The organism is Arthrobacter sp. FW306-1B-G06A, assembly GCF_058781765.1.
The window spans coordinates 1-54,477 of sequence record NZ_JBYSXB010000028.1; the positions used below are offsets into that span (position 1 = coordinate 1).

Here is a 54,477-nt window from a genome sequence, read left to right on the forward strand (position 1 = left end):
CTGCTGGTGCTGCGGGGGTGGCAGTTGGTGACCCCGGCGCAGGTGCGGCCTGTGAAAGGCCGGATCCCGACGGCGGTGCGGACGCCGTCGTCGTACTTTCAGCGCTTGCGGTGGTGTTTGAGATGGAAGGGGCGGCAGTTCCGGAGGGCAGGGCCGGGACGGTTCGCGGTCCGGAGGCAGGGGCCATCACCGTGAGAAGGCAGGCCACCACTACGGCAACGGGCACCGCAATTCGTCTCAATGTTTCCCCAGATTCGCATCGTGCCACCGTTCCCAAATACAACAGCGGTAACGGCAGTCTATGTGGTGCACTATAGTCCCATGCGCCACTCCGGCACCACGGGGTACGGGGTGGATACGGTACTTTTGATCCTGTGCTGATCTCTGACCGCGACATACGTGCCGAAATCGACTCCCGACGTATCGTCCTGGAGCCCTACGACCCCGCGATGGTTCAGCCGTCCTCGGTGGATGTGAGGATTGACCGCTTCTTCCGGCTGTTCGACAACCACAAATACGCGCACATCGACCCCTCCGAGGAGCAGCCTGAGCTGACCCGCCTGGTTGAGGTGGAGGGCGACGAACCCTTCATCCTGCACCCGGGCGAGTTCGTGCTCGGTTCAACGTACGAGACCGTGAGCCTGCCGGACGACGTCGCCGCACGCCTTGAAGGAAAGTCTTCGCTGGGGCGCCTCGGCCTCCTGACGCACTCCACGGCCGGCTTCATCGACCCCGGGTTCTCAGGCCATGTGACCTTGGAGCTGTCCAACGTTGCCACGTTGCCCATCAAGCTGTGGCCCGGCATGAAGATCGGCCAGTTGTGCTTCTTCCGGCTCTCCTCGGCGGCTGAGCATCCCTATGGTTCCGGCGGATACGGCAACCGTTACCAAGGCCAGCGCGGCCCCACCGCGAGCCGCAGCCACTTGAACTTCCACCGGACGACGGTCTAGCCCCTGCCTGCTTGGGTTTTCCAAGACGCTCGCTCAGATATGTGGGCAATACCGCGGACGCTCGCTCAGATCATGTGAGCGAGCGTCCAAAGGAAACGCCCCAAAAGTGAGCGGGCGTCGGGGAACGGCCGATGCTCACGCTTCGAAGGACGCAATAGGCTCGGATGCCTTCGGTTTGCGTGAGGACTTGCGGAAGGCCTTGACCGTGGGCTCCACGAAGCGGGCTGCGAGCGGTCCGATGATGGCCATGAGCAGCACATACGCGGTAGCGAGGGCGGCAAGCTCGCGCGGCACGACTCCCGAGGCCACGGCCAGGCCTGCGATGACAATGGAGAATTCACCGCGGGCAATCAGGGCGGCTCCTGCGCGGAAACGGCCGGGAACGGCGATCCCTGCCCGCTTTGCCGCCCAGAATCCGGTCAGTACCTTGGTCACGGCTGTCGCGAGTGCCAGGAGCAGCGCCCAGCCCAGGACCGGCGGGATGCTGGACGGGTCCGTGTTGAGGCCGAAGGCTACGAAGAAGATGGCCGCGAAGAGATCCCGGAGCGGTTCAAGGATCCGCGTCGCGTTGTGGGCCGTTGCCCCCGAAATGGCAATGCCCAGCATGAACGCCCCCACGGCCGCGGAGACCTGGAGGGCGGACGCGATGCCGGCCACCAAGAGCGCGGCTCCGAGGAGATTGAGCAGGAAGACTTCGGAGTTTTCGCTGTGCACGGCCTGGGATACCCGGTGGCCGTGTTTGAGGGCCACCACCAGCACCAAGGTGACCACGGCCAGCGCAATACCCACCGTCTGGAGCCCGCCCAGGAAGCCCACGCCTGCGAGGATCGCAGTCAGGATCGGAAGGTAGATGGCCATGGTGAGGTCTTCGAAAACCAAGATGGCCAGGACCACCGGCGTCTCACGGTTACCGATCCGGCCGAGGTCCGTGATCACCTTCGCGGCGATGCCGGAGGAAGAAATATAGGTGACACCGCCCATGACGATCGCCCCGACAAGCCCCCAACCGAGCCACACGGCGATGCCGGCACCCGGAAGAAAGTTCAACACCAGGTCCAGCACACCGGCTTGCCACGAGCGCCTCAGCCCCGTGACGAGTTCCGCCGCCGTATATTCCAAGCCGAGCATCAATAGGAGCAGGATGACACCGATTTCGCCGGAAAGATGGGCGAACTCGTGCATGCCATCCAGTTTGATCAGTCCACCCGCCCCGAACGCCAGTCCCCCCACCAGATAGAGCGGAATGGGTGACATGCCGATCCTGCCGGCCAAGCGAGCCAAGAGGCCGAGACAGAAAACGACTGCGCCCAGCTCAATGAGGGTCAGGGCCAGGGGGTCCATGAACGTCAGCCGTTGCGCAGAATGGCAGCCGCAGAGTCAAGACCTTCCTGCGTACCGACAGCCACCAGCAGATCACCCGTGTGAAGGACGACGTCGGGAGCCGGTGAGGGAACCACTTCGCCTTCGCGCATGATCGCCACGATCGAGACACCACTGCGGGTGCGGATCTGGGCTTTGCCCATGGGCTGGTTGTTGAAAGGGGAGTCAGCGGTGATGGAGAACTGCCGCGTGACAATGCCGGGGATTTCCTTGTGGGCTTCGGCCAAACGCATGGCGATGTGCTGACCGCCCAGGAGGTTGCCCAGGGCGGCGGCTTCGTCTGCGGTCAACGGGATGGATGCCTGGCAGGTATCGGGATCGTCCCACGTGGAGACGAAAAGCTCGGTCTCACCCTCCCGCATCTCGACAACACCGATCCGGCGTCCCGAGGCCGTGATGAAATCCTTGCGGACCCCGAGGCCTGGAAGTTCTGTCTCATCCACGTTCATACGTCCACCCTAGCCCTCTTGAAGGGGCGGCGGAATGATGCCACTCGGGGCCGTCGCGCAAAGCGGCCCGCGCCTTTCTAGGGGGCCAAAGCCAGGCCGCGCGCGGCGTCGTCGTAGTACTCGCGGTTAGCCAATCCGGACGCTGCCGCCTCGTCGAGAACCACCACGGCGTCGGCATGCCATTGCAAGATCGAACCCGGGCACGACGCCGTCAGAGGGCCCTCGACGGCGGCAGCGACCGCGGCGGCCTTCGCGGCGCCGGTGGCGATGAGCACCAGCCGGCGCGCCTCCAGCACGGTCCCCAATCCTTGGGTGATGCAGTGGGTCGGGACGTCGCCGTCGTGCTCGAAGAAGCGGGCGTTATCCAGCCTCGTGCGGGCCGTGAGCCGCTTCAAACGGGTCCGCGAGGACAGCGAGGATCCGGGCTCATTGAAGCCCACATGGCCGTTGGCGCCGATGCCGAGGATCTGCACGTCGACCCCGCCGGCGGCAGCTATGGCGGCGTCGTAGGCAGCCGCTCCCGCTTCGAGCTCGGCCTGGGTGGCGCCGCTACCGTCGGGGACATTCAGCCCGGCCATGGGAAGCCCGATGACTTCGCAGACCTCGCGGATCAGGACCTCGCGGTAGGACTGGACATGTCCGGCCGGAAGGCCCACATATTCGTCCAAGGCGAATCCCTTGGCGGCCGAGAAATCCACGCGTCCCGCAGCGGCCGCGGCTGCGAGCTCCGCATACAGTCCCAGCGGAGACGAACCGGTGGCCAGTCCCAGTACTGGGCCCGCGCCCGCAGGGAGTCCTGAGAGGACGGCTTGGGCGGCGGCCGAAGCAGCCGATTCCGGAGTGGGCGTGACAATGACTTCCATGGCAACTTTCTGTCGATGGATTGGGCGTGGTGCGGTCAGGCTTTGGCAGTGCCGTTCAGCAGCGCCGTCAGGGCCTGGGACACCGTGAGCGACGCACCATAAGTGACGATGTCCGCCCCGCCGCGTGGCCAGCCGCACTCGACGGCGATCACCGCGTGCCCCTCGGCCCTCAAGCGGGCGAAGACGGTCCACAGCGGGTGTTCGGCATCCAAGCCGCGCCCGACGACGGCGACCCGCGCGCCGTCGGGCACCTCGCCTTCGCGGACCACTGCCGAAGTTGTGGCAGCGGGGCCCCAAGGCACGCGGCCGACCGCGAAATTGGACCCGGTTTCGACCTGCACGATCGCTACGGGTTCCTCCCGCGCCAGCCACCTTTCGGCGGCTTCGGACACCTCGAAGGCCTCGGCGATGCGCTCCCCGTCGAGCGCCTTCGGCGCGGCAGGCACCCCGGCATGCTGCGGCTGGCCGGGCAGGCCGAGCTGGCCCCTGATGGCAGCTTCCTGGATTTCCGCGGCACCCGCGGCGGGGAACCGCGAGGACAGTGCTTGCGTGCGGGCAACAGCGTCTGCCAGGCGTTCCATGGGCAGCCGCCCGTCGCCAACGGCATCGGCGATCGCGGTGATCGTCTGTTCGAAGAGGGCCGGTCCGGTTTCCGAACCAAGGCACAGCAGGTCCGCCCCGGCGATCAGTGCGCGGACGGCTGCTTCCGGAATGCCGGTCTGGGCGGACGCGCCGGCCATGTCCAGGGCGTCCGTGATGATGACGCCCTCGAACCCCATGTCACGGCGCAGCAGGTCCTGCAGGATGCGCGGGGAGAACGTGGCGGGGTGGTCCGGGTCCAGGGCTTCGACCAGGATATGGCTCGTCATGACGGTGGCCCCGCGAGCCGCGACGAGCGCGCGGAACGGGACCAGCTCGCGTGCGTCCAGGGTGGCGGCGTCGGCCGTGACCCGGGGGAGCGCCAGATGGGAGTCTGTGGTGGTGTCGCCGTGGCCCGGGAAGTGCTTGGCACAGGACGCAACACCGGCGTCTTCGAGTCCACGGATCCAGGCGGCGGTATGCCGTGCCACCAGGCCCGGTTCGGCCCCGAAGCTACGCACGCCGATCACGGGATTGTCCTGAGCGGAATTGACGTCGGCATCCGGGGCCAGGTTCAAGTTGATGCCCAGGCCTGCGAGCTCGTGGCCGATGGCGCTGGCGCTGGCGGCGGTCAGTTCGACGTCGTCCAGACGCCCGAGCACCGCGTTCCCGGGCTGCGTCGATCCCGTGAGGTAGTGCAGCCTCGTGACATCGCCGCCCTCTTCATCGACGGCGATGAGCGTGTTCGGGGAATGTGCGCGGAGCCCGGCGCAGAGCTCGCGCAACTGGACGGGGGACGCCACGTTGGTGCCGTAGAGGCACACAGCCGCCAACCCGGCGTCGTACGCTTCAAGGATCCAGACGGGGACGGCGATGCCGGTAAATCCGGGCATGAGGGTGCCTGCCGCGAGACGGCGGAGGTGGGCGCGGGCGGGCCCGGTGGCAAGAGACTGAGTAGCGGGGGACTGAATCGTGTCCATGTCCGGCTCCTTCGAAGGGATGCTTGGTCTGTAGTCAGGGTTGGAAACGGCGGGGCGGCACTCAGGCCACACCAAGCTGGTTCCACAGGACCATCACGGCGGCTCCACGCAGGACGATGTCCTGTGCGTCTGCCGCGAGACGGACGGACACCGGTGAAGGGTCCTGGTGCAAGAGCCGCTCAAGCAGGGTCTGCTGGACGGCGTTGAGAAGGGGGCCTTCCAAAAGCTCCCGGGGTCCGCTGAGGACCACTTCGCCCAAATCGAGGGCGCCAACCACGGGCGCGAGCGCGATGGCGAGCCGCTCGCCCGCTTCCCGGAGTACGACGGCGGCCGCGGCCTCCGGTTGGGAGCTCGCCGCCGCTTCGGCCAGGGCACGTTCGAGGCTGGGGACTGACATCCAGGTTTCGAGGCAGCCTGTTTTACCGCACTTGCACACGGTCCCGCCGTCGGTGCCGACTGTGACGTGGCCGATTTCGCCAGCCGCGGAGTGGGCGCCCCGGGCACGCCTGCCGCCCACGATGAGTCCTGAACCGACACCGCGGCCGATCTTCACGAGGATTTCGTCGTCGCTGCCGCCGCCGAAAGTGTGGTCCGCATGGACTGCGGCGTCAGCATCGTTGGAAACGAGGGTCGGAAGGCTGGTCCGCTCCTGGAGGAGATCGCGCAGGGCGACGTCCTTCCATCCGAAGTTGGGGGCCGTGGTGACCTCGCCGCCCGCATTGACGATGCCGGGGGTCCCGACGCCGATCCCGAGCAGCGTGGCGGTGGCCCGGCCGACGGCTTCCGAAGCGAGTTCGAGGACCTCGTTGACGACGTCCGGGCCGGTCTCCTCGGAGATGGACCGCTCGACCCTTTCGAGGATGTTGCCGTCAAGGTCCAGGACGGCGGCACGCAGCACGGAATTTTCCGCCAAGTCCATGCCGATCACTTGGAGGCCCCGGCGGTTGATGTCTACCAGGATGGCCGGCTTGCCGGGGCGGACTTCATCGGACTGTCCCAGTTCCACGACGTGGCCGCGTTCGAGGAGGTCCGAGACGAGGTCCGATACCGTGACGCGGGTCAGGCCCAGGACCCGGGAAAGTTCCGCACGGCTCATCGCCCCTGCAGAGTGGAGCGTTTGGCGCACCAAGGAGAGATTGTGGGCACGCCCATCCGAAGGCAGGGTCGCTGCGCTTGCTCGATCGGTGCGCTGGCGGTCACGAAGGGCTTCCATGTGAGTTAGTAAACTCTACTAACAATCAAAGATCAAGGGTTTGTGGCAGATTGTGTGAGCCCCATCTGTCAGCTCAGCGGCACTGTGGCGATTTCCGTCTTGTCGGGTGCCTTGACGGGCAGGATCACCAGCAAGCCGGCCAGGAGCACCACCATGATGCCCAGGATCCCCCAGCGTTGGGCCGCGCCCGGGGCAACCAGGGGCGTGGCCAAGGTGATGCACAGGGTGAAAAGTGCCGGCGCCAGGAAGCTCACGGCCCGGCCGGTGGTGGCGTAGAGCCCGAACAGCTCGCCGGATTCGCCGTCGGGCGCCAGCCTCGCGAGGTAGGCGCGGGAGGAAGCTTGCGCCGGTCCAACGAAGAGGCACAGGAACAGTCCGAACACCCAGAAAGTCGTGCTGCCTGCCCAATGGGTCCCGAAGAATACGTAGTCGCCGTTGCCAAGCACCAGGATGACGGTGCCGGCGACCAGGAGTCCCATGAGGGAAATGACGATGACGGACTTGGGCCCGATCCTGTCGTCCAGGAATCCGCCGATCATGGCGCCAACGGCGGCCACCACATTGCCGAAAATCGCGAAGAAGATGACCTGTTTGAGCTCGAATCCAAAAGTCCCGGCAGCAATGACCCCGCCGAAGGTGAAGACCGCCGCCAGGCCGTCGCGGAAGATGGCGCTCGCGAGCAGGAAGTAGATGGTGTGCGGGCTGGTTCGATAGATGGCCTTGATCCGGCGGACGAGCAAACCATAAGAGGCCAGGAACCCGAGCCGGGATTCCGCTTTCTTGACGGAGAGCTCCGGCACGGCGAAGAGGACCGGTAGCGCGAAGATGAAGAACCAGAGCGCGGAAAAGACAGCCACGAGCCTGATATTCAGGCTGTCCTGGGTGGAGGCCCCGAACCACTCAAAAGACGGCTGGACGAAAAGCTGCAGCACCGCGAGCAGCGCGATAATCCCGCCCAGATACCCCATTCCCCAACCGAAGCCGCTCACTTTGCCGATATTGGCAGGGGTGGAGATCTGGGCCAGCATGGCGTTGTAATTGACGCCGGCGAACTCGAAAAACACATTGCCGAGCGCAATCAACGTGACGCCCAGCAGCAGGAACTCGGGCTTGGGGAAGACGAAGAAGCACGAGCCCGTGAGGACAGCCACGAGGGCGGTGTTGACCCCCAGCCACAGTTTCCTGCGGCCACCGGAGTCGGAGCGCTGACCGGTGACCGGTGCCAGGAGCGCAATCGCGACGCCGGCAATCGCCAGCGCGGCACCCAACGTCGCCGACGCCGAGTCTTCCCCGCCAAATGCCTTGGACGTCAGGTAGACGGTGAACACGAAGGTGGTCATGACGGCATTGAATGCCGCGGAACCCCAGTCCCAGGATGCCCACGCAAGGATTTGGCCCTTGTTCGACAGGGCAGGCCCCGAAGCAAGCTCGGATGACGGGTGCGGGGCCTCAGGCGCAGTTGCCATGTTCATGGTTGATAAACTACCTGCACCGAACCCAACGCTTGACCGCCTGCTCCAACTTTTGACAACTTATTCCTGACTTTGCGGAGATTCCAGTGATCACAGTTCTTGCCGTGACCTTTGCAGCGGCAACTGTGGCGCCCTGGATCTTCCGGAAACTTCAACGGAATGCCTTCTACGTCCTTGCAGCAGTTCCCGCCCTCGCCTTTGTCTGGCTGCTCCTGCAGTACGACCGGATCTATCCCGGAAAAGGCGGAGCCGCCACGGGCGGCTTCATCGAAGAGACCCTCCCATGGATTCCGAACCTCAAGCTTGAATTCGCCTTCCGCATGGACGTCCTGGCGTGGGTGATGTCCTTGCTGGTCCTGGGGGTCGGCGCGTTGGTCCTGGTCTATTGCGCCAGGTACTTCAAGAACAAGGATGCCGACCTCGGCGGATTCGGGGCCCAGTTGCTTGCCTTCGCCGGCGCGATGTTCGGCCTGGTGACGGCGGACGACCTCCTGATGATGTTCATCTTCTGGGAACTCACCACCGTCCTGTCCTACCTGCTGATCGGTTATGCGCGGACCCGACTATCCGCGCGGCGCTCGGCTTTGCAGGCGCTCATGGTCACCACCGCCGGGGGCCTGGCCATGCTCGTGGGCCTCATCATTCTGGGCCAGTCCTCCGGAACATACCGGATTTCGGCGATCATGACCCAAGCGGCCACCCTCGTCACGGGATCTGCGCAAGGTGCGGTTGCTGCCGCCGTCGTACTCATCCTGGTAGGTGCGATTACCAAATCGGCGCTGGTCCCCTTCCACTTCTGGCTCCCCGGGGCCATGGCCGCGCCCACCCCGGTGAGCGCCTACCTGCACGCAGCGGCCATGGTGAAGGCCGGCATCTACATCGTGGCCCGCCTGGCTCCGGGATTCAGCGAAAGCCCCTACTGGTTGCCGCTGGTGCTTGGGCTCGGCCTGGCGACGATGCTGGTAGGCGGCTACCGGGCGCTCCGGCAGACCGACGTCAAACTCATCCTTGCCTATGGAACCGTCAGCCAGCTCGGCTTCCTCACCATGGTGGTTGGCCTCGGCCGGCCCGACGCCGCACTGGCCGGCCTCGCGCTGTTGCTGGCGCACGGACTCTTCAAGGCTTCCTTGTTCCTGGTTGTAGGCATCATCGACCACCAATCCGGCACGCGCGATATCCGCAAGCTCTCGGGCGTGTACAAGTCCTCGAGGGCGCTCGCCATCGTGGCGGGCATCGCCGCGGCGTCCATGGCCGGCATACCTCCGCTGGCGGGTTTCGTGGCCAAGGAATCCGTGTTCGAGGCGTTCGTGCACTACGGCACTAGTCAATCCGGTACTGGCCCTGCTTCCCAACCGTGGGGGCTGGTCCTGCTAGTCGGCTTGGTGCTGGGGTCCATCCTCACATTCGCTTACAGTGCCCGCTTCATGTGGGGTGCGTTCGCCACCAAGCCGGGCGTGGAACGGACGCCCTTCAAGGCCATCCAGCCATCGTTCCTGGCGGCTCCGGCCATCTTGAGCTTCCTCACCATCGTGTACGGCCTGTGGCCGGATCCCGTTGACGGCTGGATCCAGCCGTATGCGGCGCTTTTTGTGGAACCCGCTGCCGGAACAAACGCAGCCGGAACCAACGCAGTCGGAACAAACGCAGCCAGCGCCAGCCACCTCGCGCTGTGGCACGGGCTGACGCCCGCCTTGGGACTGACCGCCGTGACGTTCGCGGCCGGCGTCGCGATGTTCTACGGCCGGAACGTCGTGTCGCGGGCGCAGGGCCGTATCCCGGACTGGGTGGACGGCGACCGCGCGTACCAGCGCTCCATCGGAGCCCTGGACGACGTCGCCGTGTGGGTCACGGGGCGCACGCAGCGCGGTTCCCTGTACTTCTACCTTGCGGTCATCCTCACGGTGGCTTTCGCTGTCCCCTTGACGGCACTCATCGTGGCCAACAAGCCACTCCCGGGCGGGCTCTATGTGATCGACCCGAATTCCCCGCTCCAGCTCATCGCCGCGGCAGGAATCGTTGTTGGCGCTCTCGCGGCGGTCCGAGCCAACAAGCGCTTCCTCGCCGTGCTGATGGTGTCGGTCACCGGCTACGGCATCGCACTCATGTTCGCGTTGCAGGGAGCCCCGGACCTCGCATTGACGCAAATGCTGGTGGAGACCATCATCCTGGTGGCCTTCGTGCTGGCGATGCGCAGCCTCCCTCCGGAGCTCCGTGACCGCACCGGCGGCAAGTATCGGGTGGTTCGCGTCATCATTGGCGTGGCGTTCGCGGTCACCATGATCTTCGTGGCGATCTACGCGATGGGCGCCCGCATCGCCGAGTCTGTGTCGCTTTCGTTCCCCCGGCTGGCCTATGAAGGCGGCGGCGGACTCAACGTGGTCAACGTGACGCTGGTGGACATCCGGGCGTGGGACACCTTCGGCGAGATCTCGGTGCTGGCGGTCGCTGCCACCGGCGTCGCGAGCTTGATTTTTGTCCGCAGCAGGGGCGAGCGCCTCAACAAGGCCGCCACCATTCCCGAGGGCACGGTGGGAAGGCGCGCCGCCGCCGGGGGCAGTTCGCGCGACGACGCCTCGCTGGCACTCGTCCGCAAGTTCGCGGGCTCCCTGACGGACCCCTGGCTCGTGGCCGGCCGAACCCTTGCACCGGAACGGCGTTCCATCATCTTCGAAGTGGTCACGCGGCTGATTTTCCACTCGATGATCGTTTTCTCCGTGTACCTGTTGTTGGCGGGACACAATCTTCCGGGTGGCGGCTTCGCCGGCGGACTCACGGCCGGGCTTGCCCTGACCATCCGTTACTTGGCCGGCGGACGGTTCGAGTTGCGGGAAGCCGCACCGATCAGCGCCGGCATGCTGCTGGGAACCGGCCTTGCGACGGCGGCCGCAGCGGGCTTCGTACCGTTGCTTCTGGGCGGCCAGGTGTTCCAAAGCGCCATCATCGAGTTCTGGCTACCGTTGTTCGGGGACATCAAGTTCGTGACCTCCACGATCTTCGACGTCGGCGTGTACCTCGTGGTCGTAGGCCTGGCCCTGGACGTGCTGCGGAGCCTGGGAGCCGAGATCGACGAACACTTCGAAGAGACCGCCAGCGGAGACGTCCGGGATTCAGGGGATGCCCGATTGGAAGTTCCCACCTCCGCACCAACGGCCGCAACCACGGCGCAGTCGGCAACAACCTCGCTCGGGAAGGGGACCCCATGAGCGTCAACTTGACCTTGTTGATCGTCATGGGAGTGCTCTACGCCTGTGGGATCTATTTGATCCTGGAACGCAGCTTGACCCGCGTTCTCCTGGGGCTCATGCTCCTGGCAAACGCCACCAACCTGCTGATCCTCGCGACGGGTGGATATGCCGGACTTGCCCCGCTGTTCAACAAATCGACGGATCCGCGCGACTACAACGATCCTTTGCCGCAAGCGTTGATCCTGACGTCGATCGTGATTTCCTTCGCGGTGACGGCATTCATGCTCGGCATCATCTACCGGACCTGGGCATTGGCACGGCAGGACGACATCCAGGACGACGCCGAAGACCGGCGCGTCGCGAAGACACCCAGCTTTGACGCCGAAGACGACTCGGTAGTTCCCGAGGAAACTTCCGAATTCCCGGTTACGGCAGTCACCGAAGCAGCCAAGGAAGGAGGCCCCCAGTGAACATCGCCAGCCTGGCGCCGCTCGCCGTCGTACTTCCCATCCTCGGTGCCGCACTGACGTTTGCCCTGAACAGGAACCCGCTGGCCCAACGCGCGGTCAGCATCGCTTTGTTGTCTCTGACCTTGCTCCTGGAATGCTGGCTCCTTGCCTCGGTATGGACCACAGGCACCGCATCCGTCACCCTAGGCGGCTGGCAGCCGCCGTTTGGCGTGGTGATGGTGGTGGACCAGTTCTCCTCGCTCATGTTGGTGGTCTCCTCCGTCATCAGCCTCGCGGTGCTGATCTACGCCACCGGCCAGGGCATGGCCGACGGCGACCGTGAGGCACCGGTGTCGATCTTCCACCCGACCTACCTGATCCTGGTGGCCGGTGTCTCGAACGCCTTCCTCACCGGTGATCTCTTCAACCTGTACGTCGGCTTCGAGATCCTGCTGACGGCGAGCTACGTGCTCATGACACTGGGCGGTACCGGTCCGCGCATCCGCGCCGGGGTCACCTACGTGGTGGTTTCCGTCGTGTCTTCGGTGTTGTTCCTGATCGCTATTGCGATGATCTACGGAGCCACCGGAACCATCACCATGGCGGATCTGGCTATCAAGCTGGCCGAATTGGATCCGGGCACCAGGAACCTGCTCCACGTCATGCTGCTCGTGGCCTTCGGCATCAAGGCCGCCGTGTTCCCGCTGTCCTTCTGGCTGCCTGACTCGTACCCGACCGCACCGGCACCGGTCACTGCCGTGTTCGCCGGTTTGCTCACCAAGGTGGGCGTCTACGCCATGGTCCGTACGGAGACCCTGCTGTTCCCGGGCGATACCTTGAACACCCCGTTGATGGTGGTTGCGCTCCTCACCATGCTCGTGGGGATTCTCGGTGCCATAGCCCAGAGCGACATCAAACGATTACTCTCCTTCACCTTGGTCAGCCACATCGGCTACATGGTGTTCGGGCTTGCCATGTCTTCCGTAGCCGGGCTTGCTGCCGCCGTCTTCTATGTGGCCCACCACATCACTGTCCAAACGAGCCTGTTCCTGGTGACCGGCTTGATCGAGCGCCGCGGTGGGAGCTCGTCGGTGGACAGGCTGGGTGGGCTCGCCAAGCTGTCTCCACTCCTCGCGCTCTTGTTCTTCATTCCGGCCATGAACCTCGCGGGAATCCCGCCCTTCTCCGGGTTCCTGGGGAAGCTCGGACTCCTGCAGGCAGGCATCGCCCTCGGGACACCACTGGCCATTACCTTGGTGGTGGGCGGGGTGGTCACGAGCCTCTTGACCTTGCTGGCCATTGCCCGCGTCTGGAACCGCGCATTCTGGCGGAAGCCCGAGGACGCTGACTACCCGGCCGCCGTCCTCAAGGACACGGCGGCCGTCGGCCTGCTTCCGAGGACCATGGTGGGGCCAACCGCCGCGCTGGTGGTCTTTGGCGTGGCGCTGACAGTCTTCGCCGGTCCGCTGTTCCAATTGGCCGGCAACTCCGCGGAACAGATGCTGGACCGAACGGCGTATATCCATTCCGTGCTCGGCGAGAATGCCAAAGTCCCGGGCATCGCTGCGCCGGGTGCGTCGACCCCACTGCAGGGGGTTGGCAAGTGAGCCGCAAGCGGATTTCGTTCCGCACCGAGTTGCCCCTGCTGGTCTGGCTGGTGGTCGTGTGGGGTGCGCTCTGGCGGGACTTCAGCCCCGGCAACCTGGTATTCGGTGCGCTGATCGCCGTGGTGGTAGCCAGGGTCTTCTACTTGCCTCCAGTGGAGCTCAGCGGACGATTCAACGTGCTGCGCGCCATTCCTTTCGCCGTCGTGTTCCTTGGCAAAGTGGTGGCCGCGAGCTTCCAGGTCATGTACCTCGCGGTCTTCCGCGGGCCCTTGGTAACCAACGCCGTCGTCGCTGTTCCCCTCCGTAGCCATTCCGACCTCATGGTGACCGCAACAGGGCACGTGATTTCGCTGATTCCGGGTTCCTTGGTGGTGGAGGTGGACCGCTCGACGTCCACGCTCTATATCCATGGGCTCAATGTCCGCAACGATGTGGACACCGCCAAGCTGCGCAAGGAAGTCCAAGACACGGAGGCCTCGCTGATCCGGATCATGGGTACCCAGGCGGAAATGGACGCACTCCAGGCCGAAGGCTGGCCTGCAACGAGGGGAGCTCGCTCGTGAAAGACATCGTGCTGATCGTCACGGCGGTGATCCTTAGCCTCGCCGCCGCCGGCGCGATCTACAGGATCGCCGTCGGGCCGTCCCTGCTGGACCGGGTGCTCGCCTCGGACGTGCTGCTCGCCATACTGGGTGCTGCGCTGGCCATCGACATGGCCGTCAACAGGCACCTCAACAACCTCGTGCTGCTCGTCGCGCTGACGCTGATCGGTTTCATCGGATCGGTGACGGTGGCGCGCTTCGTGGCCGACCGGAGAGGACAGGTCAATGACTCCTGACGCCACCGGAGCGGATGCCGTCATCGATGCCGTCACCGCGGTGCTGCTGATTGTCGGTGCGGTGATGTCATTGGGCGCGGCGATCGGCCTGTTGCGCTTCCCGGACCTGATGAGCCGCATGCACGCAGCTACCAAGCCGCAAGTGCTCGGGCTGTTCCTCGTCTTGGCGGCCATCGGGCTGCAGATGCGCGAATGGTGGGTGTGGCCGATCCTGGCCGTCGCTTGGATCTTCCAATTGCTGACGGTGCCGGTGTCCGCACACATGGTGGGCCGCGCAGGCTACCGGACCAAGCACCTGCACCCCGAGTTGCTGAGCATCGACGAACTCGAGGCCGTGGTGCTGCGGGCCGCCGGTCAACGGGCAGCGGAGAAAGCCCAAGCCGACCCGACAACTCCCCACAGCGGGAACGGTGGGAGCCCAGGCCCTCACGGCGCCAACGGCGGGCCGTCAGCCTAGACGATGTCCTGTGTCTTCGAGAAACGCGAGATGGCGCGCTGGGTACTGCGGCTTGCGAAAACCTGGATGACGGCGCTGACAGTCGCCGAAATCAGGGCGAAGGTCAGTGCAGAGCGCAGGCTTGCCTCCATATCATCGTGACCCTTGGGAGGTTTCTTGCCGGTGGACTTTTCCCACAGCGCATTGACGAGCTTGGTGCCGACAAAGCCAGCGCCGATGCTCACGCCGGTGCCGAGCAGTTTGATGAGGAGGTTCATTCCGGGACTCCTTGCGGGTGGAAACAGGACCGTCCCCAGCCTAACCCCACTTCAGGGCAGTTCCGGAGCAACGGATGGAGCTTGGCGCCTCTGCCGGAAGAACTCCTCCAAGGCCCCGGGCTTTGGACGGACAGGCACGATGTCACGGTCCTCGCCCAGTATCGCTTCCACTGTGCCGAGGGCGAGGAGCTCATCCAGCAGCGCCAGCGTGGGCGGCATGAGCTTGAGTGTTCCGGCGACTTCGGCGTCCAGGATTCCGCGGACGGGCATCCACAAGGACGATGACGCTTCCGTTGTTTGGTGCCTTGGCTCGGCACCGGAAAGCGGGCAGGCAAGGTAGAAGTATGTGTCGAAGCGCTTGGGCTGGTCTGCCGGGGTGACCCAGTTGGCCCACGGGCGGAGGGTGGCGGCGTCAAGCTTCAGCCCGGCCTCTTCGAACACCTCACGCTGCGCGGCCGCCAGCACCCGGCCGGCGTTGAACCTGGCGGAGGCAGGCTCGACGGCGATGCTGCTCCGGTGCCATGCAGCGGCGTGCTGCTCGACGACGTCGTCCGCGAAGTCCCAGCCGGAGCTGTCCACCTGGTCCACCCGGCCCCCGGGGAAGACCACCATGCCCGCGGCGAAATCCATCGTGGACACCCGGTGCTGGACGAACACCTCCAAAGCCTGCGCCGCATCTTCAGAGCCCCCGGGAACCGCGGCATCCCGGACCAGGATCACGCTTGCGGCGAGCCTCGGTTCCGCCACCGTGGTGCTGTTCGCTTCGCCATTGCCTGCCAAGACCGCTCCTTTGCCCGCTCTGCCGCGTCACATTCTGCTGGATCATTGTCCCAGTTTCTGCGGCCGCCCGCGCCATTCCGGGCCGGCCTGCGCTCACCCGGCGAGTGATCCAGCAGAATCCGTCGTCCCCGCGTGTTTGTGACCGTTCCGCGGACGCCAACACAGCGCCCGCAACCCCGCCAAGGTGTAAACTGAACCACGCCCAAAAGGGTGGATTGATAACGACAGGGGAGCGCCGCCGTCGGGCACGCAGCAATGCGGCACGGAGGACGGGCGCTGAGAGTGCGGACAGCCGCAGACCCTCGAACCTGATCCGGCTAGTACCGGCGCAAGGGAGTCGAGTTCTCATAGTGTCCGGACCGGCGCGGCGGAAGCCGCTCGCAGGCAACCGGGAACACTTTCCCCTCCTGTTCCTCAGGAGGACAAAATGACTGGTATTTCTGCAAGGCCGGGCCTCACCAAGCCTGGTTACAACTGGCGCGTCGTGGACATCGTCGTGGCGGCACTCATCTCGATCGCCGGTGGCGTGATCTTCTGGGCATGGGACCAGATGGCTTTGGTTGCCACGCCTATGTCCGCCGGCTACCCTCCGCTGGGCGGCCTGATCGCCGGCGGCTGGATGATTCCGGCAGTCTTGGGCATGCTCATCGTCCGCAAGCCCGGTGCGGCAATTTTCTGCGAAACAGTGGCCGCCACGAGTGAGCTCATCATGGGTTCCCAGTACGGCACCACGGTGCTGATCTCGGGCCTGCTCCAGGGCCTCGGTGCGGAACTCATTTTCCTGGCCTTCATGTACAAGAAGTTCAACCTGCCGGTGTCCCTGCTGGCCGGTGCCGGTGCGGGCCTGTTCTGCGGCCTGAACGACTCCTTCTTGCCGTGGGGCTGGAACATCGCCTACGAGCCGGTCGACAAGCTCGCGTACATCGTGTTCTGCACGATCTCCGGGGCCGTCATTGCCGGTGCCCTGTCCTGGATCGCTACCCGCGGCCTGGCCAGGACCGGTGTCCTGAGCGCGTTCGCGTCACGCAAGGCCGCCTCGGAGCCCGTCTTTTCCTGATGCCCAGTCCTGATTCCGGCACCTCTGCCGTGGTGCGACCCGCCGCCATTTCCGCGCAGGGCTGGGGCTGGCGGCACGCCGGCCGCACCACGCAGGCCATCCACGCCCTGGACCTGGACATCCGTCCGGGCGAGCGCGTCCTGCTGCTTGGCCCCTCGGGCGCAGGCAAGTCGACGTTCCTCCATGCCCTGGCGGGCGTGCTGGGCGAGGAAGGCGACGACGCCGACGAGACCGGCTCGTTGCTGGTTGACGGCGTTTCCCCGAAGGCCCAGCGGGGCCGTGCCGGACTCATGCAACAGGACCCCGAAACCCAGGTGGTGCTTTCCCGCCTGGGCGACGACGTCGCGTTCGGCGCCGAGAACCTTTGCGTGCCGCGGGACGAGATTTGGAAGCGGGTCCATGAAGCGCTCGACGACGTCGGGCTGCTGCGGAGTGCCGGTGGCAGTGCCAGCGGCAACTTTTCGCTCGACCACCCGACGTCGGCCCTCTCGGGCGGGCAGAAACAGCGCCTTGCGCTCGCCGGCATACTGGCAATGCGGCCCGGCTTGATCCTCCTGGACGAGCCGACCGCCAACCTTGACCCGGCCGGCGTCTTGGAAGTGCGCGATGCCGTGGGCCGCTGCCTGGACAAGACCGGCGCCACCTTGGTGGTGGTGGAACACCGGGTATCGGTCTGGAAAGACCTCGTGGACCGGATTGTGGTGCTTCAGCCGGGCAGTTCCTCCTCCGCGGGAGGTTCGACGCCGGCGGTGCTTCTGGACGGCGACCCGGACACGGTTCTGGCGCAAGCAAGGGACATGCTCACTGCTGCGGGCGTCTGGGTGCCTGGTTACGTGCCGGCCACCCGCCCACGTTCGGGAACAGGCGCCGGACCGGCGGCCGACTCCGGGGCGGGGAGCTCCCGGAATGGGGGCGAGTTGCTGCTCGCCACCCAGGAGCTTGCGGTGTCCCGCGAACGGACACGGCGCCGGGGGTTCAAAACGATCGCCCCGCGTCCTGTGCAGTCCGGACTCGACGCCGAAGTGTTTGCCGGGCGGGCACTGACCATCACCGGTCCCAATGGCGCCGGAAAATCGACCTTCGCTTTGACCCTCGCGGGGCTGTTGGCGCCGATATCCGGGGCGGTGACTGCCGCCGTCGGGCTCAGCGACGGCGCGGGCCCCGACCCGTTCAAGTGGAAGGCCCAGCAGCTGATCTCCCGCATCGGGACTGTGTTCCAAGAGCCCGAGCACCAGTTCGTCACCGGCCGCGTCCTCGATGAGCTCATGTTCGGCCCCAAGCATCTTGGCCATGGCGAGGAACGGGTGGACGAGTTGCTGGAACGGCTGCGCTTGGGGCATCTCGTGGACGCCAATCCGTACACGCTCTCCGGGGGCGAAAAACGGCGGCTATCCGTGGCGACGGTGCTCGCCGCGCACCCCCGCGTCCTGGTGCTGGACGAACCCACTTTCGGCCAGGACGCGAACACGTGGGCTGAGCTTGCGTCGTTCCTGTCCGAACTGCTCGACGCCGGCACCTCCGTGGTTTCCGTGACCCACGACCAGGAATTCAGCTCCGTCCTGGGCGGCGCCGAGATGCGGCTCGAGCCTGCATTCCAAGGCGGCGCCCGGCAGGAAGCAGGTGCGGCATGAGGGACGCCCTGACCCTGCGCGGCAACAACGCCCTCCTGACACGCGCCAATCCGCTGGCCAAGTTCGTGTCGGTCTTCCTGATCACCCTGGTGTTGGCGTTGTCCATCGACTTGGTGTCAGCCTCGACCGCGCTCCTCGGCGAATTGGCGTTGTTCCCCCTCGCGGGGCTCACCGTGCGCTTGCTCTGGCAGCGCGGCTGGCCCTTGATTATCGCGGCCGCGCTCGGAGGTTGGAGCACCGCGATCCTGTCGGCGGACAGCGGAAGGATACTGCTCGACGTCGGGATCTGGTCCATTAGCGAAGGCTCGCTTCAGCTTGGACTCGGCTTCATGCTGCGGGGTCTTGCCATAGCGCTGCCTGCCATTCTCCTGATGAGTTGCACCGATCCCACCGATCTCGCCGATGCCCTGGCGCAAAAGGCGAAACTGCCGCACCGTTTTGTCTTGGGTACCCTGGCGGCCCTGCGGCTCGTGGGACTCATGGCGGAGGAGTGGCAGACCATCGGCATGGCACGGCGCGCGCGGGGTGTCGGCTCGCACGGAAGTCCGCCGCAACGGTTCAAGGCCATGCTTGGCCAAAGCTTTGGTCTGCTGGTGCAAGCGATCCGACGGGCGTCCCGCTTGGCGGTAACCATGGAGGCGCGCGGCTTCGGCGGCGGACGACGGACCTGGGCGCGCGAATCCACCTACAGCCGCCTGGACGTCTGGGTTCTGGGCGGCGGGCTGGTCATCGCTGCCGCGGCCGTACTCGCGGCCCAATGGGCAGGGACCTGGCACTTCGTCTGGCTGAAGCAGCCCAACTAGCTCGCAGTTGTTGTCGTTTTGACGCTTCAAAACGACAACAACTGCGAGCTACTTGGGTATTTGCGGGCGGGCCGCCATCCGGCAGCCCCGGGCACGCGACGGCGGCCGTTGCGACTTACTTATCGCACGAGACGACTATTCTCGGGCTGAATCAGCGGGTTGCGTCGCAGAATCTCCAATTCTTAGACCATCTGTGATATTTATTGATCATGACGCAACCGACTGCCGAACATGTAGGTCTCCTCCTTCGCGACGCCCGCGGCGAAAAGGGCTGGACACAGGGACAGCTCGCCTCGGAACTGGGCACCAGCCAAAGCGCCATTGCCCGCATGGAACAAGGCAAGCAGAACCTTAGCCTGCGCATGATCGAGCGCCTCGAGTCGATCTTCGGACGAACCATCGTCAAGGTCGGCAAACGGCAGATGACCCACCTGCGCGTGGAGGGCGGACGTACGCTCTCCGGCTCGGTGGACGTCAACAGCAGTAAGAATGCCGGCGTCGCACTGCTTTGCGCGAGCCTCATCAACCGCGGCACCACCACCTTGCGACGGCTCGCCCGGATCGAAGAAGTCAACCGGATTGTCGAGGTATTGACCTCCATCGGCGTCGAATGCACCTGGCTGAACGGCAACGATCTGCGCATCCGCCGCCCGGAAAGGCTGGACCTCGCCTCCATGGACGTGGAAGCCGCACGCCGCACCCGCAGCGTCATCATGCTGCTCGGCCCGCTCCTCGATGAGGCTGCCTCGTACCAGCTGCCCTACGCCGGCGGTTGCGATCTCGGGACCCGGACCGTGGAACCGCACATGCAGGCATTGCGGCAGTTCGGACTCTCCGTGGAAGCCAAATCAGGCTTCTATTCAGTGCAGGCCCCGCCGGCCGACGGCGAGCACCGCACCTTCGTGCTCACGGAGCGCGGTGACACCGTAACGGAGAACGCCATCATGGCCGCCGCACACCGCAGCGGTACCACGGTGATCCGCAATGCCAGCCCCAATTACATGGTGCAGGACCTTTGCTTCTACCTGCAGGGGCTCGGCGTGGTCATCGACGGCATCGGGACAACCACCCTGAAGATCACTGGGCGCCCGGCGATCGACGTCGACATTGAGTACTTCCCGTCCGAAGACCCGATCGAGGCCATGAGCCTGATCACCGCGGGCATCGTGACCAACTCGGAGGTCACCATCTGCAGGGTCCCCATCGAGTTCATGGAGATCGAACTTGCCACGCTCGAGCAGATGGGCCAACAGCTCGACATCTCCGGCGAGTACTTTGCGCGCAACGGACGGACGCGCTTGGTGGATGTCACCACCAAGCCATCACGGTTGCGCGCTCCGGAGGACAAGATCCATCCGATGCCGTTCCCGGGTCTAAACATCGACAACTTGCCGTTCTTCGCGGTCATCGCCGGCAACGCCGAAGGCCAGACCATGATCCACGACTGGGTCTACGAAAACCGGGCCATCTACCTGACCGAACTCAACAAACTCGGCGCCCAGGTTCAACTGCTCGATCCGCACCGCATCTACGTCAATGGCCCCACCAAGTGGCGTGGCGCGGAAGTCGGATGCCCCCCGGCACTGCGACCCGCAGCTTGCCTGTTGTTGGCCATGCTGGCGGCCCGCGGCACGTCCGAGTTGCGCAACATCTACGTGATTGAGCGCGGATACGAGGACCTGGCCGAGCGACTCAACACCATCGGCGCCAAGATCGAGTACTTCCAGGACTGACGTGGACGGAGAACGTCGGAATCTGCACGATTCGGACTGACCAGCAGGACATTCTGCTGCATCATCCGGAGTCAGCGTTCGCTCACCCCCGAAAACAATGGGTTTGCCTTCTGCGCCCTGGCGATGATCCGGCAAAATCCGTCGTTGCGATCACCTCTGTTCGTCGTGCAGGGCGAGGACGGCACGGATTTCGTCCATCACCTGCTCCGGGTTGTTCCAAATCTGCTCGGGGGCGAAGCTCAGGAGGTCAAAGCCACGTGCCTGTGCAGCGTTCAGGCGTGCCATATCTTTCCTCCAAGCCTCCCGCGAGCTGTGGAAGGCGAAGCCGTTGACTTCAACGATGAGCCACCGTCCAATGAGAAAGTCCACACGTCCCACGCCGCGGATTTTGACTTGGCGACGGAATGTCAGGCCTTCTGATTCGAACAGCAGACGGGCGCTGATCTCCGGTACGGATTCGGACAGGCCGTCTGCCTTGGCGAGAAGCCTCCTGGCGTTTCCGTAGTAGTTGGCGGAGATCTCGCTTTCGAGCAGGGCCCGCGGGATGCCGAACTGCTGCATGGCAGACTGCGCAATCGAAATGGCATCGACCTCTGGCAAGCAGACCAATGCGTGAATCACAGTGTCCTCGACGGATGCCAAGGGGACGGCATTCTCCCGAGATAGGCGTAGGCCGCCATGCCGGACGAAGCCCCGGCCCCGGCAGTGCCGCGTAGCCAGGTGCACGCGCATGGGCTTGTCCTTGATCCACAGGCCGTAGCGTAAAGCTGCGCTCGCGCAGGTGACATGCCCGTTATTGAGGATCGCCGTGAGGTATTCCTGATCCGCTGACGGGAGGGCCCACACGCCTTTTCGCGGTTGGTGTGCCCCGGCGGAAGCCAACTTGCGGATGGCTGAGGGCGTATAGCCGCTGGCGCGCAGTAGGCCCACGCGCGCGACCCCACCCACCGTGGCAAGGAATTCCAAAGCATCCATGGATCCAGCTATCCATGGAATTGCGGCTGACGCCCCAGGGAATGTGCCGTATGTGGATGAGTTGGCGGACATTCTGCTGGATCACCCGGGGGTGGCTTATCGCTAATGCCCGGAAAATAGAGGCTGTCCCCCGGTCCTGTCGGAGTGATCCAGCAGAATCCCTCGGGCGGCCCGCAAAATCCCGGTCTGTCTCCGCAAGGCTGCCATGGCGCACAATTGATCCGTGCGCACTTTTGGTGTGGAAGAGGAGTTGCTGATCGTCGATCCCGTTACCGGCGAGCCGCTCGCGCTTGCCGACGCGCTCCTCTCGGCCCCCGCCCACGACGGCGCCGCCCACGATGACGCTGCCCACGCCGCCCAGGATGGCACCGAACCCGGACCCACCCTCGAGGAGATCGACGGTCCCGATACCGGCCTAAGCCACGAGCTCAAACTTGAGCAGATCGAAACCCAGACCCGCCCATGCCGCAGCTACGCCGAGCTCCTGCACCAGATCCGCAGGGGGCGCGGCCTCGCCAGCCATGCCGCTCGGCGCCACGGCGCTCGGATCGCCGCGTTGGCCACATCGCCCGTGGATGCTGCGTTGCACACCACTCCGGATCCCCGGTACGCCATCATGCTCGAACGGTTCGGTATCACGGCGCACGAACAGCTCACGTGCGGATTCCACGTGCACACATCGATCGAGTCCCCCGAGGAAGGCGTGATGGTCTTGGACCGCATCCGGGACAAGCTCGCGGTCTTCACGGCGATGAGCGCCAATTCTCCCTACTGGCGTGGCCTGGCCACGGGTTTTGAGAGCTATCGGACGCAGGCGTGGAACCGCTGGCCTTCGTCGGGGCCGTCAGCCATCTTCGGGTCCCTGGCTGCTTACCGACGGGTTGTCCGGAGGCTCATCGAAACGGGAGTGCTGCTGGACGAGGGGATGGTCTACTTCGACGCCAGGCTGTCCCGGCACGTTCCCACGGTGGAGGTCCGGGTGGCCGATGTCTGCCTCCGGGCCGAGGATGCGGCGCTCATCGCGGTGCTCGTCAGGGCACTGGTTGAGACTTCTGTTCGTGAATACCATGCCGGAATAGAGCCCGCTGCCGTGCCCACTGCGCTTTTGCGGATGGCGTCCTGGCAAGCAAGCAACTTCGGACTGCGTACCGAACTGCTGGACTTCGGAACCTTTCGCCCGGAGCCCGCCGCCGACGTCGTCTGGTCGTTGGTGGAATACTTGGAACCCGTGCTCGCCGAACAGGGTGAATTCGACTTGGTCCAAACCGGCGTGGCAGCCATCTTGAGCCGTGGCAACGGCGCCATCGAACAGCGTGGTGTTGCCGGGCGCTGGAGCGAGAGCAACGGGAGCGCGCCCGACGCCGCCGGGCTGGCCGCCGTCGTCGAGCACGCCGTCCAGATCACGATGCGCTCAGAGAGGGACGAGAGCGACACCAAGCCGCAACCCGTCCTCACCTGGGTGCGCCAGGACTGGCGCGAAGCGCCCGGCTAGACCTGCTTGAGGGCCCGCTCGAGGTCCCCGATGAGATCGTCCACATCCTCCAGCCCCACCGAAAGCCGCACGACGCCGTCGCTCAGGCCAATTGCCGCGCGGCCTTCCGGACCCATGGCACGGTGCGTGGTGGTGGCGGGATGGGTGATGAGGGACTTGGAGTCGCCGAGGTTGTTCGAGATGTCGATGACGGCGAGCCCGTCCAGCAGCGCGAAAGCGGCCTCCTTCGCCGATCGCCCCGCGGAGGGGAGCAGCTCGAAGGTGAGCACAGTTCCGCCGGCCTTCATTTGCTTTGCGGCGAGCTCGAACTGCGGGTGCGACTTCAGCAGCGGGTACTTGACCCAGCTGATGGCCGGCTGTTCCTCGAGCCACTCGGCGATCCGCAACGCAGACGCCGAGGAGTGGTTGACGCGCAGCGCCATCGTCTCCAGGCCCTTGGTCAGGACCCAGGCGTTGAACGCGGAAAGCGACGGACCGGTGTGCCGCATGAGCTGCTTGACGGGACCGTCGATGAACTCCTTGGTGCCCAGGATCGCTCCGCCGAGGACCCGGCCCTGGCCGTCGATGTGCTTGGTGCCCGAGTAGACAATCACGTCTGCTCCGAGATCGCCGCAGCGCTGCAGGAGGGGGGTGGCGAAGACGTTGTCGACGACCACCGTGGCGCCGGCCGCGTGGGCCAGCTCGCTCACCGCGGCGATGTCCACGATTTCCTGCATGGGGTTCGACGGCGACTCGAAGAACACTGCCGTTGTCGGCTCGGACAGGGCAGCACGCCACTGGTCCAAGTCAGGCCCGTCGACGAATACGGTCTCGACGCCCCAGCGCGGCAGGATCTCATTGAGGATGACGAAACAGGAGCCGAAGAGCGAGCGGGCGGCAACTACGCGGTCACCGGCAGCAAGCAACGCACCGAGGGCGGTGAAGACAGCGGACATGCCCGACGCCGTCGCGAAGCACGCTTCGGTGCCTTCGAGCAGGCGGAGGCGCTCCTGGAAGGTAGCTACGGAGGGGTTGCCGTAACGGGAGTAGACGAAGCGTTCGTCCTCGCCCGTAAATGCTCGCTCGGCGGCTGCGGCGGACTCGTAGACGAAGCCGGAGTTCAGGAAGACGGCCTCGGACGTTTCCTGGAAGTTGGTACGGTCAAGACCGCCGCGGACGGCCTGGGTGTCAGGGCTCCAGCTGGCGGCGTCAGGATTGAAAGTCACTTAGATGTTCCCCAGGTTCGTCGGAAGTCCACGGTTTTTCCAGCCGTTCACGGTTCGCTCGCCGTAGCGGTCCGGCTCGCCCTCAAAGCCCTCGAGGACGTTGTAGGAGGTGTAGCCGGCCTGGGTGGCGGCAATCGCGGCGGCGATGGAGCGCTGTCCGGAGCGGCAGAGGAAAACCAGTTCGGTGCCGTCCGCCTCCGGGGCCTGCTGCGTCAACTCTTCGATGAAACGGGTGTTGGGGATGCCTCCGGCCAGGTTCCACTGGATGAACAGGGGATCGTTCTCGGTGGCTTTGGTGTCCGGGATGCCGATGTGTGCCCACTCGCCTTCGGTGCGGACGTCCACCAGGATGGCGCCCTGCTCGAGCTTGGCCCAGGCGTCGTGCGGGCTGAGGTCGCCTGCGTAGCTCATGCGTGGCCCTCGCCGTCGAACTCTTCATCCAGCTGGTCCACCGCATTGGCAACGGCGGCATCTGCGCTCGCGATTGCCGCGGGCAGGACGATGGCCTGTGCCACGATTACGTCCGTGCCGTTGAAGGTCGCGGCCGGGCTGCCGTGCAACACGTATCCCTCCGCGAGGGCGGTGGAGATCCGCTCGCAGAATTCCTTGGTGTCAGGGCCCGTGATGAGACGGTACGAGAGTTTTTCTTCGGTGGGTTCAGGCATTGGTGCTCCTCAGTCACGCTTGCAGTTCGAAAGTGTCGATACGCCGAGTAGTCACCTGAGGCACCCCGCCGGAGAGAGGGTTGCCGACCAGCAAGTCAGGGCTTCGCGCTGGTGCTCATTACTCAAGAAGAAAAATAACATCCACGACGGCGGCCTGCATCACCGGCCGACGTCATGTTCCGTAACCGGACGGCAGCCAGGCTGGCGAGGGCTGGGGTGCCAGCGTCCTAGGACTCGGTTTCATTGGGCAGCGGTTCCAGGCTGGCCTGGATCCGGGGTGGAATGGCGTCGAACCGCGATGCTACTGCCGTAGGGGAGTGATGAAAAGTGGAACCTTGATGCTTCCGGATTTCCAGCAGTTCGTGGACGGATATCCCGGTGGCCGTGGCGAGTGCATGCAGCGAGAGGCTGTTGTGATGAGCCAATGCAAAAACCACACCCGACAAGGCTTCGAAACCTTCTGTCTCGTAGATTTCCTTCACCAGGTTGGACATGCCATTTGCATCATCGATTGATCCCGCTGACGCACCAGTCGCCATGGCCGTCAGGGACCATGCAGCAGAGTCGGGGCTGATGTAGATGCTCATGTCGATACCCTACGGACTCAGGCCCGCTTGGGGAATGGGCGATACGTTTATCTTTATGGCAGCACTCACCGACCTTGACCGCCAGCTCCTCTCCGCTCTCCGGGAGGACGGCAGGGCCTCCGTGGCGAGCCTTGCGCGCAAGCTGGGCGTTGCTCGGGCCACCGTGAATAGCCGGCTTGAGCGTCTTGTCTCCTCGGGGACCATCGTTGGCTTCACCGCGAGGGTGCGCGACGAGGTGGATCCACTTGCGATCCGGGCCATTGCGCTCATTGCCGTGGAGGGAAGGTCGGCGGACAAGGTCATTCGCCAACTCCGCGGACTTCCCGAGATTTGGGCGCTACACACCACGAACGGCGGTTGGGATCTCGTGGCCGAGTTGCGCACGGAAAGCCTCAGCGACTTTGACCAGGTGTTGGGCAGGATCCGCGGGATCGAGGGGATCGTCAATAGCGAGACGAGCCTGCTGCTCAGTTCCGTCCTGCGATAGTCGCTTTTATGACGGACGCCTGCCGTTGATCATTGTGTGCATAAGCAGTCATCATTTTGTGCATGTTTTCAATGAAAAGTACGTACTTTGGCAATTGTGGATGCATATCGCCGCTCCGTAGCCTCGTAGCAACAGTGCTTATGAGGGAAAGGAGCGCACATGACGCGCTTTGTCGATGTCCGCAATATGGTTCGTTGGACGGCCGGACGGGGCCCGGAGACCATCATCTCGGAGATGATGCAGTACCTGGAAGACGACTTCCGGCGGTGGGAATCTTTTGACAAGACTCCGCGGGTGGCAAGCCACACGCCATTTGGCGTCATCGAGCTGATGCCCACCAGCGACCAGGAAACCTACGGCTTCAAGTATGTAAACGGACACCCCTCGAATCCCGCGCGCGGCTTCCAGACCGTGACAGCTTTCGGTGTCCTGTCCGACGTCCACAACGGCTACCCGACGTTCCTTGCGGAGATGACAGTTCTGACAGCGTTGCGGACGGCGGCCACGTCCGGGATGGTCGCAAAGAGACTTGCGCGCCGCGATGCCCGGATCATGGCGATGATCGGAACCGGAACCCAATCCGAATTTCAGGCGCTGGCCTTCCGGGCGGCCCTGGGTATAAACAGTGTGAGGATCTGGGACACGGCCCCGGCAGCGATGGAGAAGTTCGTCCGGAACATGGCTCCCCTCGGCTTCGAGATCACCATCGCAGGCTCAGCGGCCCATGCAGTGGAGGGAGCCGACGTCGTCACCACGTGCACGGCGGACAAGGCCAACGCCACCATCCTGACGGCAGACCAGGTTTCGCCCGGAGTCCACATCAACGCGATCGGAGGCGACTGCCCAGGGAAGACTGAACTCGACGCTGCCATCCTCGGCATCGGTGACGTCTTTGTGGAGTACGATCCCCAGACGCGGATTGAAGGCGAGATCCAGCAAATGTCCGCCGATTTTCCCGTCACCGAATTCTGGCAGGTCCTGGCCGGGCACGCTCCGGGCCGGACCTCCAGGGACCAAATCACGATATTCGATTCCGTGGGCTTCGCGATCGAGGACTTTTCCGCCTTGCGTTATCTCCGCGATGCCGTCGAGGGTTCGGAGTTCTTCGAGGAGATTGACCTCGTCGCTAATCCCGATGACCCCAAGGACCTCTTCGGCCTGGTGCGGGAACTGTCGCCGATCGGCTCCTGAGATGCCCAACTGGTCCCCACCGCCACCCTCGCCTCGCAAGTCCCCGTCGGCTCCCAGCCTTCGCGAGCTCAGGCAGGGACCCTCGCCGGCGGGCCCCACGGCCAGGGAACCCGGGCGGCGTGGGCCCACGCATTTGTTGTCGTTTTGGAGCCTCTAAACGACAACTACTGCTAGTCAGTTGGGTGGGAGAAGCCTGGTGCGCCGGCCCCAGAACCGGCGCACCAGACGTTTTATCCGGGCATCCCGCCTGCCCAGCCCATCCCGCCGGCCCCGGCTACACCACCGCCAGGCGCAGGATCAGCTCGGCATGCCCGGGGAACCTCATGACGAGCGACTCGATGTCCCGTGCCGTTGGTTTCGCGGAGTCCGATCTCTCGTATCCCGGTGCGAGGCTGCAGCTCACCAAGGCGAACCCCGGCCCGGCCAACTCGGCACCGAACCAGGTGGAGTTCGGGGCAACTCCTTGCAACATCTCGCCTGCTTCCGGATCCGGCCCCAACAAGGCTTCGGTATAGCCAAAGTCCTGAAGTCCGAGCTCCCGGGAGAAGACGTGCAGCCTGATCGGTGTCCCCACGTGGAAGAACCACAATTCGTCCTGCTTGAGGGCGTGCAACTGGAGGACCTCACCCGCCTCCAGCAGGTACCAGTTGGAACTGTAGAGCGGATGGTCGACGCCGAAACGCGGAGGCAGCGCCGATCCGGCGATGTCCTCGTTGCTCACGAGCGCGGGCGCGAACCAGCCGCCCACGCTAGCAGGGGACATGTCCAACCGTTTGATCCAGTCCTCTGCGAATCCACTCATGTGACCGGGTCCTTCAGTGAGAAGCAGACGGTGATGCCGATGATGTCCTTGCTGCCCGGGGCCCGCAGCAACCCCTTTTGGGTCACGATGTCCACATTCACCATGCCGCCGTCCTTGCTGGGGACGGCGATGGTCTCGTGGAAGTTGAGCAACGGCTTTCCGCTCGCCATTACTTCCTTGTCGTGCGCAACGTGTTCCGCGCGCGAGTCCTGGTGCCCGATCAGCTCCGACTTATCCATGCCCACCAGGTCCGCGAAGTTCTGGTTGACCCACAGGAAGACCGAATTCGCGTCCTTCACCACCCAGTACACGCCGTCCTGCCTGTCCAGCACATCGGCGACACTCATAGGCGGAACCGTGGGAAGGAGCGCCGGGTCCAGCGCCGGGGCGACAGTCATGGCGCTGCCGCCGCTCCGCCGTCGGCCTCGAGTCTTTCGGCGAGGTCTTGCGCCAAGGCGACCATTGTCATGGTCGGGTTCCACGAACCGCCGGTGGGCCAGAGGCTGCCGCCCGTGACAAAGACGTTCTGCACGCCGTTGAGTCGGTAGTCGATTCCGACGACGGCGTCCTCCTCTTCGCCGATCGGCAGGCTCGAGCTTTCGTGGACCAATCCCGGAACGCGGCGCTCCGGGATGGCGGGACGCTCGGCACCCCAGGTTCCGTCGTCGGGATCTCCGCGCCAGTATTCGACCCGCTCCGCGCCGGCCGGGGAGAGGACCCGCTCCAGCATCTGGAAGGTTCCCTCGTCCATGGTGTCCCAGGTGTCGTCGTCGGTGGCGTTGGCCAACACCTGCAAGGTGACGTTGCAGGTGGGGTCCGCTCCGCCGGAAAGCCGCAAGTGGTTCTCCGGGTTGCTTTCGTCCAGTTCGCCGAGGACGGCGCAGACGAACACCAGGTAGTCCTCCGAGGACCGCAGCTGCGCGAGCGAAGCCGTGGCGACGACGTCGGGGGCGTAGCGTTCGGACTTCTGGGCGTTCTTGTCCGGGCAACGGTCCGAGAGGACCGAAAGCTGGACGTGGTACTGCATGCCGGCCGGGCTCTTGCCCGCCAAATAGATGGCCGCCAGTTCCAGCTCGCCGAGTTGTCCGCTGAAATCAAAATCCTCGCGGGGAACCCTGGCCACCACCGAGGTGATGAAGTGGGCGCTGAAATGCCCGCCGGCCCCCTGCACCTGCGGGAAGGAATTGAGGACCAGCGTTGCCGGTGGAAGCGTGCCCATGGCCAGGACCAGGTTGGCGTTGCCGACGTTCACTACGCCGCGGTTGGTGTTCAACGCGGTGGCCCGTCCGTCCTGCTGGAGCACGCTCAACACGGTGCAGTCCGTGACCATGCGAAGAGCCGCGCCCTTGCCTTGGGCCTCGAGGGCTGCTTGCTTGTCCGTCAGTTCAAGGAGGACTGCCGGCGTCGAGAACTTCGCGAAGTCCACGCCCGACGTCGCGCCAGTCGCCGCAGCGAGCGGTGCGGGCATGCTGCGGGTGGCGGAATCGATCTTGTGCAGGCCTGCCTCAAGCCGTTCCTGCAGGGCTTTCTGCATGATTCCGTAGACCGGCCGGGTGTCGTTGATGAGATCGACGACGTCGGCCGACCGGCCGGCGTCGATCTGGTCCGCCGAAACCACGTTCAGGAGGTCTTCCGCGGACGTGAAGTGAGACTTGGCGGCGTCCATCACTGCCCGCGGCCAGCCCCGCATTTCATCTTCCTCGGGGCGGGGGCACCATGCGCTCCACATGATGCTTCGTCCGCCGTAGAAAGGGACCATGCCGTGCTGCCACGAAATCTTGCCCGGCGGCTGGGTGGCGGTGGCAGCTGCCAAGGTCCACGGGAAGGTCTCCGAGAGGCCTCCCAGGGTCTCCTTGTAGGGCAGCGGCAGGTTCTGGAAGTGCTGCGGCAAGAAAAACGGACCCCGTTCAATGATCAGGATCCGTGCGTGCGGGTTGACTGTCAGTGTCCGCTCGGCGAAGGCGTAGGCGCAGAACCCACTGCCGATGACGATGTGGTCGAATTGTTCCTCTTCGCGGACTTTTTTCCATTCCCCCTCGGAGAGGAAGAAAACGTGATCCATGACTTTCTGGGGCGAGGGATCCTGGGGTCCGGGCGTGGGAAACCCGTGATTGAAATTCTGGGACGAAGAAACTGCACTCATAACGATGCCCTCCATCAACTTTGCTGATTCCACGGCACCGTGAAACCAGGTGCCCACTGGGCCTAGAGGCAGATCACCCTTCCCCAGCAGAGTTCACGGGACTAGTTAACTACTGCCGCCATGGCGGCACAATAGAGTTCGGTGAGGATCCACGGTCGGCGGCTGAAATCCGCCGGCAAGCCGCGGCTATTGAAGGTCTTCCGGTTCCGTCGAGGGCCCAAGTGGCCCGGGTGTCCGATGCGGCAGGGGCGGGCCGGGATGTGGCGGCCGGGGTACATGTTTGTGCAGGTGCGGCGGATGCGGGGCTGGGTGTGGCGGGCCACCGTGCGGCGGATGCGGGGCACCGTGCGGGGCTGGGTGAGGCGGACCGCCGTCGGGCTCGGTCTCCCCAGCTGAGGCTTCGGGCACCGTCCCGGCTCTCTCGGGATCGGTTCCCGTGGCGGCATCGTTGGATTCCTCCGCCGCGAGCCCGTAATAGCTGTAGAGTTCCTGTTCCTGCGTCTCCGTGATCACGCCGCGGTCGCTCTCGATGCGCGGGCCGTTCTTCACTTTGTCCTTGGCAAAGGCCACCCTGATCACTGAATTCTCAATGCTGGCTCCGGAAAGCGGGGCGAAAGACTCGGACATGCCGAACAAGCCGGTCCGCACGGTGACAAACACAGGATCCCCGGAATCACCGCTCGTGAAGACCTGTTCAACTGAACCGATTTTCTCCCCGGCGGCGTCTACCACAATCCCTCCGTTGAGGACGATGTTGTCGATGTCCCGCAGGCTGAGCATGATGCAGATCCTTCTCGTATCGGGGTTCCGGCGGTACCGGCCAAGCTGTTCTACATTCTGTCCTGAATCTTCGCGCCCGGCGACAGGGTCCGTCTCTGCCGAACGCACTCACTGGCCAGCGATTGCCAGCACTGCCACCGCTGCGAACACCGTCAGAGGCGCAACAATCAGGCCGAAGATCGCATAGCCCTTCCACGTAATCAGCACATTCATGCGCATGAGCCGATCGTGCCACAAAAGGGTGGCCAAGGAGGCCCACGGTGTGATGATCGGGCCCGCATTGACTCCGATCAGCAAGGCCGCCATTCGCACAGGCGACCCGGCCAGCGGTTCTGCCAGCAGGTACGCAGGCAAATTGTTGAGGACATTGGAACCGGCGGCGCCTGTCGCGGCAAGCCGAACCAGATCCATAAAGCCCTGGCCTTGTCCGGCCAGCTGACTCAGCAACACGGGAGCCCCCAGATGCCTGGCTGCTTCCATCACCAGAAAGAGGCCGGAAGCGAACAGCAACAAGGACCATGGAATCAGCGACACCTTGAGAACCCGCGGGCGCCGTAACGCGAACACCACACCAAGAACCACTGCACCGGCCAGGGCCGGGATCCAGACCGGGACCCCGGACACCAGCGCGGGTAGCAGCAGCGCCAGCACCACGGCGCTGCACGCGAGCAGGACCCGGTCCGCCGCAGGCCTGGAATCAGCCCCGGCCGGCTGATCCGGCCTGATCCGTCCGACCGGGATCCGTGAATAGCGGTTGCGCAGATCCCGCCGGAAGACGACGGCGATGAACAGCAGGGGTACGACGACGGCGGCAAGCGAAGGGGCCCACATCAGGCCGGCAAACCCGCCCGGAGTAATACTGCCAAGGCTGTGCTGGGCCAGAAGGTTGGTCAGGTTGGAAATGGGCAGCAGCAGGCTTGCCGTGTTGGCCAGCCACACCGTCGTCAGCGCGAAGGGCAGGGCCGGCAGTCCGGCTTGCCGCGTCACGCTGACCACCACGGGGGTCAGCAGCACCGCCGTCGTGTCCAAAGAGAGGAAGACGGTACTCAGCGTCGCGAATGCCGCCAGTAACAGCCACAAAAGAATGCTGTATCCGCGGCCCCAATAGCGGAGCCGGCGGGCAGTCCAAAGGAACACTCCAGCCTCACTGCACAGCTCAGTAACAACCGTCATCGCGACGACAAACAGCAGAATCGGCGCCACCCGATCCACGAGTGCCACTAGATCGGTGAAAGGCAGGGCGCCGGTGGCGATCGCCACGGCTCCGGCCGCAAGGAGCACCGCTCCAATGATCGCCAGACGCATGAACGGAGTCTATTCCCCGGCTAAGCTCGGATCACATCGATACTGACTGAATCCCTGCTTGACGGAAAACAGAGGTGCAACCGTGACGCTTGCCGAAGACAACCTCAACCAGCCAATTCGCATCCAATTCGAGGCATTCATCGATGAGCACCGGCGCGCGCTCAATGACTGCTTGAACGGGTTGACGGAGGAACAGGTCCGGCGGTCATTGGTGCCGTCCCGGACCACCCTGCTGGGCCTCGTAAAACATGCGACCTTCGTGGAGAAGGTCTGGTTCGACGAAGCCATCACGTGCCGTTCGCGCGCGGAGATCGGCATCCCTGCGACGCCGGATGAATCTTTTATCCTCGACGACGGCGACACCATCGCTTCAATCCAGCAGGCACACCGCGAGGCATGCGAAGCATCGCGCCGGGCGTCATCGTCCTTGGGGCTCGACGACATGCTCAACGGCAACCGACGCGGCCCGCTCCCGCTGCGCTGGGTGTACCTCCACATGCTGCGCGAGCTTGCGCAACACTGCGGGCACGCGGACATCCTGCGGGAACAAATCACCGCACCCAAGTGACTCGCAATAGATGTCGTTTAGGGCGCTCTAAACGACATCTACTGCTAGTTAGTTGGGCAGGGGAGCCAGTTGGCGCGAAAACCCTACTCGATCCCCGCGAACAGCTCGTTCAGCTCGGCCGTCAGCTGTTTGCGCATTGCCGGCGTGCCAATCTCCCTGCCATCCACGTGGTTGACGGGCGCGATGAGCCGGATGCTCGAGATCAGCCACACCGCGTCCGCGTCGAACAGGTCTTCCGGGACCAGCGGGCCGTAGCCGAGCTCCCAGCCCGCTGCCTTCGCTTTGGCGAAAAGCGCGTCTTGGGACGTGCCGGGCAGGATGCCGCTGTCCAGCTGCGGAGTGATGAGGCGCTTGACCGTGCGCGCCGAGCCGGCGCCGTCGTCGACCGTTTCGACATGGGCAAGCAACACCGTGGAGGTCGGGCCCTCCAGGACGCGGCCGTCCGTTGACGTGAAGATTGCGTCGTCCGCACCTTGCTTGTGCGCGTAGCGCAGCGCGGCCATGTTCACCGCGTAGGAGAGCGTCTTGGCGCCGAGCAGCAGCCAGGGGGCGCGGTCGCCCGCCTCCGTGTCAAAGCCACGGTCAAGGAGTACGACGTCGATGCCCGTCTCGCGCTGCCGGCGACTGCCCGCGGGGGACGGCGAAGCCTGGATCCAGCACGTGGGAGTCGAGGCGCCTTCCACCCCGCGCGTCACCAGCAGCTTGACCACTACCTCGTCTTCGGCCGGGCTCGGCGCGGGGAAGGCGTCCCGGAATTCGGTGATCGCGGTGTCGATCGCCCGGCGCCAGACGTCCTGCCCGGGAATGTTGAGGTCCAGTGCGCGGGCTGAGCTCTCAAGCCTGTTCAGGTGCGCTTGCACCTTGCGCGCACGGCCCTCGACGGCGAGCAGCGACTCGAAGACGCCGTCGCCCCGGGTGGCGCCCAGGTCGGTTGCCATGAGCTGTGGCTGGCTGGAATCGGCGACGCGGCCGTTTTCGAACGCTGGATCCAGGAAAACGAGGACCGTCGAGGCAGGTAAAGTCATGCTTCCAGCTTAGTGCTGGCCCACAGGACGAACAGTCGCGAGCGGTGCGCCAGATAGGCTGGGCTGACTGTTGGTTCTTTGACTAACTATTCGATCGTGGGGGTGTGGGGTGCTGTTTCCTTTTCAGTTCGGGGTTGAGTGGACCTGGCTCCTCAGCGCGTGGGCCGTCGTCGAGATTATCCTGAGGGTGGTGCTGCTGGGCGTCATCCCCGGTAACCGCCGCCCCACCACGGCCATGGCGTGGCTCCTGGCCGTCTTCCTCGTTCCCTCCGTCGGCTTCGTCCTGTTCCTGTTGTTCGGCAATTTCCGCTTGTCCCGCCGTCGTCGTGAACAGCAGGAGGAAGTCAACGATCGGGTGCGTGCAGGCACGTCGGCGCTCGCCGACGTCGTCAGCACGTACTCGGGACCCGAATGGGTGACCTCGGCCGGTGAACTGAACCGGCGGCTGGGATCCTTGCCGATGGTGGACGGCAACTCCGTGGAGCTCTTCCCCGGCTACGAAGAGTCCATCAAAGCCATGGCGGAAGCGGTCAAGGGGGCCAAGAAGTTCGTCAACGCGGAGTTCTACATCATGAGCAGCGACTCAGTCACGGACGAACTGCTCACCGAGTTGGAACAGGCAGCCGCGCGCGGCGTCAACGTCCGCCTTCTGTTCGACCACATCGGCACGCTGCGGATTCCCGGCTACCGAAAGCTGGTCCGCAGGCTCAAGCGCGGCCAGATCCAGTGGCGCCGCATGTTGCCGCTGTTGCCAATCCACGGCCAGTGGCGCCGTCCGGATTTGCGGAACCACCGGAAAATCCTGGTGATCGACGGCGAAATTGCCTTCACGGGTTCCCAGAACCTGATTGAGCCCTCCTACAACAACCCCAAGCACCGACGCGCCGGGCGCAAATGGGTGGAGCTTATGGCGCGGATGGAGGGGCCGATCGTTGCAACCCTCAACGTCGTCTTCGCCACCGACTGGCTGAGCGAAACCGACGAATCCCTCGAACATCAACTGCAAGTCGCGGTCCAGGCAACACCCGGCAGGATGACCGCACAGGTGGTTCCGAGCGGCCCGGGGTTCGTCACGGAAAACAACCTCCGCCTGTTCAATACGCTGATCTACTCGGCCCAGCACCGCATCTCGATCTGCAGCCCGTACTTCGTGCCCGACGATTCCCTGCTGTACGCCATCACGACGGCGGCCCAGCGTGGCGTCGACGTGGAACTTTTCGTCTCCGAGAAGGGCGACCAGTTCCTGGTCCACCATGCGCAGCGGTCCTACTACGAGGCGCTGCTGGAAGCCGGGGTACGGATCTACCTGTACCGCGCGCCGTACGTCCTGCACGCCAAGCACTTCACCATTGACGAAGAAGTGGCCGTCCTCGGTTCCAGCAACATGGACATGCGTTCCTTCTCGCTCAACATGGAGGTGTCCGTGATGCTCCTGGGCGCCGAAGCCGTGGACAGCATGCGCTCCGTGGAGTCGAGCTACAGGGAAATGTGCCGCGAGCTGACCCTGGAGGGCTGGTTGCACCGGCCGATGCTTGCCAAATACGTGGACAATGTAGCGCGGCTTACGGCGACCCTACAGTAGGGACTCAGTCCTCGCAGCCCTCGTCCGCAGGTTCGCCGTGGATCCTCGACAGCAATCCATGGAGTTGCTGGAGCTCATCAGCGGAGAATCCCGCAAAGGCCTCCTGCTCGACGTCGGCCACCGCAACTTCAATGGACGCCACCGCGCGTTTGCCTTCCGCGGTGATTTCTACGATATGACGACGGCGGTCCGCGGGGTCCCGGCGTCGTTCCGCCAGCCCTTGGCGCTCAAGGTCGTTCAGGACCGCTACTAGTCCGCTCGCGTCGATGGAGAGAGCATCGATCAGGCCCTGCTGACTGAGCGGGCCGGACTCGTCAAGCCGGCACAGCAGCACGGCATGCCTCGGGCTGAGCCCGGAGGAGTCCAGCGCTTGGCGGAGGCGCGTATTCATGATGCGCCCGTGACGCGCAAGGAGGAACCCCAGTTGCTTTCCCGCTGCCGAAGAACTCATCAGGAAAATCTTATCACTGAGGAAATTATTGATAACCAACAATCGTTGTCATTCATAAACGATCTGGGCGGCACAAGCCGCGCAGCGTGAGCTTTCTACCGAGGGAGTTGCCATGAATGACCAGGCTCAGCACCCCACTGTGGTGGTTATCGGCGGAGGCTACGGCGGGATTTCCGTAGCCAAGGCGTTGGACGAACACGCGACGGTTACCTTGGTGGAACCCAAGGACGCTTTCGTACACAACATTGCGGCCCTCCGATCTGTGGTCCAAACCGATTTCCTGCCGCGGATGTTCCTTCCCTATGACCGCCTGTTGGCGCATGGAGAGGTACTCCGGGACCGCGCTGTCCGGGTGGACGGGCACACGGTCGAGCTGGCATCGGGTGCCAGCCTGGCGCCGGACTACCTTGTCCTCGCCAGCGGTTCCAGCTACCCCTTCCCGGCCAAAAGCGATCGAATGGTCACCAGCGACGCCATCGCCCGCTACCAAGCCGCACATGACGACCTCAAACGTGCAGACAGGGTGATGCTGCTGGGCGCCGGGGCGGTAGGCCTTGAGTTCGCAGGCGAGATCGCGGCGGCATGGCCGGAGAAGGACATCGTGATGGTAGATGTGGCGGCGGACATCCTTCCCGGGCCCTACGATCCACGGCTGCGGATTGAGGTCAACCGGCAGTTGGATGAACTCGGCGTACGCCGGATTCTGGGAAGCCCGTTGGTGCAGTTGCCTCCTGTTCCTGCGGGTGAATTTGCCACCTTTACCGTCAACACCGCGGACGGTACCGCCATCCAGGCGGACATTTGGTTCCGCTGCTATGGAATAGCCCCGCAGACGGACTATGTGGCGGGAGGCCTCCTTGCCGCGCGGAACGCCGAGGGATACCTTGACGTCACCCCCGAACTCCGCGTTGCGGGCTTCGAGAACGTCTACGCTTTGGGCGACATTTCGGCGATCGACGTGAACAAGGCGGGCGTCGCGGGTCGCGAGGCCGCAGTGGTTGCCAAGAACATCCAAGCCCCGATCGAAGGCTCCACGGATCTGGCCGCTTACACGCCGTCGAAGCCCGTCATCATCCTTCCGTTGGGACCGTCCGGCGGCTCGGGACAACTGCCCGACGGCGAGATCGCCAGCCCGGAGCTGATTTCCCAGATCAAGGGCCAACACATGATGATCGACCGCTATGTCGAAATGTTGAACCTCGGCGCTTGAGCTGTCCGCTTCCGCTGACTGCTAGCCGAGGACGGCGTTGACGAGTTTGACCAGTTCCGCCGCGGAGTCCGCGGTGACAGTGGCCCCCGTCTTGATCGCAGTGGCTCCGAGATTGCCTTTCACGCCGGTCACGGTCAGTGTGGTCACCTTCTGGCCCGACGGCAGGACCTGGGTGCTCAACGCTCCCGTTGACTGGTCCCCGCTGGTCTTCTGCGGCAACGGCTGGGTCTGGGTAGTGACCTTCTGCCCTCCCACCTCGATCGTGAAGGTGGAACACTGCGCCAGGGCATCAGCGGATTTCTTCGTCTGGCCGGCCAGGACGGCGGGGTCCTTCACCGCCAGGGCGGTGATCACTGTGACGGACTTATCCGCCGCCGAAATGCTCTCCCCTGCCGCATACGTCGCGCCGTCCGGGACTTGCGCGTTGGTGTTCGCCAACGCTGCGCACGCCGGGGGTGTGATGACGGCGGACGCGAGCATCTGCTTCGCCGCGATGATGCCTTGATCGAGCTGCGCGGCAGGCACCACGGTCAAGGGCTTGCCCTGGTCATCCTTCAACTGCGCGACGATCGACGCAAGTTCCTCGTTGGTGTACGCCTTCGGTGTAGGAGTTGGTGTTGGTGTCGGTGTCGAGGAGGAAGCGGCGGCGTTGCCCGGATTTGCGGGACCTCCGCAGCCGGTCAACGCCAGTACGCCAGCAAAGAGAATCCCGAGCGGTGCGAGCATTTTTTTCATGTGTAGACCCCAATTTTTGTGGCGGCACGAACCTTCCCGGGGATAACCGGCACGGCCTTGCCTCAACCGCCCGGCCGGTCTTTCACCGCACCGGTAACAAGCGGCAATGAATAGGATGGTTGCCACGGTACACAATCAGTAGGCTTCCTAAATAGAGTGTGCCCTACTTGGATGCCGTGAGCCGGTTCAGTACTCGCCCTTGATCACGAAGTAGGAGCCGCGGATGACGCCTGCCAGCTTCGACTTCTGGCGAGCGAATTTGAAGCGTGACGCCAGTTCTTCCGGAATCTCCATGCCGTCCGAGAGCTTGAATCCGACAGCCCGCTTCCCGTCGGCCTCGATGCTGTACATAACGTTGACCGACAACCCGGACTCGTAGAAGACGTAGGCCATCCGCAAACCGTCGACGTCGAACGCGGTTGCTTCCAGCGGGCGGGAGCTGATGACGATGTCACGCTCCTCCTTCAGGATGCGGCTCACGCGCTCGACGACTTCCGGAACCTCGCCGGCAGGGCTCACTGTGAAGACGTGGCCGTACTTGTTCCGGTAGTAGCGGCCCTCGTTGGCGCGCAACCCGGCAAGCGCCTCGGCAACGGGAGACGATTCCAGTCCGACGGTAGAGACATTCTCGAAGTCAACGATGTACGGCATGCACCCTCCTGGTAAGACGTAGTGGGACCAATGCTAGCGCTTGGCGTGCGGGCACTCCCAAGGGGGCTTTCCTTCGCGCCGCAATGGGGCGATTCTGGAATTCCAAGCATGTTTGGAAGCGTTCTTCGGAGGCGTCATGGCGCGGAAAAACGAGTCCCCGGCTGTGCAGGCACCGCCCGAGCCGGGAGACGAATACCCTGAGAAAGTCCGGATCCTCGCCGAAGGCCGATTGGTCAGCGACAGGCTGTGGAACGCGGACCTCGCACCGGCCCGGCAACGCAACTGGAGGGTCCGCAGCCTCTTCGCCCTGTGGATGTGCGACGTCCACAGCATCGCCGGTTACACTTTCGCGGCCGGCCTCTTCATCACGGGACTGGTGGGCTGGCAAGTCTTCCTGGCCCTGGTCCTCGGCATTACCCTGGTCTATTTCCTCATGAACTTTGCCGGGACGGCAGGTCAGAAAACCGGCGTACCGTATCCGGTCCTGGCGCGGATGTCCTTCGGCCTGTTCGGCGCCAACCTGGCTGCCCTGATCCGGGCACTCATCGCCATCGCCTGGTACGGCATCCAGACCTGGCTCGCTTCGGAAGCCGTGCTGGTACTGCTGTTTTCCGTGTGGCCCCAGTTGACGTCGCTCGACGGTCCGGACGTGCCCCGCATCCTTGGCCTGACGCCGCTTGGTTGGGCGGCTTTCCTGGTCCTCTGGGCGGTCCAGCTGCTGGTCATCCGGCGCGGCATGGAGACGGTCCGGAAGTTCCAGGATTGGGCGGGCCCTGCAATCTGGGTGGCCATGTTCGCGCTCGCGATCTACATCCTGACGCAAGCGGGCAACAAGTTCAGCCTCTCGATCCCCGGCGTCGCGCCCTTGGACGGCCCGGCAGCCCTGACCCAGTTCTTCTCTGCCATCGCCCTCACAGTCACCTACTTTGCCGCGCTTCTCCTGAACTTTTGCGATTTCTCCCGGTTCTCCCCGGACCGGAAGACCATCCTGCGCGGCAACTTCTGGGGCCTGCCCGTGAACTTCATCGCGTTCGCCCTGGTCACAGTGGTGGTCACAGCCGGTGCGGCGTCCTACTTCTCCGCAGACCAGTACCGCGGGCAGGACATGTTCAAGGTCATCACCGATCCCGTGGCGATCGTCCAGGCGATCAAGAATCCGTGGATCACCATCATCGCCGCCGTGACGTTCGTGGTGGCCACGATCGGCATCAATGTGGTGGCCAACTTCGTTTCGGCCTCCTACGACCTCGCCAACGTGGCCCCGCACAGGATCGACTTCCGCCGCGGCGGCCTCATCAGCGCGGTGTTGGCAATCGTGATCCTGCCCTGGAACCTCTTCAGCAGTCCCGTAGTGATCGTGTACTTCCTGGGCGGCCTGGGCGCGCTTCTCGGTCCGCTGTTCGGGGTCATCTTCACGGACTTCTTCCGCATCCGGCACCAGCGGTGCAAGGTCTCGGACCTGTACCACGAGGACGAGAAAGGCCTCTACTTCTACACCAAGGGCTGGAACCTCAAGGCCATTGCGGCGCTGGTCCCTGCCGCCGTCGTCGCAGGTGTTTTGGCCCTGGTCCCGGCCCTGCAGACATTCCTGCCGGGAGGCTCGGGCCTGGGCCCGTATTCATGGTTCGTGGGGGCCATCCTGGCCAGCCTGATTTACTACACGATCACCCGCAACGATCCCCGGACGGTCCGCGCCCGAACGGAGGAACACGACTGACGCTCAGATAGTGGGAAACTCCGCGCCCAGGGCGGAGAGCACGCCGAACGCCTTGGTCCGGATTTCCTCGTATTCGTCCTGGGGTGTCGAGTCCGCTGTGATGGCGCCCCCGACGCCGAGACTGAGCGTGCGTCCGCCGTTGCCGTCGGGACCCATCACCAGGGTCCGGATCACGACGGCGAGATCGGTCGCCGCATTGAGCGAAAAGTACCCGATCGCTCCGGAGTAGACCCCGCGCGGTCCGGACTCCAAGCCGTCAAGGATGTCCATGGTGCTGATCTTCGGGGCGCCCGTCATGGAGCCGGCAGGGAACGCGGCCGCCACGGCCTCGGCCCGCGGTGCTCCAGGCCGCAGCCGGGCGTCGATGGTGCTCACCATCTGGTGTACCGTCGCGTAGCTTTCCACCGCGCACAACCGGCTGACGGTCACCGACCCCGGCACGGCGAAGTGGCTGAGGTCGTTGCGGAGCAAGTCCACGATCATGATGTTCTCGGCACGGTCCTTGAGCGAGGATTCAAGGCCACGGCGCAGCGCCTCGTCGATGACCGGATCGTTGGCCCGCGCCCTGGTGCCCTTGATGGGCTCGGCCCGCATGCCGCCGTCGGAAGTTATCCGCAGGAAGCGTTCCGGCGAAGTACTCGCGACCGTCAGATCACCGAACCGCAAGTAACTAGCGAACGGCGCCGGGTTGCGCTTGCGCAGCGCGAGGTAGCTCTCCCACGGGTCCAGCCCGGGATCCGGGGCGGTCACCGTGGTGGTCAGGCAGACTTCGTACGTGTTGCCCTCGGCAATCTGGTGCTGGGCCTCGGTGATTTTGCTTTTGTACTCGTCCTCGGTGTCGCGGCTGGAGAACTCAAGCGCCATGGCGGAACTCCCGACGGCGGGATCCCCGGCCGAGTGCCTCGGCGCACTTTCGGGTGCCGACGCCGCGGACAGCACGGACTCACGGGCAAGCCCGAGCCAATCACCGGCGTCGGGAGCGTCGATGGCGAGCAGCCAGACCGCAGCCTCACGGTGGTCGATCACCACGGCCCGTCCGGCGAAAAGCAACGCCGCATCGGGATTGCCGGCTTGGACATCGCTGCCACCCGTCTCCCGCTTCAGTTCGTAGCCGAGGTACCCCAGCCAACCGAGCGTGAATTCGCAGTCATAGCCTTCCGGTGCCCGCAAAGCCTTGCGGCCCCACACGGTGTCCAGCCAGCGGAAGAAGGGACCTGTGGTCACCGCGGTGGCGCATCCGGCGCTGAGGCGGGTGGTTCCGGAGCTGTGCATCACAGACTGACCGAAGGAGCCGCCGTCGTCCGCGAGGATACTGAAGCGGCTGCGTTCGGCGGCGTTGGAGGAACCGGCGTCGTCGACTGTGCCCCTGTTGGAGGCCGCATTGGAGGAATCGAGCCAGACGGCGTTGGCGGACCGGGCGTAGAGCGCTTGGAACAGGGCTGCGGCGTCCGGCGTGGCATCGATCCGTTCGGCCTTGAGCTGCAATCCGCGGCGTGCCGAGAGCTCGGGAGCCAGCACGGGGGAGAGCGCAGGGAGGTAGTTCAGCGCCTGCAGGGCATCGTCCGGGGCATTGCCGTCTGCCCGATTCAGTACCCTGACGTCAATGTGGTCGAGGACCTGGTCGGTCTCCAGCCATTCGTCCTCCTGCGCTGCCCAGCTGTCCCAGAACGGTTCGTAGCTGCTGCCGTCCCGGGCCATGGCACGGTGCCGGCGGTCGTCGTCGGGAGCGTCCACCCAGACCACGGCGTCCAGCAGGGGCCGGGCGGCACTCGCGGCTGCACCGACGCCCTCGACGATGACGATTTCGGCAGGCAGGGTGACGTGGCTGCGGCCGTCGTAATGTTTCTCCCAGTCCCAACTGACCCACTCGGCGGCGTCGCCGCGCCGCAACGGTGCCAAGACCGTGGTGACGTACCGCTCGATACCCGCGGCGAGGCCGTTCCAGCCCGGATAGATATCTTCGAGATGGAACAACGACACCTTGTGATGCATGCGGAGGCGGGCGGCTAGTTCGACGGCGAGAGTGGTCTTTCCCGCGCCGGACCGGCCATCGATGGCGATGATCACGGGTGCTGGGGTCATGAAATAGAGCGTACCTGCTGCGGGTCGTGGTGCTGTCCGTGCTGCCTGGCGGCGAGGGCGTCCCGGGTGTGCGCGACGATCCCGGGGACGGCCGCGCGGATGAGGTCCCAGGTCACGTCGAAATCGTGGTGGCCCCCATACCAAGGATCCTCGATGCCCAGGTCCAGGGTGCTCCGGCCGGCAACGGCTGGGTCGAAACTGCGCAGCATCCGGATCTTGGCGAGGGTTTCCGAATCCGGCGCGGCCTCGTGCAGCCAGCCATAGTGATCCACGTCGAGCGCCAAAATCAGGTCCCGCTCCCGGAACCACTCCTGGCGCCAACTCCTGGCAATGTGGCCTTCGGAGCGGATGCGGTGGGCCGAAAGGACGCGGGCTGCGCGTGGATCGATGGGATGTCCGGCCTCATAGGATGTAGTCCCCGCGGAGTCCACAACAACCGCTCCACCAAGCCCTCCGGCGTCGAACGCTTCAGTCAACATCAGTTGCGCCATGGGTGAGCGGCAGATGTTTCCCGTGCAGACGGTGATGATGCGGTATGGGCTCGACGCTGAGTACATGGAGCAAGCATGGGGGATGCCACCCCGTCTTGGCTAGTCAAAAGGAGGGTGAGATTACAGGATTTGTAAAGTCGCTGGTGGAGGCGTAATGAGTCACGAAATCCGCAAGTGCTCCAGGACTTCCTCGGCGCCGGGGTAGGCGGCCTGGGTGCCCTTCTTGGTAGTGGCGAGCGCTGCGGCAACCGATGCGAACGCCGCGGCTTCCGCCAAGGTGACACCTGCGGCGAGGCGGGCAGCCACGGCGCCGGTGAAGGCGTCCCCCGCACCGGTCGTATCCACGGCGTTGACCTTGGTGGGTGCGATGCGCGAGATCTGCTCCCCGGGCGCGGCGAGTGAATCCAAAACCACCGAGCCATGCGAGCCAAGGGTAACGAGCACCCGCTCCAGCCCCCGCTCCGCGAACTGGCTCCGGACCGGCTCCCACGCGCTCGCGTGCGCGCCCGGATGGGGCATCTCGGCGTCGCCCAGGAACATCGAGGCTTCGTGGGCGTTGACCAGCAGGACATCGCTCAAGGCGGCCAGGCTCTGCGGGATCTCGGCGTACGGCGAGAGGTTCAACAGGACTGTTGCGCCGGCGTCGTGCGCTGTTTTGGCGGCAGCCTCCACGGTCTCAAGGCTGACTTCCAGGCAGAGGCAGAGCACCCCGGCGTCGTCGAAGGCGTCCGCCGGCACGTCCGCCGGGGCGAGCGTTCCGTTGGCGCCGGCCGAAATGATGATGTTGTTCTCACCATTCGCGTCCACCGCGATGACCGCGACGCCGGTGGCATCGTCCGCGGAACGGCGGACGCGGGAAACGTCCACGCCGGCCCCTTCCGTGGAGGCGAGCAGCATGTCGCCGTTGGAGTCGTTTCCGACCGCGCCGATCAGGCTCACCAATCCGCCCAGCTTGCTCGCCGCGACGGCCTGGTTGGCGCTCTTGCCGCCGGGATTGACCGCGAAACCGTTGCCGTGGACGGTTTCGCCCGGGAGCGGGAGCCGCTCGCAATAGATGGTCAGGTCCGCGTTCAACGACCCGACGACCACGATCCTGCGGTTCACTTTTCAACCTCGGCTTCGAGCGGCTTGGGGATGAGCAGCGACGCCGCGAAGGCGGCAACCGTGATGGCCAGGCCGACGACGACGACCGTCAAGTACGAGGCCTTGGCGTCGCCGAGCGCCGAGGTCGCCACAAGGACGGCCGGCAACACGAGGAAGCTCAGGCCGGCGCCGAGGTTGAAGGCTCCGGCGTTCATGCCGGGCAGGAAGCCGGGGTTGCCGGCGGGGGAGAGGACAACTCCGAGTCCGTTGAGCATGATGTTGACCGTACCGGCGTACATGATGCCGAGCAAGGCCGTTCCCACGATCATGAGGGGCAGGCTGCTGAGTCCGAGGAACGCGATGACTGCAAGGGCCACGATGCTTCCCAGCATGCCGATGCGCAGGACTTTGGTGTAGCCGAGCACGGGAGCGAGCCGGCCGCTGATCGGTCCGAACACCCAGCCGAGGAGGGCGTACGGCGTGAGGATCATGAGCGACATCTCGGTGGGGCCGACCCCGAATCCCGGGGCCGCAGCCTGGACGTAGGCAGGGACGATGCCGTTGATGACTGCGAAGATACCGGTCATGGCGAGCGTTGTGGTCAGCAGTGGTGCCCAGGTGGAACGCTGGCGAAGGTGGATCGTTTCCACCATGGGCTTCTTGGAGCGCTTCTCGACTGTCCAGAAGGCGGCGAACGCGGCTGCGGCGACCACGATCAGCCCGATGGCCAGCATGAGCGTTCCGGAAGAGAAAGCGCCGACCAGCTTGGATCCCTCGTTCAGGGCTGTAAGGAGTGCGCCCACAGCGATGACAATGAAGAACACGCCAAGCCAGTCCATTCCGGTACCGGCGGCGGGCTTGCTTTCCCCTGCAAGGATGGCGATCAACGCCGTGGCCACGATTGCGAGGCCAACCATGAGCCAGAAGATGCTTCGGAATCCGAAGTGCTCGGCGAAGTAGCCGCCCACGAAGGAGTCGACGCCGGCGACGCCGCCATTGACCGCTGTGATGAGGCCCATGAGGGCTCCGTACTTGCGCGGGTTGTTGACCGCGGAGCGCAGCATGATGAGGCACAGCGGCACGGTGGGACCGCTGACGCCCTGGATGATGCGGCCCACGAAGAGCCAGGTAACGTCGGGCGCCATGGCCGCGATGACCGAGCCGACGGCCATGAGCAGCATCATGCCGAGGAGGATCTTCTTGCGGCCGACGATGTCGCTCAGGCGCGGCAGGAAGAGCGAGAACAGGGCTGCGGCCGTGAAGAACCAGGTTTGGGAGAGGCCGATGACCGCCTGGTCCGTGTGGAGCTCGTTGCCCATGGTGACCAGGGCCGGACTGAGCATCGATGCGTTGAGCTGGAACGCCACGCAGGCCGCCAGCAGGGCAACCATGAGGGCGGTGACGTTGCCGCGGTTGGTCTTGGTTTCGTTGATGAGGGTGGTCATTTACTTGGACTCTCCTGCGATGCCGGCGGCGGCGGGCGTGGCGGCGGTGGTGGCGGCAGCGCCGGTTGTCGGATCGCCGATGCGGACGATCGCGTCGGTGACGAGGTTCCAGAACTTCTCGTGGTCGAGGTCGACCGCGACGGAGGTGTTGCAGTCGGCCGGTGCGGGGGCGCGGAAATCGGCCACGGTCATTCCAAGGGTGAGCTTGCCCTGCAGTTCGATGTCAACGGGTACCTTGCGGGTGGTCATCACGGTGGGGTCGATGACGTAGGCCACGGCGCAGGGATCGTGCACCGGGGGATAGTCAAAGCCCTGGGCGTCCTTGTAGGTCTTGGTGAAGAACTCCATCAGTTCCATGACGAACTTGGCGGGCTTGGTGCCCACAGCGGCGATTTTCTCGACCACTTCCGGGGTGGCCAGGGCCTGGTGCGTGAGGTCCAAACCGACCATCACTACGGGCCATTTTTCGTTGAAGACGATGTGCGCGGCCTCGGGGTCGATGATGATGTTGAATTCCGCCACGGCGCTCCAGTTGCCTACGTGGTAGCCGCCGCCCATGAGGACGACTTCCTTGACGCGTTCAACGATGCGCGGCTCCTTGCGGGCGGCCATGGCGATGTTGGTGAGTCCCGCCGTGGGGACCAGGGTCACGGTGCCCGGCTCGTGCGCCATGATCGTCTCGATGATGAGGTCGACGGCGTGGCGCGGGTCCAGCTCGATGGTGGACTCGGGCTGTTCCGGGCCGTCCATGCCGGTTTCGCCGTGGATGTCCGGTGCGGTTTCGATAGAGCGGACCAGCGGACGGTCGCAGCCGGCGGCAAAGGGAACGCCCGTGATGCCTGCGATGGTGCCCACGGACAGGGCGTTGCGGGTGACCTTCTCGAGGGTCTGGTTGCCGACCACCGTGGTGACGGCGAGCAGTTCGATGTCCGGGTTGCCATGGGCCAGCAGCAGGGCAACGGCGTCGTCATGCCCGGGATCGCAATCCAGGATGATCTTCTTGCGTTCACGGGTCATGGTGTTGGGATCCATGTTCATCTCCACGTCATTGGGGCCTGCCGAGGCAGGGCGCTAAAGCATTCAGGGGAATTCTGGCACTGGCTTGCCGGTCACGTCAAACGCTTAACGCTGATTGCGTCAAGCGCTTGATGCCTTGCGGCGTGGGAAGGGGCCGATTCCCGGCTACGATCGTTGTATGGAATCCGCGGAACCAGTGCATCGGGCCTTAGGCCGTACGCAGCGCGTCACCGCGGCGATGGTGGCCTCCCTGGCAGGGGTCTCGACTGCCACCGTGTCCCTGGTTGCCAACGGCAAAACGCAGGGCAGGGTCTCCGAGGACAACATTTCGCGGGTCCGCCAGGCCATCGCCGAGCTAGGCTACGTGGTGGATGGCATCGGCAGTTCGTTGGCCAAGGGCGTGAGCTCGATCGTGATTCTTGTGGCGCCGGACATTTCCAACCCCTTTTTCGCCAAGGTCATTGCCGGCGTCCGGGAATCGCTCGGCTCCGAGTACCAGCTGCTGCTTTCCGTGACCGACGCCGGTGAGTTCCCCCGTGCGGAGGACGTCCGGAAGCTCCTGGCCCTTCGCCCTGCCGGCCTGCTGGTGGATGCGCCCAATGCGGCCTTCCTGGAAGACCTTTCCGTCGCCGGGCCGCTGGTCCTTCTCGATGCGCCCGGCCTTGAGGCCTACGCTCCGTCCGTGAACCTCGATGTTGCCCACGGCGCCCGTGAATTGGCCGCGCACCTTGCGGCCTCCGGGCACAAGCGCGTTGCCTACGTGGACAGCGTGACCGGCACCGCGACGTTCGAAGTGCGCCGGGCGGCGTTCTTGGATGAGGCACATTCCTGCGGCATTTCCGTTGCCGACGCGCACATCATCAGCACCACCATCGACGTCGGCGCTGCCGCGGCTGCCTTCGCTGCCGCCTGGCCGGACTGGCAGCGAGCCGGGGTCACCGCCGTCGTCTGCGGAACGGACACCCACGCGTACGGCGTGCTTCAGGAAGCCCGCGTGGCCGGGGTCCGGATTCCGGAGGAACTGGCGGTTGCCGGCTTCGACGACCTGCCGTATTCGGCCACGAGCAACCCGAGCCTGACCAGTGTGCACTTGCCGGCCACTCCACTGGGACTCAAGGCCGGCGAACAACTTCGGGGGCTGATGGAAGGCCGTGAACTGGACCAGCCGCAACTGACGCTCGAGAGCTCGCTGGTGGTGCGCGGCTCCACGAGGGCGTCAGCCCTGGGCGTCTTCGGCACGGCTCTCTGAAGAGACTTGGCAGGGGGATTCGTTCGGAAAGCCCGACGGCGGAGCTCCCCTTGTGCATCCGCGTGCGCCCTTTCGTCGAGGTCAATGAGCGATGCGCCGCATCCCACCTCACAGCGGCGGAACTCCTTGACCTGCCGCGACGTCGCCAGAAGGAGCCAGCGCAAATGTTCCATGTGATCCGCCCCGAGGGTGCTGCCCACCTCAACCGGCCGCACGTCGTCGTGCACCGCATGAAGCTCTATGAGGACGAGGTCACTACGGTTGATGGCGTCCCCGTCACCACTGTGGAGCGTACCTGGTTGGACATGGCCGAGATACTGACCGTGGACGAATTGGTGGTCATGGGGGACAGCTGTGTGCGGATACCGCGGGTTGAATTCGAAGGGCGGGACACGCCGCTGTGCACTCTTGGGGATCTTCAGCGAGTGATCGATCGCCATAAGGGAAAGAGAGGGCTGCGCAAAGCAAAATTAGCCATCCAACTGATCCGGATAGGCTCGGATTCGCCGCAGGAGTCATTGCTCCGCCTGGCGAGCACAAGTGGTGCGGGACATCAGCCGTTCGGAACGGTATGAGGCGCTGGGTTGGACGGAGGTCCGGATCTCAAAGCGCCACATGCTGAACGATGCGAAAGCTGCGATAGCCAAGGTCCGAGGCGCGCTGGTCCAGGCCGGCTGGCGGCCTGCCCGATCCTAAAATCGATTGCTCCGCAACTGTCGTTCTGAAGGTTCAATACGACAGTTTGGGCCCACGCCGGCGAGGGCCCCGGCCTGAGCTTGCGAAGGCTGGGAGCCGGTGGGGAGCAATCGATTAGTTTCTAGTGGATGGCGGCGAGCAGCACGCCCACGGACATGAAAAGCACTCCGAACGTGCGGTTGAGGACTTTTTGGCCGTGCTCGTTGTGCGTGAACCGTTGGAATGAACGGGCCGCCAAGGCGAAGAAGAACCACATGACGCAGATGTCGATGAAAACGATCGTGGTGCTGAGGATCAGATACTGCGGGATCAGCGGCTGCTCGGGGCGGATGAATTGGGGCATGAAGGCCAGGAAGAAAACGATCGCCTTGGGGTTGAGCAGGTTGACCCAAACGCCTCGCTGGAACATGGACCAGGCCGGCTCGTTCCGCCGGGCCTCTACTTTTTCCTTGTCCAGGTCCGGCCGGTGCAGGAATTGTCGGATGCCCATGTACACGAGATATGCCGCCCCCGTGTAGCGGATCACGTTGAAGACCACAGGCGAGCTGGAGACCAGAACGCCTACCCCGAGCGCAACGATCAGGATGTGCATGATCAGTGCCGCCTGTTGGCCCAGCACTCCCCAGATGGAGCGGCGGAATCCGGAGTTGAGCGAATTGCTCATGGTGGAGATGGCGCCCGCGCCGGGAGTGAAACTGATCAGGGTGCCGGCGCCTACCAGGGCCAGCCAAAGCGAAATTTGCACCAATCCAGCTTATGCCCGCGGGGCGCGCTACACGGACGAGCTGGTGAGCCTACACGGACGAGCGGTCACCAGAGCGTCTCCACCAACGGGAAGCTATGGAATTCCTGATCGGCCGTGATAACCACCATCGATTCCACGATGGCTTGCGCAGCGATCAGCCTGTCGAACGGGTCCCGATGCTCCCAATCGAGGTGCGCGGCCGCTAGCGCATGGACACTCCGAATGGACAGCTCCTCGTTGCACAGCTCGGCGACATGCCGCGCATAACCTACAAGCAGTCCGTCCAAGCCGGGGAGCTTACCCAGCTTGTGCTTGTAGCCGATCTCGTAAGCGCTGGCGGATGATGCCACGAGGCGGTTGTCGAATGACTGGATTGCGCGTCTCGCCTTGGATGAGAGCTTCCTGGGTTCCGTCAGGGCCCAAATCAGGGCATGCGTATCGAGGAGATAAGGGGTGCTTCCCACAGCGTAAGTTCCTCCTCATCCATGGGCTCTAGGAAATTATCGGGAAGTTGTCCCTTGACGAATCCAAGGCGGCGCTTGGTGGGCCGCTCAATCTTCACGAGCCGTGCGACGGGCTTGCCGGCCTTGGCGATAACCACTTCCTCGCCCCGTTCAACCATGTTGAGGAGCTCAGAAAGGCGGGTCTTTGCCTCCTGAACGTTGTACTGTGCCATGTTGACCAAGTTTAGTTGGTCAACCCATCCGACGTAAGGCTCAGTGGCACGGTGGATGCTTCTGGGCCACAGCCGACGGCGCTCAGGCACACTTGCCAAACCTCGAATGCACCCAGTGAAGCATCGTTTCCGGGAGATCGTCGCCAAGTACATATTGGGCGAAGTAGGAGTGCGGGCCGTTGGACATGTACCCGTTTTCGTCGAGCCCAAAATGGCCGATCATGTGAAGCCCTTGCCGTGCCGCTGCCTCTGACAAGTGCTTCGCCTCCGCGAGGATTGGCTGTTCATTGAAGTAGTCGTCCTCGGCCCAAATTCCGGCGTGCGCGATCGCAAAATACGTCGAGCCCTCGATATCCAGATCTTCCAGGATGGCGTCCCGGAATGGATTCAAGCTGCCTTCAAAGGACTCCGTGACAACCCGGATGCTTTCCAGCTGCATCTCGGCGTCGAGGCCAATCACGACGAGTCTTGGGTAGAGTTTTTCATCTTGGACTATGAGCGGACGGGCAAGAATCTGGAGGTCAAAGCCTGCTTGAATGATCATGTGTTGAGGCTATTCGCGGCCGCGGCCCACAAACAGAGACCACTTTGCCTATGTGGACAACTGCCCCAGTTTGGCCGCCTTCACCAGGAGATACTGCCGCTCCTGCAGGCTCCCCGTCTTCTTCGCCGCGGCAAGAAAGCACTCCCGGGCGCCCGCAAGCTCGCCGGCCATTTCGAGCAGGTGCCCGCGAACGGCGTCGAGCCTGTGCCAGTCTCCCAGCCCGGCCCCAAGCCCATCCAACAGCTGAAGGGCCTCCCGCGGCCCTTCAACCATGGCCACGGCAACTGCCCGGTTGAGCGCCACGACCGGGCTTGGGGCCATGGCTTCAAGGACCGTGTACAACGCCAGGATCTGTGGCCAGTCGGTCTGGTCGGCCGAGGATGCCTCGGCATGGACTGCGGCGATGGCGGCCTGCAGCTGGTAGGGGCCCGGACGGCCGACCCCGAGCACTGTTGACAAGAGTTCAAGGCCCTCGGCGATCTGGGTCGTGTCCCACAGCCGGCGATCCTGTTCCGCGAGCGGCACCAACATCCCGTCCGGGAGGGACCTCGCCCGTCGTCGTGCGTCGGTGAGCAGCATGAGGGCCAGCAATCCGCCCACTTCGAGCTCGCTCGGAAGCAGCCCCCGAAGGAGCCGGGCAAGGCGGATGGCCTCGGCAGTGAGGTCTTCGCGCTGCATGGACGGGCCTGAACTGGCCGCGTAGCCCTCGTTGAAGATCAGGTATAGGACGTGGAGTACGACGCCGAGCCGCGCCTGTCGCTCGCCCGTTTCCGGGAGCTCGAAATGGGCTCCGGCCTTCTTGATGCTCTGCTTGGCCCGGCTGATCCTCTGGCCCATAGTGGCCTCCGGGACGAAGAACGCGCTGGCGATTTCCGCCGTCGTGAGCCCTCCGACTGCCCGCAAGGTCAGTGCCAGTTGCGACGGTGCCGAGAGGGCGGGGTGGCAGCACAGGAACAGGAGGGTGAGGGTGTCTACCGCAAACCCTTCCGAGTCACTGCTCGAGGAGGGGTCCTCGCCGGGCTGCGGTTCCATGGCCGCCGCGCGTTGTTCTCGAGCCTGCCGGGCACTTTCGCTGCGCCAGTAGTCAACCAAACGCCGCGTGGCGACCGTGAGCAGCCACGATCTCGGGTTGTCCGGGACACCGGAGGCGGGCCATCGCAATGCTGCCTCGAGCAGGGCTTCCTGGACGGCATCCTCGCACTCGGCAAATTGGCCGTGCCTGCGGACGAGCACGCCAAGGACCTGCGGCGCCAGCGTGCGCAGCAGGTCCTCGAACGTGGATTCCCGGGAAGGTTCGGCCAAGCGCTAGACCTCCGGCGGCGCGTCCTGGACGCGGCGCAACTCCACAACCGGCGCGTACTTCACGATGCTGGAGCAGATTTCCACGGCCCGTTCCTCGCTGGCGACATCCACTACCCAGTAGCCGATGAGTGATTCCTTGGCCTCGGCGAAGGGCCCATCGGTGGTGATGATCCCGGTGTCCGTCTGCTTGACCAGCTTGGCGGTGCCGGGGTCGGCCAGTCCGGCGTTGAATACCATCTCGCCGGAATCGGTGAGATCTTTGTCGATCTGGATCATGAACCCGATCATTTCCCTGATCCATTCGGGATCCGCGGTCTCCATCATGCCCTCGGCCGAACCAAACATCATGATCATGTATTTCATCTCGAACTCCTTATCAGGGCGCTCCGTGTGGGCGCTTTCGTTCATGGGTCGGAACTACCGGACGGTTTTCGACATGGTTGATGGAAATTCCCGGAAAATGTTTGGCGGGCTGTCCGCGGGCCGTTACGCCCGTGCGATCACTTCCCCGTTCGGGATCAGGAAAAATCCATCATCCGTGGAGCCCCAACGGTGCCATCCGGCGGCGATCCGGGCCAGGTCAGCCTCGTTGGCCAGCCCGTATTCCAGGGCCTGCTCTGCAAAGGCGGAGTGCAGGACGCGCTCGCTCCACACCCGCGACTGCCAACGGCGCTGCTGCGCCGTGGCGTACAGCCAGTTGCTGCTGGAGGGCGCGACGTCGGTGAAGCCCGCCTGCTGCGCCCACGACACAAGCCGCCGCCCGGCGTCGGGCTCCGCCCCGTTCCGTCGGGCGATCTTCTGGTAGAGCTCCATCCAGTCGTCGAGCTCACGGACTTCCGGGTACCAGCTCATGCCGTGGAAGTCGGCGTCGCGTACTGCCACGATGGCGCCGGGCTTGGCCACGCGCCGCATCTCGCGCAGCGCGGCCACGGGGTCGGTCAGGTGCTGCAGGACTTGGTGGGCATGGACTAGGTCGAAGGTCTCGTCCTCGAAGTCCAGATCGTAGATGTTGCCCGTCACGAACTCCACGTTTTCCACGCCGCGCTCGTCCGCAAGCGTGGCAGCCTGCGCCACGATCTCGGCGGAACGGTCGAGCCCGACGACCTTCGCGGGAGCCACCAGTTCCGCGAAGTCGCAGGTGATGCTCCCAGGCCCGCATCCGACGTCGAGCACTGATGTCCCGGCGGTGAGATGCGGGATGACAAACGCGGCAGAGTTCTCGGCTGTGCGGGAGGCGTGGGCGCGTACGACGGACTCGTGATGGCCGTGTGTGTAGACGTCTTCAGGCTTCTGCTCGTTCATAGGGAAACGCTACCCCGATGGAGCGGAAAGCGGGCGGAACTTGGCGTGGCCTTACTCCTGGGGTCGGTTCCGATACGCCGCCAGGAACGTGGCGATCCTGCGCACGGCCTCCTCGATCTCCCGGACAGAGGGCAGGATCACGAAGCGGAAGTGGTCCGGGGTTGGCCAGTTGAAAGCCGAGCCGTGGGAGACAAGGATTTTCTGGTCCTGCAGCAAGTCGAGGACGAACTTCTCGTCGCTTTCGATCGGATAGACGTCAGGGTCCAGCCGCGGGAATAAGTACATTGCTCCGGCCGCCGGAACGCAAGTCACTCCGGGGATCGCAGTCAGGAGCTTCAAAGCCAGATCCCGCTGTTCGCGGAGCCGGCCACCTGGCCTGATGAGCTCCTCGATACTTTGGTAGCCGCCCAGGCAGGTCTGGATGGCGTGCTGCGCCGGAACGTTGGAGCACAACCGGAGGGACGCCAAGAGCTCCAGCGCCTCACGGTATTCGGCGGTTGCCGCGTGCGGGCCGGTCACAGCGACCCAGCCGGCCCGATAACCGGGCATGCGGTAAGCCTTGGAAAGGCCGCTGAAGGTCAGGACGCAGATGTCGTCTGCCACGGACGCCATGTGGATGTGCTGCGCGTCCTCGTAGCGGATCTTCTCGTAGATCTCGTCCGAGAAGAGGACAAGATCGTGCTTGCGTGCAAGCGCCGTGAACTGTTCCAGGATGTGGCGGGGGTATACCGCGCCTGTCGGGTTGTTCGGGTTGATGATGACGATTGCCTTGGTGCGCTTGGTGATCTTGGCCTCGACGTCGGACATGTCCGGCCACCAGTTCTGGCCCTCGTCGCAGAGATAGTGCACCGGTGTGCCCCCAGTGAGGGTCACGGTGGCCGTCCACAGCGGATAGTCCGGCGCGGGGATGAGGACCTCGTCGCCGTTTTCCAGGAAGGCCTGCAGCGTCATGGAGATCAGTTCGCTGACGCCGTTGCCGATGAAGATGTCCTCGACGCCGATATTCATCAGGTTCTTGGTCTGGTAGTACTGCGAAATCGCAGTCCGCGCCGTGAAGATGCCCTTGGAGTCGCTGTACCCCTGGGCTCCGCGGAGATGGTGGATCATGTCCACCACCACGGACTCCGGAGCTTCCAGTCCAAACGGCGCGGTGTCCCCAAGATTCATCTTGAGGATTCGGTGCCCTTCGGCCTCCATGGTCTTGGCCGCTTGGAGGATGGGCCCACGGAGTTCATAACGGACGTTTTGTAGTTTGCTGGAGTGCTGCATCGGACGCATGGTTGATCATTTCACGTCCGGGCACTCACTCCCATCGGATGATGACCGGCAGGCTGCTCGTGTTGGCTGAGACTTCGCGTTCAGTGCCGCGGACCGCCACGACAAAGTGCTGGAGATCGTCCGCCGAGGCCAGGACTTCGAAATGGCCGGTGGGATCGCTCACGACGGCGGCTGCGGAGGAATGCGGGCGGATATAAGCCTCAGGGATGCCCTTGTTGTGGATGTCGACCAACCTGCCGTGGATGAGCCGGGCCACCGTGGTGGCGGCAAGCCGGGGTTCAGCGGCCGGCTGCTCGGATGGCTCGTCGAGGCT

Annotated in this window: 57 protein-coding genes and 2 riboswitches (1 of these 59 only partly in view); of the genes, 21 read left to right on the forward strand and 36 right to left on the reverse strand. The window is 64.5% G+C overall.

The genetic code is table 11. The annotated features are described in order from the left end of the window. Both AC3WJM_RS14900 and dcd read left to right on the forward strand, forming a co-directional pair. The coding region (locus AC3WJM_RS14900) for a hypothetical protein (RefSeq protein ID WP_492272255.1) at window positions 1–317 on the forward strand (317 nt) is incomplete at its 5' end. 57 nt (window positions 318–374) lie between these two features. After that, window positions 375–950 carry a dCTP deaminase gene (dcd, locus tag AC3WJM_RS14905; protein ID WP_059389836.1) on the forward strand — a complete coding sequence of 192 codons (576 nt, stop codon included), beginning with the start codon at window positions 375–377 and terminating at the stop codon, window positions 948–950. Window positions 951–1,085: 135 nt separating this feature from the next. Here dcd and AC3WJM_RS14910 read toward each other — a convergent pair whose 3' ends face one another. The 6 genes from AC3WJM_RS14910 to AC3WJM_RS14935 form a co-directional block, all read right to left on the reverse strand. Beyond that, the gene (locus tag AC3WJM_RS14910; protein ID WP_059389837.1) at window positions 1,086–2,291 is read right to left on the reverse strand and encodes a cation:proton antiporter; all 1,206 of its coding nucleotides are present in this window, start codon (window positions 2,289–2,291) and stop codon (window positions 1,086–1,088) included. A 5-nt stretch (window positions 2,292–2,296) separates the two neighbouring features. Then, window positions 2,297–2,779 carry a cation:proton antiporter regulatory subunit gene (locus AC3WJM_RS14915; protein WP_059389838.1) on the reverse strand — a complete coding sequence of 161 codons (483 nt, stop codon included), beginning with the start codon at window positions 2,777–2,779 and terminating at the stop codon, window positions 2,297–2,299. Window positions 2,780–2,856: 77 nt separating this feature from the next. Then, window positions 2,857–3,642 (reverse strand): glucosamine-6-phosphate deaminase, encoded by a 786-nt coding sequence (locus tag AC3WJM_RS14920; RefSeq protein WP_284991141.1) that lies wholly within the window; start codon window positions 3,640–3,642, stop codon window positions 2,857–2,859. Between the two features lie 35 nt (window positions 3,643–3,677). Next, window positions 3,678–5,201 (reverse strand): glycoside hydrolase family 3 protein, encoded by a 1,524-nt coding sequence (locus tag AC3WJM_RS14925; protein WP_492272256.1) that lies wholly within the window; start codon window positions 5,199–5,201, stop codon window positions 3,678–3,680. 61 nt (window positions 5,202–5,262) lie between these two features. Then, on the reverse strand, window positions 5,263–6,414 hold the full coding sequence (locus AC3WJM_RS14930) for an ROK family transcriptional regulator (protein ID WP_306963167.1): 1,152 nt from the start codon (window positions 6,412–6,414) through the stop codon (window positions 5,263–5,265). 68 nt (window positions 6,415–6,482) lie between these two features. Next, window positions 6,483–7,886 (reverse strand): MFS transporter, encoded by a 1,404-nt coding sequence (locus AC3WJM_RS14935; RefSeq protein WP_492272257.1) that lies wholly within the window; start codon window positions 7,884–7,886, stop codon window positions 6,483–6,485. An 86-nt stretch (window positions 7,887–7,972) separates the two neighbouring features. On the opposite strand from AC3WJM_RS14935, the gene AC3WJM_RS14940 reads away from it, so the two are divergent. The 6 genes from AC3WJM_RS14940 to mnhG are packed head-to-tail and all read left to right on the forward strand — an operon-like array spanning window position 7,973 to window position 14,422. Then, window positions 7,973–11,089: a Na+/H+ antiporter subunit A gene (locus AC3WJM_RS14940; RefSeq protein ID WP_492272258.1), complete on the forward strand. Its 3,117-nt coding sequence runs from the start codon at window positions 7,973–7,975 to the stop codon at window positions 11,087–11,089. Next, window positions 11,086–11,541 (forward strand): Na(+)/H(+) antiporter subunit C, encoded by a 456-nt coding sequence (locus AC3WJM_RS14945; protein WP_236813318.1) that lies wholly within the window; start codon window positions 11,086–11,088, stop codon window positions 11,539–11,541. The genes AC3WJM_RS14940 and AC3WJM_RS14945 overlap by 4 nt, the downstream gene beginning before the upstream one ends. Continuing rightward, window positions 11,538–13,127 (forward strand): Na+/H+ antiporter subunit D, encoded by a 1,590-nt coding sequence (locus AC3WJM_RS14950; RefSeq protein ID WP_307054880.1) that lies wholly within the window; start codon window positions 11,538–11,540, stop codon window positions 13,125–13,127. The genes AC3WJM_RS14945 and AC3WJM_RS14950 overlap by 4 nt, the downstream gene beginning before the upstream one ends. Then, window positions 13,124–13,690, forward strand: a complete 567-nt coding sequence (locus AC3WJM_RS14955) for a Na+/H+ antiporter subunit E (protein ID WP_059389842.1) — start codon at window positions 13,124–13,126, stop codon at window positions 13,688–13,690. The genes AC3WJM_RS14950 and AC3WJM_RS14955 overlap by 4 nt, the downstream gene beginning before the upstream one ends. After that, window positions 13,687–13,965: an MrpF/PhaF family protein gene (locus tag AC3WJM_RS14960; protein WP_059389843.1), complete on the forward strand. Its 279-nt coding sequence runs from the start codon at window positions 13,687–13,689 to the stop codon at window positions 13,963–13,965. Before AC3WJM_RS14955 ends, AC3WJM_RS14960 begins: the two co-directional genes overlap by 4 nt. Beyond that, window positions 13,955–14,422, forward strand: coding sequence for a monovalent cation/H(+) antiporter subunit G (gene mnhG, locus AC3WJM_RS14965; RefSeq protein ID WP_284991147.1), 468 nt, complete (start codon window positions 13,955–13,957; stop codon window positions 14,420–14,422). Before AC3WJM_RS14960 ends, mnhG begins: the two co-directional genes overlap by 11 nt. On the opposite strand, the gene AC3WJM_RS14970 is transcribed toward mnhG, so the two are convergent. Continuing rightward, window positions 14,419–14,679: a DUF4235 domain-containing protein gene (locus tag AC3WJM_RS14970; RefSeq protein ID WP_059389844.1), complete on the reverse strand. Its 261-nt coding sequence runs from the start codon at window positions 14,677–14,679 to the stop codon at window positions 14,419–14,421. The genes mnhG and AC3WJM_RS14970 overlap by 4 nt on opposite strands. A gap of 51 nt (window positions 14,680–14,730) precedes the next feature. After that, on the reverse strand, window positions 14,731–15,459 hold the full coding sequence (locus AC3WJM_RS14975; RefSeq protein ID WP_492272259.1) for an NUDIX hydrolase: 729 nt from the start codon (window positions 15,457–15,459) through the stop codon (window positions 14,731–14,733). A 216-nt stretch (window positions 15,460–15,675) separates the two neighbouring features. After that, window positions 15,676–15,812, forward strand: a riboswitch (TPP riboswitch). A gap of 74 nt (window positions 15,813–15,886) precedes the next feature. Between AC3WJM_RS14975 and AC3WJM_RS14980 the strand changes: the two genes are divergently transcribed. The 4 genes from AC3WJM_RS14980 to AC3WJM_RS14995 all read left to right on the forward strand — a co-directional run bounded on the left by AC3WJM_RS14980 (window position 15,887) and on the right by AC3WJM_RS14995 (window position 20,683). Beyond that, window positions 15,887–16,516, forward strand: a complete 630-nt coding sequence (locus AC3WJM_RS14980; RefSeq protein ID WP_492272260.1) for an ECF transporter S component — start codon at window positions 15,887–15,889, stop codon at window positions 16,514–16,516. Further along, window positions 16,516–18,147, forward strand: a complete 1,632-nt coding sequence (locus AC3WJM_RS14985) for an ABC transporter ATP-binding protein (RefSeq protein ID WP_492272261.1) — start codon at window positions 16,516–16,518, stop codon at window positions 18,145–18,147. Before AC3WJM_RS14980 ends, AC3WJM_RS14985 begins: the two co-directional genes overlap by 1 nt. Beyond that, the gene (locus AC3WJM_RS14990; protein WP_284991150.1) at window positions 18,144–18,950 is read left to right on the forward strand and encodes an energy-coupling factor transporter transmembrane component T family protein; all 807 of its coding nucleotides are present in this window, start codon (window positions 18,144–18,146) and stop codon (window positions 18,948–18,950) included. Before AC3WJM_RS14985 ends, AC3WJM_RS14990 begins: the two co-directional genes overlap by 4 nt. Before the next feature lie 209 nt (window positions 18,951–19,159). Next, entirely contained in the window at window positions 19,160–20,683 is a 1,524-nt protein-coding gene (locus AC3WJM_RS14995) for a UDP-N-acetylglucosamine 1-carboxyvinyltransferase (protein WP_492272262.1), read from the forward strand. Between the two features lie 150 nt (window positions 20,684–20,833). On the opposite strand, the gene AC3WJM_RS15000 is transcribed toward AC3WJM_RS14995, so the two are convergent. Beyond that, window positions 20,834–21,658: an endonuclease domain-containing protein gene (locus AC3WJM_RS15000; RefSeq protein ID WP_492272263.1), complete on the reverse strand. Its 825-nt coding sequence runs from the start codon at window positions 21,656–21,658 to the stop codon at window positions 20,834–20,836. A gap of 223 nt (window positions 21,659–21,881) precedes the next feature. Between AC3WJM_RS15000 and AC3WJM_RS15005 the strand changes: the two genes are divergently transcribed. Next, window positions 21,882–23,150 carry a glutamate--cysteine ligase 2 gene (locus AC3WJM_RS15005; RefSeq protein WP_284991153.1) on the forward strand — a complete coding sequence of 423 codons (1,269 nt, stop codon included), beginning with the start codon at window positions 21,882–21,884 and terminating at the stop codon, window positions 23,148–23,150. On the opposite strand, the gene AC3WJM_RS15010 is transcribed toward AC3WJM_RS15005, so the two are convergent. From AC3WJM_RS15010 to AC3WJM_RS15025, 4 genes are all read right to left on the reverse strand, one after another. After that, entirely contained in the window at window positions 23,147–24,355 is a 1,209-nt protein-coding gene (locus AC3WJM_RS15010; RefSeq protein WP_059389850.1) for an O-succinylhomoserine sulfhydrylase, read from the reverse strand. The two genes, AC3WJM_RS15005 and AC3WJM_RS15010, sit on opposite strands and share 4 nt — an antisense overlap. Next, window positions 24,356–24,766 (reverse strand): rhodanese-like domain-containing protein, encoded by a 411-nt coding sequence (locus tag AC3WJM_RS15015; RefSeq protein WP_059389851.1) that lies wholly within the window; start codon window positions 24,764–24,766, stop codon window positions 24,356–24,358. It lies immediately after the preceding gene. After that, on the reverse strand, window positions 24,763–25,020 hold the full coding sequence (locus tag AC3WJM_RS15020) for a DUF1737 domain-containing protein (protein WP_028267606.1): 258 nt from the start codon (window positions 25,018–25,020) through the stop codon (window positions 24,763–24,765). The genes AC3WJM_RS15015 and AC3WJM_RS15020 overlap by 4 nt, the downstream gene beginning before the upstream one ends. Before the next feature lie 10 nt (window positions 25,021–25,030). After that, window positions 25,031–25,143: riboswitch (SAM riboswitch) on the reverse strand. Between the two features lie 104 nt (window positions 25,144–25,247). Further along, entirely contained in the window at window positions 25,248–25,607 is a 360-nt protein-coding gene (locus AC3WJM_RS15025; protein ID WP_284991154.1) for a hypothetical protein, read from the reverse strand. 55 nt (window positions 25,608–25,662) lie between these two features. Here AC3WJM_RS15025 and AC3WJM_RS15030 point away from each other — a divergent pair, with 55 nt between their 5' ends. Then, a complete protein-coding gene (locus AC3WJM_RS15030; protein WP_059389854.1) occupies window positions 25,663–26,094 on the forward strand; it encodes an Lrp/AsnC family transcriptional regulator in 432 nt (143 codons plus the stop codon). A 159-nt stretch (window positions 26,095–26,253) separates the two neighbouring features. Further along, a complete protein-coding gene (gene ocd, locus AC3WJM_RS15035; protein ID WP_492272264.1) occupies window positions 26,254–27,285 on the forward strand; it encodes an ornithine cyclodeaminase in 1,032 nt (343 codons plus the stop codon). A 274-nt stretch (window positions 27,286–27,559) separates the two neighbouring features. Here the strand turns inward: ocd and AC3WJM_RS15040 are convergent, their stop codons facing one another. The 5 genes from AC3WJM_RS15040 to AC3WJM_RS15060 form a co-directional block, all read right to left on the reverse strand. Next, window positions 27,560–28,087, reverse strand: coding sequence for a cupin domain-containing protein (locus tag AC3WJM_RS15040; RefSeq protein ID WP_059389855.1), 528 nt, complete (start codon window positions 28,085–28,087; stop codon window positions 27,560–27,562). After that, window positions 28,084–28,485 carry a PAS domain-containing protein gene (locus AC3WJM_RS15045; protein WP_059389856.1) on the reverse strand — a complete coding sequence of 134 codons (402 nt, stop codon included), beginning with the start codon at window positions 28,483–28,485 and terminating at the stop codon, window positions 28,084–28,086. The genes AC3WJM_RS15040 and AC3WJM_RS15045 overlap by 4 nt, the downstream gene beginning before the upstream one ends. Further along, on the reverse strand, window positions 28,482–30,230 hold the full coding sequence (locus AC3WJM_RS15050) for a GMC oxidoreductase (RefSeq protein ID WP_441432960.1): 1,749 nt from the start codon (window positions 30,228–30,230) through the stop codon (window positions 28,482–28,484). The genes AC3WJM_RS15045 and AC3WJM_RS15050 overlap by 4 nt, the downstream gene beginning before the upstream one ends. 186 nt (window positions 30,231–30,416) lie before the next feature. Then, window positions 30,417–31,010 (reverse strand): PRC-barrel domain-containing protein, encoded by a 594-nt coding sequence (locus AC3WJM_RS15055; RefSeq protein ID WP_492272265.1) that lies wholly within the window; start codon window positions 31,008–31,010, stop codon window positions 30,417–30,419. Between the two features lie 108 nt (window positions 31,011–31,118). Further along, window positions 31,119–32,315, reverse strand: coding sequence for an SLC13 family permease (locus tag AC3WJM_RS15060; protein WP_492272266.1), 1,197 nt, complete (start codon window positions 32,313–32,315; stop codon window positions 31,119–31,121). An 82-nt stretch (window positions 32,316–32,397) separates the two neighbouring features. Here AC3WJM_RS15060 and AC3WJM_RS15065 point away from each other — a divergent pair, with 82 nt between their 5' ends. Next, a complete protein-coding gene (locus AC3WJM_RS15065) occupies window positions 32,398–32,883 on the forward strand; it encodes a DinB family protein (RefSeq protein ID WP_059389858.1) in 486 nt (161 codons plus the stop codon). Between the two features lie 83 nt (window positions 32,884–32,966). On the opposite strand, the gene AC3WJM_RS15070 is transcribed toward AC3WJM_RS15065, so the two are convergent. Further along, the gene (locus tag AC3WJM_RS15070; RefSeq protein WP_492272267.1) at window positions 32,967–33,908 is read right to left on the reverse strand and encodes an aminodeoxychorismate lyase; all 942 of its coding nucleotides are present in this window, start codon (window positions 33,906–33,908) and stop codon (window positions 32,967–32,969) included. 109 nt (window positions 33,909–34,017) lie between these two features. On the opposite strand from AC3WJM_RS15070, the gene cls reads away from it, so the two are divergent. Further along, complete coding sequence (cls, locus tag AC3WJM_RS15075) at window positions 34,018–35,490, forward strand: cardiolipin synthase (RefSeq protein WP_284991253.1); 1,473 nt, start codon at window positions 34,018–34,020, stop codon at window positions 35,488–35,490. A 4-nt stretch (window positions 35,491–35,494) separates the two neighbouring features. Here cls and AC3WJM_RS15080 read toward each other — a convergent pair whose 3' ends face one another. After that, on the reverse strand, window positions 35,495–35,941 hold the full coding sequence (locus tag AC3WJM_RS15080; RefSeq protein ID WP_492272268.1) for a MarR family winged helix-turn-helix transcriptional regulator: 447 nt from the start codon (window positions 35,939–35,941) through the stop codon (window positions 35,495–35,497). Window positions 35,942–36,053: 112 nt separating this feature from the next. Between AC3WJM_RS15080 and AC3WJM_RS15085 the strand changes: the two genes are divergently transcribed. After that, window positions 36,054–37,151, forward strand: a complete 1,098-nt coding sequence (locus tag AC3WJM_RS15085; RefSeq protein ID WP_492272269.1) for an FAD-dependent oxidoreductase — start codon at window positions 36,054–36,056, stop codon at window positions 37,149–37,151. A gap of 21 nt (window positions 37,152–37,172) precedes the next feature. On the opposite strand, the gene AC3WJM_RS15090 is transcribed toward AC3WJM_RS15085, so the two are convergent. Together AC3WJM_RS15090 and AC3WJM_RS15095 are read right to left on the reverse strand one after the other, a co-directional pair. After that, window positions 37,173–37,886, reverse strand: coding sequence for a hypothetical protein (locus AC3WJM_RS15090; protein ID WP_284991256.1), 714 nt, complete (start codon window positions 37,884–37,886; stop codon window positions 37,173–37,175). Window positions 37,887–38,072: 186 nt separating this feature from the next. Beyond that, window positions 38,073–38,537 carry a DUF8821 family protein gene (locus AC3WJM_RS15095; protein ID WP_332603296.1) on the reverse strand — a complete coding sequence of 155 codons (465 nt, stop codon included), beginning with the start codon at window positions 38,535–38,537 and terminating at the stop codon, window positions 38,073–38,075. Between the two features lie 136 nt (window positions 38,538–38,673). Here AC3WJM_RS15095 and AC3WJM_RS15100 point away from each other — a divergent pair, with 136 nt between their 5' ends. Then, window positions 38,674–40,254, forward strand: a complete 1,581-nt coding sequence (locus tag AC3WJM_RS15100) for an NCS1 family nucleobase:cation symporter-1 (protein WP_492272270.1) — start codon at window positions 38,674–38,676, stop codon at window positions 40,252–40,254. A gap of 3 nt (window positions 40,255–40,257) precedes the next feature. On the opposite strand, the gene pabB is transcribed toward AC3WJM_RS15100, so the two are convergent. The 5 genes from pabB to uriH all read right to left on the reverse strand — a co-directional run bounded on the left by pabB (window position 40,258) and on the right by uriH (window position 46,387). Then, complete coding sequence (gene pabB, locus AC3WJM_RS15105) at window positions 40,258–42,336, reverse strand: aminodeoxychorismate synthase component I (protein WP_492272271.1); 2,079 nt, start codon at window positions 42,334–42,336, stop codon at window positions 40,258–40,260. Continuing rightward, complete coding sequence (locus tag AC3WJM_RS15110) at window positions 42,333–42,893, reverse strand: low molecular weight protein-tyrosine-phosphatase (RefSeq protein ID WP_059389864.1); 561 nt, start codon at window positions 42,891–42,893, stop codon at window positions 42,333–42,335. The genes pabB and AC3WJM_RS15110 overlap by 4 nt, the downstream gene beginning before the upstream one ends. Window positions 42,894–42,986: 93 nt before the next feature. Further along, window positions 42,987–43,931 carry a ribokinase gene (locus tag AC3WJM_RS15115; protein ID WP_492272272.1) on the reverse strand — a complete coding sequence of 315 codons (945 nt, stop codon included), beginning with the start codon at window positions 43,929–43,931 and terminating at the stop codon, window positions 42,987–42,989. After that, complete coding sequence (uriT, locus tag AC3WJM_RS15120) at window positions 43,928–45,355, reverse strand: uridine transporter UriT (protein WP_307054908.1); 1,428 nt, start codon at window positions 45,353–45,355, stop codon at window positions 43,928–43,930. Before uriT ends, AC3WJM_RS15115 begins: the two co-directional genes overlap by 4 nt. Beyond that, a complete protein-coding gene (gene uriH, locus AC3WJM_RS15125) occupies window positions 45,356–46,387 on the reverse strand; it encodes a uridine-preferring nucleoside hydrolase UriH (protein ID WP_492272273.1) in 1,032 nt (343 codons plus the stop codon). It lies immediately after the preceding gene. 223 nt (window positions 46,388–46,610) lie between these two features. Here uriH and AC3WJM_RS15130 point away from each other — a divergent pair, with 223 nt between their 5' ends. Together AC3WJM_RS15130 and AC3WJM_RS15135 are read left to right on the forward strand one after the other, a co-directional pair. Further along, the gene (locus tag AC3WJM_RS15130; RefSeq protein WP_284991307.1) at window positions 46,611–47,621 is read left to right on the forward strand and encodes a LacI family DNA-binding transcriptional regulator; all 1,011 of its coding nucleotides are present in this window, start codon (window positions 46,611–46,613) and stop codon (window positions 47,619–47,621) included. A 164-nt stretch (window positions 47,622–47,785) separates the two neighbouring features. Next, window positions 47,786–48,196: a hypothetical protein gene (locus AC3WJM_RS15135; RefSeq protein WP_284991262.1), complete on the forward strand. Its 411-nt coding sequence runs from the start codon at window positions 47,786–47,788 to the stop codon at window positions 48,194–48,196. Between the two features lie 242 nt (window positions 48,197–48,438). Here AC3WJM_RS15135 and AC3WJM_RS15140 read toward each other — a convergent pair whose 3' ends face one another. The 9 genes from AC3WJM_RS15140 to AC3WJM_RS15180 form a co-directional block, all read right to left on the reverse strand. Then, on the reverse strand, window positions 48,439–49,062 hold the full coding sequence (locus tag AC3WJM_RS15140; protein ID WP_306963113.1) for a LysE family transporter: 624 nt from the start codon (window positions 49,060–49,062) through the stop codon (window positions 48,439–48,441). 65 nt (window positions 49,063–49,127) lie between these two features. Beyond that, complete coding sequence (locus AC3WJM_RS15145; protein WP_492272274.1) at window positions 49,128–49,526, reverse strand: type II toxin-antitoxin system VapC family toxin; 399 nt, start codon at window positions 49,524–49,526, stop codon at window positions 49,128–49,130. Then, window positions 49,487–49,738, reverse strand: a complete 252-nt coding sequence (locus AC3WJM_RS15150) for a type II toxin-antitoxin system Phd/YefM family antitoxin (protein ID WP_059389870.1) — start codon at window positions 49,736–49,738, stop codon at window positions 49,487–49,489. Before AC3WJM_RS15150 ends, AC3WJM_RS15145 begins: the two co-directional genes overlap by 40 nt. A gap of 82 nt (window positions 49,739–49,820) precedes the next feature. Then, window positions 49,821–50,282, reverse strand: coding sequence for a hypothetical protein (locus tag AC3WJM_RS15155; RefSeq protein ID WP_492272275.1), 462 nt, complete (start codon window positions 50,280–50,282; stop codon window positions 49,821–49,823). Window positions 50,283–50,330: 48 nt separating this feature from the next. Beyond that, complete coding sequence (locus tag AC3WJM_RS15160; RefSeq protein WP_492272276.1) at window positions 50,331–51,584, reverse strand: RNA polymerase sigma factor; 1,254 nt, start codon at window positions 51,582–51,584, stop codon at window positions 50,331–50,333. Between the two features lie 3 nt (window positions 51,585–51,587). Beyond that, window positions 51,588–51,947, reverse strand: coding sequence for a YciI family protein (locus AC3WJM_RS15165; RefSeq protein ID WP_059389873.1), 360 nt, complete (start codon window positions 51,945–51,947; stop codon window positions 51,588–51,590). A gap of 123 nt (window positions 51,948–52,070) precedes the next feature. Further along, entirely contained in the window at window positions 52,071–52,886 is an 816-nt protein-coding gene (locus AC3WJM_RS15170) for a methyltransferase domain-containing protein (protein ID WP_306963105.1), read from the reverse strand. A gap of 51 nt (window positions 52,887–52,937) precedes the next feature. Continuing rightward, window positions 52,938–54,164, reverse strand: a complete 1,227-nt coding sequence (locus tag AC3WJM_RS15175; protein WP_441432948.1) for a pyridoxal phosphate-dependent aminotransferase — start codon at window positions 54,162–54,164, stop codon at window positions 52,938–52,940. Between the two features lie 25 nt (window positions 54,165–54,189). Next, a protein-coding gene (locus AC3WJM_RS15180; RefSeq protein ID WP_306963100.1) for a hypothetical protein crosses the window boundary here: on the reverse strand, window positions 54,190–54,477 show its 3' portion. 375 nt of this gene lie beyond the right edge of the window; only the last 288 of its 663 coding nucleotides appear in the window; its start codon lies beyond the right edge, outside the window; the stop codon is at window positions 54,190–54,192.

What these genes read in the sequence shown, in the direction of transcription:
- pabB (WP_492272271.1), bottom strand. Translation starts at nt 42,336, where the DNA reads ATGACCCCAGCACCCGTGATCATCGCCATCGATGGCCGGTCCGGCGCG.
- AC3WJM_RS14995 (WP_492272262.1), top strand. Translation starts at nt 19,160, where the DNA reads ATGACGCAACCGACTGCCGAACATGTAGGTCTCCTCCTTCGCGACGCC.
- AC3WJM_RS14915 (WP_059389838.1), bottom strand. Translation starts at nt 2,779, where the DNA reads ATGAACGTGGATGAGACAGAACTTCCAGGCCTCGGGGTCCGCAAGGAT.
- AC3WJM_RS15095 (WP_332603296.1), bottom strand. Translation starts at nt 38,537, where the DNA reads ATGCCGTACATCGTTGACTTCGAGAATGTCTCTACCGTCGGACTGGAA.
- AC3WJM_RS15070 (WP_492272267.1), bottom strand. Translation starts at nt 33,908, where the DNA reads ATGACTTTACCTGCCTCGACGGTCCTCGTTTTCCTGGATCCAGCGTTC.
- AC3WJM_RS15150 (WP_059389870.1), bottom strand. Translation starts at nt 49,738, where the DNA reads ATGGCACAGTACAACGTTCAGGAGGCAAAGACCCGCCTTTCTGAGCTC.
- AC3WJM_RS14970 (WP_059389844.1), bottom strand. Translation starts at nt 14,679, where the DNA reads ATGAACCTCCTCATCAAACTGCTCGGCACCGGCGTGAGCATCGGCGCT.
- AC3WJM_RS15110 (WP_059389864.1), bottom strand. Translation starts at nt 42,893, where the DNA reads ATGTACTCAGCGTCGAGCCCATACCGCATCATCACCGTCTGCACGGGA.
- AC3WJM_RS15090 (WP_284991256.1), bottom strand. Translation starts at nt 37,886, where the DNA reads ATGAAAAAAATGCTCGCACCGCTCGGGATTCTCTTTGCTGGCGTACTG.
- AC3WJM_RS15025 (WP_284991154.1), bottom strand. Translation starts at nt 25,607, where the DNA reads ATGAGCATCTACATCAGCCCCGACTCTGCTGCATGGTCCCTGACGGCC.
- AC3WJM_RS15060 (WP_492272266.1), bottom strand. Translation starts at nt 32,315, where the DNA reads ATGCGTCTGGCGATCATTGGAGCGGTGCTCCTTGCGGCCGGAGCCGTG.
- mnhG (WP_284991147.1), top strand. Translation starts at nt 13,955, where the DNA reads ATGACTCCTGACGCCACCGGAGCGGATGCCGTCATCGATGCCGTCACC.
- AC3WJM_RS15015 (WP_059389851.1), bottom strand. Translation starts at nt 24,766, where the DNA reads ATGAGCTACGCAGGCGACCTCAGCCCGCACGACGCCTGGGCCAAGCTC.
- AC3WJM_RS14990 (WP_284991150.1), top strand. Translation starts at nt 18,144, where the DNA reads ATGAGGGACGCCCTGACCCTGCGCGGCAACAACGCCCTCCTGACACGC.
- AC3WJM_RS15030 (WP_059389854.1), top strand. Translation starts at nt 25,663, where the DNA reads ATGGCAGCACTCACCGACCTTGACCGCCAGCTCCTCTCCGCTCTCCGG.
- AC3WJM_RS15175 (WP_441432948.1), bottom strand. Translation starts at nt 54,164, where the DNA reads ATGCGTCCGATGCAGCACTCCAGCAAACTACAAAACGTCCGTTATGAA.
- AC3WJM_RS15085 (WP_492272269.1), top strand. Translation starts at nt 36,054, where the DNA reads ATGAATGACCAGGCTCAGCACCCCACTGTGGTGGTTATCGGCGGAGGC.
- AC3WJM_RS14910 (WP_059389837.1), bottom strand. Translation starts at nt 2,291, where the DNA reads ATGGACCCCCTGGCCCTGACCCTCATTGAGCTGGGCGCAGTCGTTTTC.
- AC3WJM_RS15045 (WP_059389856.1), bottom strand. Translation starts at nt 28,485, where the DNA reads ATGACTGTCGCCCCGGCGCTGGACCCGGCGCTCCTTCCCACGGTTCCG.
- AC3WJM_RS15050 (WP_441432960.1), bottom strand. Translation starts at nt 30,230, where the DNA reads ATGAGTGCAGTTTCTTCGTCCCAGAATTTCAATCACGGGTTTCCCACG.
- AC3WJM_RS15020 (WP_028267606.1), bottom strand. Translation starts at nt 25,020, where the DNA reads ATGCCTGAACCCACCGAAGAAAAACTCTCGTACCGTCTCATCACGGGC.
- AC3WJM_RS15135 (WP_284991262.1), top strand. Translation starts at nt 47,786, where the DNA reads ATGTTCCATGTGATCCGCCCCGAGGGTGCTGCCCACCTCAACCGGCCG.
- uriT (WP_307054908.1), bottom strand. Translation starts at nt 45,355, where the DNA reads ATGACCACCCTCATCAACGAAACCAAGACCAACCGCGGCAACGTCACC.
- AC3WJM_RS15100 (WP_492272270.1), top strand. Translation starts at nt 38,674, where the DNA reads ATGGCGCGGAAAAACGAGTCCCCGGCTGTGCAGGCACCGCCCGAGCCG.
- AC3WJM_RS15055 (WP_492272265.1), bottom strand. Translation starts at nt 31,010, where the DNA reads ATGCTCAGCCTGCGGGACATCGACAACATCGTCCTCAACGGAGGGATT.
- AC3WJM_RS14930 (WP_306963167.1), bottom strand. Translation starts at nt 6,414, where the DNA reads ATGGAAGCCCTTCGTGACCGCCAGCGCACCGATCGAGCAAGCGCAGCG.
- uriH (WP_492272273.1), bottom strand. Translation starts at nt 46,387, where the DNA reads ATGGATCCCAACACCATGACCCGTGAACGCAAGAAGATCATCCTGGAT.
- AC3WJM_RS15170 (WP_306963105.1), bottom strand. Translation starts at nt 52,886, where the DNA reads ATGAACGAGCAGAAGCCTGAAGACGTCTACACACACGGCCATCACGAG.
- AC3WJM_RS15000 (WP_492272263.1), bottom strand. Translation starts at nt 21,658, where the DNA reads ATGGATGCTTTGGAATTCCTTGCCACGGTGGGTGGGGTCGCGCGCGTG.
- AC3WJM_RS14985 (WP_492272261.1), top strand. Translation starts at nt 16,516, where the DNA reads ATGCCCAGTCCTGATTCCGGCACCTCTGCCGTGGTGCGACCCGCCGCC.
- ocd (WP_492272264.1), top strand. Translation starts at nt 26,254, where the DNA reads ATGACGCGCTTTGTCGATGTCCGCAATATGGTTCGTTGGACGGCCGGA.
- AC3WJM_RS14945 (WP_236813318.1), top strand. Translation starts at nt 11,086, where the DNA reads ATGAGCGTCAACTTGACCTTGTTGATCGTCATGGGAGTGCTCTACGCC.
- AC3WJM_RS14920 (WP_284991141.1), bottom strand. Translation starts at nt 3,642, where the DNA reads ATGGAAGTCATTGTCACGCCCACTCCGGAATCGGCTGCTTCGGCCGCC.
- AC3WJM_RS15165 (WP_059389873.1), bottom strand. Translation starts at nt 51,947, where the DNA reads ATGAAATACATGATCATGATGTTTGGTTCGGCCGAGGGCATGATGGAG.
- AC3WJM_RS15040 (WP_059389855.1), bottom strand. Translation starts at nt 28,087, where the DNA reads ATGAGTGGATTCGCAGAGGACTGGATCAAACGGTTGGACATGTCCCCT.
- AC3WJM_RS15080 (WP_492272268.1), bottom strand. Translation starts at nt 35,941, where the DNA reads ATGAGTTCTTCGGCAGCGGGAAAGCAACTGGGGTTCCTCCTTGCGCGT.
- AC3WJM_RS15130 (WP_284991307.1), top strand. Translation starts at nt 46,611, where the DNA reads ATGGTGGCCTCCCTGGCAGGGGTCTCGACTGCCACCGTGTCCCTGGTT.
- AC3WJM_RS15155 (WP_492272275.1), bottom strand. Translation starts at nt 50,282, where the DNA reads ATGATCATTCAAGCAGGCTTTGACCTCCAGATTCTTGCCCGTCCGCTC.
- AC3WJM_RS14925 (WP_492272256.1), bottom strand. Translation starts at nt 5,201, where the DNA reads ATGGACACGATTCAGTCCCCCGCTACTCAGTCTCTTGCCACCGGGCCC.
- AC3WJM_RS14980 (WP_492272260.1), top strand. Translation starts at nt 15,887, where the DNA reads ATGACTGGTATTTCTGCAAGGCCGGGCCTCACCAAGCCTGGTTACAAC.
- AC3WJM_RS14935 (WP_492272257.1), bottom strand. Translation starts at nt 7,886, where the DNA reads ATGAACATGGCAACTGCGCCTGAGGCCCCGCACCCGTCATCCGAGCTT.